Annotated in this window: 37 protein-coding genes and 3 pseudogenes; 22 read left to right on the top strand and 18 right to left on the bottom strand. The window is 70.7% G+C overall.

Features of this window, described 5'->3' with window-relative positions; genetic code table 11:
- From GFH49_RS37865 to GFH49_RS37840, 6 genes and pseudogenes are all read right to left on the bottom strand, one after another.
- Window positions 1-272: pseudogene (locus tag GFH49_RS37865) on the bottom strand (RNA-guided endonuclease TnpB family protein); the annotation flags it as partial.
- Window positions 273-843: 571 nt separating this feature from the next.
- The gene (locus tag GFH49_RS37860; protein ID WP_196218273.1) at window positions 844-1,275 is read right to left on the bottom strand and encodes a hypothetical protein; all 432 of its coding nucleotides are present in this window, start codon (window positions 1,273-1,275) and stop codon (window positions 844-846) included.
- Between the two features lie 74 nt (window positions 1,276-1,349).
- On the bottom strand, window positions 1,350-2,282 hold the full coding sequence (locus tag GFH49_RS37855; RefSeq protein ID WP_155060578.1) for an ABC transporter substrate-binding protein: 933 nt from the start codon (window positions 2,280-2,282) through the stop codon (window positions 1,350-1,352).
- Window positions 2,283-2,373: 91 nt separating this feature from the next.
- On the bottom strand, window positions 2,374-3,036 hold the full coding sequence (locus tag GFH49_RS37850) for an ABC transporter permease (protein ID WP_155060583.1): 663 nt from the start codon (window positions 3,034-3,036) through the stop codon (window positions 2,374-2,376).
- A complete protein-coding gene (locus GFH49_RS37845; protein ID WP_155060577.1) occupies window positions 3,036-3,677 on the bottom strand; it encodes an ABC transporter permease in 642 nt (213 codons plus the stop codon). The genes GFH49_RS37850 and GFH49_RS37845 overlap by 1 nt, the downstream gene beginning before the upstream one ends.
- A complete protein-coding gene (locus GFH49_RS37840) occupies window positions 3,674-4,717 on the bottom strand; it encodes an ABC transporter ATP-binding protein (RefSeq protein ID WP_155060576.1) in 1,044 nt (347 codons plus the stop codon). The genes GFH49_RS37845 and GFH49_RS37840 overlap by 4 nt, the downstream gene beginning before the upstream one ends.
- 141 nt (window positions 4,718-4,858) lie before the next feature.
- On the opposite strand from GFH49_RS37840, the gene GFH49_RS37835 reads away from it, so the two are divergent.
- The 3 genes from GFH49_RS37835 (at window position 4,859) to GFH49_RS37825 (ending at window position 7,934) form a co-directional block, all read left to right on the top strand.
- Window positions 4,859-6,367 (top strand): aromatic amino acid ammonia-lyase, encoded by a 1,509-nt coding sequence (locus GFH49_RS37835; RefSeq protein ID WP_155060575.1) that lies wholly within the window; start codon window positions 4,859-4,861, stop codon window positions 6,365-6,367.
- Window positions 6,364-7,224, top strand: a complete 861-nt coding sequence (locus tag GFH49_RS37830; protein WP_155060574.1) for a MurR/RpiR family transcriptional regulator — start codon at window positions 6,364-6,366, stop codon at window positions 7,222-7,224. The genes GFH49_RS37835 and GFH49_RS37830 overlap by 4 nt, the downstream gene beginning before the upstream one ends.
- A 122-nt stretch (window positions 7,225-7,346) precedes the next feature.
- Window positions 7,347-7,934, top strand: a complete 588-nt coding sequence (locus GFH49_RS37825) for a hypothetical protein (protein WP_155060573.1) — start codon at window positions 7,347-7,349, stop codon at window positions 7,932-7,934.
- Between the two features lie 607 nt (window positions 7,935-8,541).
- Here the strand turns inward: GFH49_RS37825 and GFH49_RS37820 are convergent.
- The gene (locus GFH49_RS37820; RefSeq protein WP_155060572.1) at window positions 8,542-9,912 is read right to left on the bottom strand and encodes a type III PLP-dependent enzyme domain-containing protein; all 1,371 of its coding nucleotides are present in this window, start codon (window positions 9,910-9,912) and stop codon (window positions 8,542-8,544) included.
- Window positions 9,913-10,105: 193 nt separating this feature from the next.
- Here GFH49_RS37820 and hutU point away from each other — a divergent pair, with 193 nt between their 5' ends.
- From hutU to hutI, 4 genes are all read left to right on the top strand, one after another.
- Complete coding sequence (gene hutU, locus GFH49_RS37815) at window positions 10,106-11,770, top strand: urocanate hydratase (RefSeq protein ID WP_155060571.1); 1,665 nt, start codon at window positions 10,106-10,108, stop codon at window positions 11,768-11,770.
- Window positions 11,771-12,003: 233 nt separating this feature from the next.
- The gene (locus GFH49_RS37810) at window positions 12,004-13,206 is read left to right on the top strand and encodes an allantoate amidohydrolase (protein ID WP_155060570.1); all 1,203 of its coding nucleotides are present in this window, start codon (window positions 12,004-12,006) and stop codon (window positions 13,204-13,206) included.
- Window positions 13,203-14,564, top strand: a complete 1,362-nt coding sequence (locus tag GFH49_RS37805) for a formimidoylglutamate deiminase (RefSeq protein WP_155060569.1) — start codon at window positions 13,203-13,205, stop codon at window positions 14,562-14,564. Before GFH49_RS37810 ends, GFH49_RS37805 begins: the two co-directional genes overlap by 4 nt.
- Before the next feature lie 32 nt (window positions 14,565-14,596).
- Window positions 14,597-15,772 (top strand): imidazolonepropionase, encoded by a 1,176-nt coding sequence (hutI, locus tag GFH49_RS37800; RefSeq protein WP_155060568.1) that lies wholly within the window; start codon window positions 14,597-14,599, stop codon window positions 15,770-15,772.
- A gap of 162 nt (window positions 15,773-15,934) precedes the next feature.
- Here the strand turns inward: hutI and GFH49_RS37795 are convergent, their stop codons facing one another.
- The gene (locus GFH49_RS37795) at window positions 15,935-16,849 is read right to left on the bottom strand and encodes an RNA polymerase sigma factor SigF (protein WP_155060567.1); all 915 of its coding nucleotides are present in this window, start codon (window positions 16,847-16,849) and stop codon (window positions 15,935-15,937) included.
- Window positions 16,850-17,101: 252 nt separating this feature from the next.
- Between GFH49_RS37795 and GFH49_RS37790 the strand changes: the two genes are divergently transcribed.
- The 6 genes from GFH49_RS37790 (at window position 17,102) to GFH49_RS37765 (ending at window position 22,605) form a co-directional block, all read left to right on the top strand.
- Window positions 17,102-17,479, top strand: coding sequence for an STAS domain-containing protein (locus GFH49_RS37790; RefSeq protein WP_155060566.1), 378 nt, complete (start codon window positions 17,102-17,104; stop codon window positions 17,477-17,479).
- 230 nt (window positions 17,480-17,709) lie between these two features.
- Window positions 17,710-18,216, top strand: coding sequence for an ATP-binding protein (locus tag GFH49_RS37785; protein ID WP_155060565.1), 507 nt, complete (start codon window positions 17,710-17,712; stop codon window positions 18,214-18,216).
- A gap of 179 nt (window positions 18,217-18,395) precedes the next feature.
- Complete coding sequence (locus tag GFH49_RS37780; protein ID WP_155060564.1) at window positions 18,396-19,097, top strand: LPXTG cell wall anchor domain-containing protein; 702 nt, start codon at window positions 18,396-18,398, stop codon at window positions 19,095-19,097.
- A gap of 138 nt (window positions 19,098-19,235) precedes the next feature.
- Complete coding sequence (locus GFH49_RS37775) at window positions 19,236-20,090, top strand: COG1470 family protein (protein ID WP_155060582.1); 855 nt, start codon at window positions 19,236-19,238, stop codon at window positions 20,088-20,090.
- On the top strand, window positions 20,087-21,208 hold the full coding sequence (locus GFH49_RS37770; protein WP_155060563.1) for a hypothetical protein: 1,122 nt from the start codon (window positions 20,087-20,089) through the stop codon (window positions 21,206-21,208). The genes GFH49_RS37775 and GFH49_RS37770 overlap by 4 nt, the downstream gene beginning before the upstream one ends.
- A gap of 62 nt (window positions 21,209-21,270) precedes the next feature.
- Window positions 21,271-22,605, top strand: coding sequence for a hypothetical protein (locus GFH49_RS37765; protein ID WP_196218271.1), 1,335 nt, complete (start codon window positions 21,271-21,273; stop codon window positions 22,603-22,605).
- Between the two features lie 765 nt (window positions 22,606-23,370).
- On the opposite strand, the gene GFH49_RS37760 is transcribed toward GFH49_RS37765, so the two are convergent.
- From GFH49_RS37760 to GFH49_RS37740, 5 genes are all read right to left on the bottom strand, one after another.
- Window positions 23,371-25,266, bottom strand: a complete 1,896-nt coding sequence (locus GFH49_RS37760; RefSeq protein WP_230396725.1) for a pectinesterase family protein — start codon at window positions 25,264-25,266, stop codon at window positions 23,371-23,373.
- A gap of 312 nt (window positions 25,267-25,578) precedes the next feature.
- Window positions 25,579-27,843, bottom strand: coding sequence for an ATP-binding protein (locus tag GFH49_RS37755; RefSeq protein WP_230396724.1), 2,265 nt, complete (start codon window positions 27,841-27,843; stop codon window positions 25,579-25,581).
- Window positions 27,844-28,136: 293 nt separating this feature from the next.
- Entirely contained in the window at window positions 28,137-28,661 is a 525-nt protein-coding gene (locus GFH49_RS37750; RefSeq protein WP_155060560.1) for an anthrone oxygenase family protein, read from the bottom strand.
- 40 nt (window positions 28,662-28,701) lie between these two features.
- Window positions 28,702-29,541 (bottom strand): NAD(P)H-binding protein, encoded by an 840-nt coding sequence (locus GFH49_RS37745; protein WP_155060559.1) that lies wholly within the window; start codon window positions 29,539-29,541, stop codon window positions 28,702-28,704.
- An 86-nt stretch (window positions 29,542-29,627) separates the two neighbouring features.
- The gene (locus GFH49_RS37740; protein WP_155060558.1) at window positions 29,628-29,840 is read right to left on the bottom strand and encodes a hypothetical protein; all 213 of its coding nucleotides are present in this window, start codon (window positions 29,838-29,840) and stop codon (window positions 29,628-29,630) included.
- A 29-nt stretch (window positions 29,841-29,869) separates the two neighbouring features.
- Here GFH49_RS37740 and GFH49_RS37735 point away from each other — a divergent pair.
- Window positions 29,870-30,055 (top strand): annotated as a pseudogene (locus GFH49_RS37735) (DUF397 domain-containing protein); the annotation flags it as partial.
- A 34-nt stretch (window positions 30,056-30,089) separates the two neighbouring features.
- Here GFH49_RS37735 and GFH49_RS37730 read toward each other — a convergent pair.
- The 3 genes from GFH49_RS37730 to GFH49_RS37720 all read right to left on the bottom strand — a co-directional run bounded on the left by GFH49_RS37730 (window position 30,090) and on the right by GFH49_RS37720 (window position 32,311).
- The gene (locus GFH49_RS37730) at window positions 30,090-30,461 is read right to left on the bottom strand and encodes a PIN domain-containing protein (protein WP_155060557.1); all 372 of its coding nucleotides are present in this window, start codon (window positions 30,459-30,461) and stop codon (window positions 30,090-30,092) included.
- The gene (locus GFH49_RS37725; protein WP_155060556.1) at window positions 30,458-30,721 is read right to left on the bottom strand and encodes a hypothetical protein; all 264 of its coding nucleotides are present in this window, start codon (window positions 30,719-30,721) and stop codon (window positions 30,458-30,460) included. The genes GFH49_RS37730 and GFH49_RS37725 overlap by 4 nt, the downstream gene beginning before the upstream one ends.
- Before the next feature lie 93 nt (window positions 30,722-30,814).
- Window positions 30,815-32,311, bottom strand: coding sequence for an oligopeptide:H+ symporter (locus GFH49_RS37720; RefSeq protein WP_155060555.1), 1,497 nt, complete (start codon window positions 32,309-32,311; stop codon window positions 30,815-30,817).
- A 446-nt stretch (window positions 32,312-32,757) separates the two neighbouring features.
- Between GFH49_RS37720 and GFH49_RS37715 the strand changes: the two genes are divergently transcribed.
- Together GFH49_RS37715 and GFH49_RS37710 are read left to right on the top strand one after the other, a co-directional pair.
- The gene (locus GFH49_RS37715) at window positions 32,758-33,435 is read left to right on the top strand and encodes a response regulator transcription factor (RefSeq protein WP_155060554.1); all 678 of its coding nucleotides are present in this window, start codon (window positions 32,758-32,760) and stop codon (window positions 33,433-33,435) included.
- A 13-nt stretch (window positions 33,436-33,448) separates the two neighbouring features.
- Window positions 33,449-34,720 (top strand): sensor histidine kinase, encoded by a 1,272-nt coding sequence (locus GFH49_RS37710; protein WP_155060553.1) that lies wholly within the window; start codon window positions 33,449-33,451, stop codon window positions 34,718-34,720.
- A gap of 250 nt (window positions 34,721-34,970) precedes the next feature.
- Here the strand turns inward: GFH49_RS37710 and GFH49_RS37705 are convergent, their stop codons facing one another.
- Window positions 34,971-35,537, bottom strand: coding sequence for a GtrA family protein (locus GFH49_RS37705; protein WP_230396723.1), 567 nt, complete (start codon window positions 35,535-35,537; stop codon window positions 34,971-34,973).
- Window positions 35,538-35,709: 172 nt separating this feature from the next.
- On the opposite strand from GFH49_RS37705, the gene GFH49_RS37700 reads away from it, so the two are divergent.
- The 6 genes from GFH49_RS37700 to GFH49_RS37675 all read left to right on the top strand — a co-directional run bounded on the left by GFH49_RS37700 (window position 35,710) and on the right by GFH49_RS37675 (window position 40,426).
- Complete coding sequence (locus GFH49_RS37700) at window positions 35,710-36,849, top strand: 5-(carboxyamino)imidazole ribonucleotide synthase (RefSeq protein WP_155060552.1); 1,140 nt, start codon at window positions 35,710-35,712, stop codon at window positions 36,847-36,849.
- A gap of 32 nt (window positions 36,850-36,881) precedes the next feature.
- Complete coding sequence (gene purE, locus GFH49_RS37695; RefSeq protein WP_155060580.1) at window positions 36,882-37,379, top strand: 5-(carboxyamino)imidazole ribonucleotide mutase; 498 nt, start codon at window positions 36,882-36,884, stop codon at window positions 37,377-37,379.
- A gap of 5 nt (window positions 37,380-37,384) precedes the next feature.
- Complete coding sequence (locus tag GFH49_RS37690; protein WP_155060551.1) at window positions 37,385-38,563, top strand: dipeptidase; 1,179 nt, start codon at window positions 37,385-37,387, stop codon at window positions 38,561-38,563.
- Window positions 38,564-38,643: 80 nt separating this feature from the next.
- Window positions 38,644-38,916, top strand: a complete 273-nt coding sequence (locus GFH49_RS37685) for a type II toxin-antitoxin system Phd/YefM family antitoxin (protein ID WP_155060550.1) — start codon at window positions 38,644-38,646, stop codon at window positions 38,914-38,916.
- Complete coding sequence (locus GFH49_RS37680; RefSeq protein ID WP_155060549.1) at window positions 38,913-39,173, top strand: Txe/YoeB family addiction module toxin; 261 nt, start codon at window positions 38,913-38,915, stop codon at window positions 39,171-39,173. The genes GFH49_RS37685 and GFH49_RS37680 overlap by 4 nt, the downstream gene beginning before the upstream one ends.
- Window positions 39,174-39,277: 104 nt before the next feature.
- Window positions 39,278-40,426, top strand: coding sequence for a dipeptidase (locus GFH49_RS37675; RefSeq protein ID WP_155060548.1), 1,149 nt, complete (start codon window positions 39,278-39,280; stop codon window positions 40,424-40,426).
- Here the strand turns inward: GFH49_RS37675 and GFH49_RS37670 are convergent.
- A pseudogene (locus GFH49_RS37670) lies at window positions 40,427-40,534 on the bottom strand (VOC family protein); the annotation flags it as partial.
- Window positions 40,535-40,672 lie beyond the last annotated feature (138 nt).

Below are 40,672 nucleotides of genomic sequence, written 5' to 3'. Positions count from 1 at the left end.
TTCGTCGGCTTGCGGCGGGCCATCATGCGGTCGTACCGCGACAGCCTGGCCTGTGCCTTCTTCCCGCGCTGGGCGTGCGGGAGATCATGGGTGTCGGACGTGGTGGTCGCGATCTCACGCACCCCCCAGTCGACACCGATCACCCGGCCGGTCTGCGGCAGCGGCTGTACCCGGGCCGGGACCACGAACGAGCAGTAGAAGTGTCCCAGGGTGCCGGGCGCTCCGCGCCCGTGAACCGGATACGGCGCCGGTCTGCGCCGCCATGCCGCCATGCGGGGATGCGATTCGATTCGCCCTCGTCGTGAACGCCGGGACCTCCCCGCAAGAGGCAGGTGAACGGCCCGTGTCCAAGGCGAACTTGCGGTGATCAGCGGCCTTCGTGGACTTCGCGGAAGTGGTACGAGCGCGTCACGTCCGCGCAGCACCCGCTTAACACAGGTCCGGCACATTAGTGGATGTCGGCAGGGCGGGAGCGGCTCCCCGCCCCGGCCGACGCCGAACGTCCAAGGACCTCCGGAGCGGCTCCCGGACCTCCATGGACGCCATGGACGCGCAAGCCCGGCCCTGACCCGGCCCGCGTCCCTCGCGGGCGGGGACCGCCGTCGTCCCGCCCCCCCGGCAACGGGGGTGCGGCGGTCCCCGCGCGCAACGCCACGCCCTTTGCGGCTAAACCGCCGCCGCTCTCGCGGACCTGGCTGGTCGCCGTCGTGGTTCCTCAATTGATGATTGCGGTAGTCGTTGCTTTCCGGGCCTTCCGGGCTTTCCAAGTGTCGAGCGACTCAAGCCTCTCCGCCGTCTCCGAGCCGGCTCCGGCGTGTGCACCGGGCCCGGAGGCCCGCGCGCTCACTTCTCCCAGTCGCTGTCCTGGGAGGACTTGTGGCGTCGGCGGAACAGGCCGGGGTTGTTGCGGGCGGCCTGGACCACGTTCACGCCGACGATGCCGGCCCAGGCGACGAGCAGGCCCGGCAGATCCGCGACGCCGCCGCCGATCGCGGACAGCGGAACGGCGAGGATCAGCGAGACGATGCCGAAGCCCCAGCGTTCGCCGAAGGTGTCGGAGTCGTTGGCCTTCGGCGACCGTGAGTCGCGGGCCAGCACCATCTGCTGCTCGGCCAGCTGCCGGCGCACCCGGCGCTCCACCGCGCTGTCGATGCGCTGGTCGACCTTCTCCAGGAACGAGTCGACCAGCGCGGACTCGTACTCCTCGCCCAGTTCCCTGCGGGCCTGCAGGGTGGCGTTGAGTTCCTTCTTGATCTCGGCGTCCCGCGCGTCCATTCCTGTCATGCGCTCCACGGTAGGGAGCGGGGACGCGGGCCGCACTGGGGTTAGCCCCCGTGTTCGTGCTCGGGCTATGTGGTGAGGCCGTGCTGCTTGGCGTAGTCGTTCGCCACGTCCTCCGGGTCCTCCTTGTCCTTGTCGACCCGGCGGTTCAGCTCGGTGAGCTGGGCGGTGGTGAGGACGTTGCCGAGTTCGGCGAGGGCCTTGCGGACGGTGGAGTCGGCCTTGCGGTCGGCGATGAGGGGGACGACGTGCTGGCCGGGGATGAGGTTCTCGGGGTCGGTGAGCACCACCCAGTCGTTGGCCTGGATGTCGGTGTCGGTGGTGAAGAGGTTGGCCACGTCGACGTCGCCCTTCTTGAGGGCGCCCTTGACCAGCGGACCGGAGGAGTCGAGTGACTTGAACTCCTTGAACTCCACGCCGTACACCTCCTCCAGGCCCACGACGCCCACCTCCCGCTTCTTCACCTCGGGCGCCGCGCCGAGGACCAGCTTGCCGTTCTGCTTCTTCAGGTCGGCGAGGGAGGTCAGGCCGTACTTCTTCGCGGTCTCCCGGGTGACGACGAAGGCGTCGGAGTCCTCGGCCATGCCGTACGGCAGGATCTGCAGGCCGGCCGGGAGCGCGACGGCGAGGGCGTTCTGCATCTCGCCCTCCTCCGTCGCCGTCGACTTGGTGTCGAGGTAGTGCAGCAGGGCGCCCTGGTACTCGGGGAGGAGGTCGATGTCGCCGCCCCTGAGCGCGGGGATGAGGATCTCGCGGGTGCCGAGGTTGGGGCGGACGGTCGTCTCGACGCCGGCCGATTCCAGGACGGCCGCGTAGAGGTAGCCCAGCACCTGGTTCTCGGTGAAGTTGGCGGTGCCGATGGTGATGCCGCCCTCGCTGGAGCCGCCGCCACCGCCGGTGGTGCCTCCACCGTCGAGGGAGGTGATGCCGCTGGAACAGGCGGACAGGGCGGTGACGGAGCCTGCTGCGAACAGGCCGCCGAGGAGCGTACGACGATTCATTGCGGGCTTCGTGGCTTTCGGAGACTTCGTGGCTTTCGCGGGCTTCGTGGCTTTCGCAGGCTTCATGGCTTTCGTGGGCCTCATGCTTTCCCTAGGCGGTGCGGTGGCGGAAGAGGAAGCGCTGCAGGCCGGACAGCGCGAGGTCGAGGCCGATGGCGACCACGGCGACCAGCACCGCGCCGCCCATCACCTGCACGAGGTCGCGCTGGGCGAGGCCGTCGAAGACGTAGCGGCCCAGGCCGCCGAAGGAGACGTACGCGGCGATGGTGGCCGTGGCGACGACCTGGATCAGCGCCAGGCGCAGGCCGGTCATGATCAGGGGGAGGGCGAGGGGGAGTTCCACCTGGAAGAGGACCTGGTGGCCGCGCATGCCCTGGCCGCGCGCCGCGTCCTTCACATCCGGATCCACCGCCGTCATGCCCGCGTAGGTGTTGGTGACGATCGCCGGGACCGCGAGGGCGACCAGGGCGACGTACACCGGCGTCATGGACAGACCGCTGGCGAGGAAGACCAGCACGACCAGGCCGACGGTCGGCAGCGCGCGGCCGAAGGAGGCGAGGTTGATCGCGACGAACGCGCCCTTGCCGGTGTGGCCGATCAGCAGGCCGAGGGGGAGGCCGATCGCGGCAGCGATGAGGGTCGACAGGAGTGAGTACTGGAGGTGCTCGGCGAGGCGGTGGGCGATGCCGTCGGTGCCCTGCCACTGCTCGCCGCTGACCAGCCAGCTGCCGAGGTCCTTGAAGAGTTCGTACATCAGGCTCGCCGCCTCTTCCACGGGGTGAGGGCGTACTGGAGGGCGACCAGGAGCGCGTCCGCCACCACGGCGAGCAGCAGCGTGAGGACCACTCCCACGATCACCGGGGTCGGGAAGTTGCGCTGGAAGCCGTCCGTGAACAGCTGGCCGAGGCCGCCGTCGCCGATGTAGGTCGCGACGGAGACCAGGGAGATGGACATGACGGTCGCGATCCGTACGCCCGCCATGATCACGGGGAGGGCGAGGGGCAGTTCGACCGTGAGGAGCGTGCGCAACGGGCGCGTGCCCATCGCCTTCGCCGCCTCCTTCGTCTTCGCGGGGACGGAGTCGAGGCCCTCGACCGTGTTCCGCAGCAGCACGACCAGCGTGTAGACGGTCAGGCCGATGACGGTGGTCGTACGGGTCAGTCCGCTGACCGGGAGCAGCAGCACGAAGATCGCGATCGACGGGATCGTGAACAGGACATTGGAGAGGCCGAGCAGGATGCCGCGCAGGGGGCGGACGCGGTGGGCCACGACGGCGAGCGGGAGCGAGATCAGCAGGCCGAAGAAGACCGCGCTCAGGGCCGCTTGGAGATGGGAGACCGTGAGGGTGGTCAGGTCGTCGGTGTGGTCGGCTATCCACGACCAGTCGATGGTCATGCGGCCACTCGCGCTTCGGTGTGTGCGTTGCCCGCGTGCTCGTGGATGTCGTCGCGGGACGAGACGCCGGTGAGGACGCCGTCCGCGTCGACGCGGGCGATCAGGCCGGTGGGGGAGGCGACGGACTCGTTCAGCGCGGACAGCAGGGAGTCGGTGTCCTTGAGCGGTCGTACGGGGATCTGGGCGTCCGGCTCGGATTTCGACGCCCAGTGGACGGGCTTGCGTGCGTCGTCGAGCACGAGCGTCCAGGTGCCGCCCTCGGGGACGGGGGCCTGCGGCACGGCCGCGAGGCTGGTCAGCGAGAGCAGCTTCAGTCCGCGCTCGGCGCCGAGGAAGTCGGCCACGAAGTCGTCGGCGGGGCGGGCGAGCAGTTCGGTGGGGGTCGCGCACTGGACGAGGTGGCCGCCGGTGCGGAAGATCGCGATCTGGTCGCCGAGCCGGACGGCCTCGTCGATGTCGTGCGTGACGAAGACGATGGTTTTGCTCAACTCCTGTTGGAGTCTGAGGAGTTCGTCCTGGAGCTGGGTGCGCACGACCGGGTCGACCGCGCCGAACGGCTCGTCCATCAGCAGGACGGGCGGGTCGGCGGCGAGTGCGCGGGCCACCCCGACACGCTGCTGCTGGCCGCCGGAGAGCTGGTGCGGGTATCGCCTGCCGGTGTCGGCGGCGAGGCCGACGGTCTCCAGCAGTTCGGCCGCGCGGGAGCGCGCCTTGCGCCGGCCCCAGCCGAGCAGGAGCGGCACGGTGGCGACGTTGTCGAGCACCGTGCGGTGCGGGAAGAGCCCGGACTGCTGGATGACGTATCCGATGGAGCGGCGCAGTTCGGCCGCGTCCTGCTGGGTGATGTCCTTGCCGCCGACCTGGATGGTGCCAGAGGTCGGCTCGACCATTCGGTTGATCATCCGGAGGGTGGTTGTCTTTCCGCAACCGGAGGATCCGACCAGCACGGTGACGCCGCCTTCCGGCATCTCCAGGGAGAGGTCGTGGACTGCTGTCGTGCCGTTCGGGAAGCGCTTGTGGACCGCGTCGAACTGGATCATGATGTGTCCCTTGCCCGGCTGTATAACGTCATGCAGAGTTCTTGGTGTCTGAATAGGTTGTCAATGCTCCGGCGTTAATCCGAGGTAACGGATGACCGGCAGACGAGATTGGATGTCCGAGTTGAGGGGAGTGTGGGCCTTATGTCGTCTCGGATCGTGGACACGCAGGACTCTGTGCATACCGGCCTGGTCGTCCTCGACGGTGTGGGTCTCGGCGTGGCGGACGTCGTGCGCCTGGCCGAGGGAGCCGCTCGGCCGGTCCCCGGGACCGAGGCCATGAAACGCGCCGAGGAGTCCTGGGACGCCGCCCGCCAGATCGCCGCGACCGGACGCGTCTACGGCCGGTCCACCGGCGTCGGCGCCAACCGGAACGAGGACGTGCCCACCGAGGCCGCGGCCGGGCACGGCCTGCGCCTGCTGCGCAGCCACGCCGGCGCCATCGGTGAGGAGCTTCCGGCCCGGCAGGTGCGGGCCATGCTCGCCGTCCGCGCCAATCAGCTGCTGGCCGGCGGCTCGGGCCTCAGGCCCAGCGTCGTCACGGCCCTGTGCGAGGCGCTGGAGAGCGGTGCGTACCCGGTCGTGAACGAGTTCGGCTCGGTCGGCACCGGCGACCTCGCCGCCCTCGCGCAGGCCGGGCTCGCGCTGGCGGGCGAGCACCCCTGGCGCGGCTCGGGGGCGCCCGAACCGCAGCCGCTCGACAACAACGACGCCCTCGCGCTCATCAGCAGCAACGCCCTCACCCTCGGCCAGGCCGCCCTCGCCGTGCACGAACTGCGCGGGCTGATCGGCGCCACGCAGGTCGTCGGCGCGCTGTCACTGCTCGCCGTCGACGGCTCCTACGAGGCGTACGCCGCCCCCGTGCACGCCGCCCGCCCGCACCGGGGTTCCGCCGAAGTCGCCCGCCGGATGCGGGAGTTGCTCGGTGCGGCGGACCGGCCCACGCCTCCCCTCGGGCGGATCCAGGACCCGTACGGCTTCCGCTGCCTGCCCCAGATCCACGGGCCCGCGCATGACGCGGCGGACACCCTGGAGGAGGTGCTGGGCATCGAGATCAACGCCGCCGCCGAGAACCCGCTGATCTCCCCCGAGGACATGGCCGCCTACCACCACGGCGGCTTCTACCAGGCCCACCTCGCCCTCGCCCTGGACCACTTCAGGCTCGCGCTCACTCAGGTGGCGAGGCTGTCCACCTCCCGCCTGTCCACCCTCAACGAGCCCGCCTACACCCGCCTCAAGCCCTTCCTCGCCGACAACGAACCCGCCTCCTCCGGCGTGATGATCCTTGAGTACGCCGCCTCGGCCGCCCTCGGTGACCTGCGGGCCTTCTCCGCGCCCGCGTCGCTCGGGCACGCTGTACTCTCCCGGGGCGTCGAGGAGCAGGCCAGCTTCGCCTCGCTCGCCGCCCGGCAGACACTGCGGGCGTGCGGCGCGTACCGTCTCGTCGTCGGCTGTGAACTCGTCGCCGCCGTACGGGCGTTGCGCCTGCGTGACCTCAGGCCCGACCCCGGGCTGCCGGTGGGCAGGGCGCTGGAGCTGGCCGAGTCGGTGCTCGACGACGACCTGGCCGACCGGCCGCTCACGGACGACGTGACGGCCGCGACCGCACTGCTGGACCGGTTCACGGACATCTGGAGGGGCAGCGAGTCATGACCGCCGAGGGGAGTACGAGCGTGACCGACAGCCCGGCCGCACGGCTGCAGACGCTCTTCGAGGGGCACCGGCTGACGCCGACCCAGCGGCGCATCGCGCACAGCATGGTGCGGCGGGCCGCCGACGTGCCGTTCCTGTCCAGTGTGGAGCTGGCCGAGCTTGCCGGGGTCAGCCAGCCGTCGGTGACCCGGTTCGCGGTCGCCCTCGGCTTCGACGGCTACCCCGCGCTGCGCAAGCACCTGCGTGAGGTCGCGCCCGCCGAACAGTCGGCGGCCTCGGCGTCGTACAACGAGTACCAGCAGGCCGTCGAGGCCGAGATCGAGAACCTGCGGCATCTCGCGGAGCTGCTGGCCGATCCGCGGCCGGTCGCGAAGGCGGGCAGGCTGCTGGCGGCGTCCCGGCCGCTGCCGGTGCTCGGACTGCGGGCCGCGGCCTCCCAGGCGTACGGCTTCGCCTACTTCGCCGCCAAGGTCCATCCGGACGTCCGGCTGCTGAACGAGGGCGGCACGATGATCCACGACCGGATCGACGCGGCGGTCCGGGCCGGCGCCACCGCCCTGCTGTGCTTCGCCCTGCCTCGCCATCCCCGCGAGGTCGTGGACACGCTGGGCTACGCGAAGGACGCGGGGCTGACGGTGGTGACGGTCGCCGACTCCGCCTTCGCGCCGGTCGCCAAGGCCTCCGACCTGTTGCTCCCCGCCGCCGTCGGCACCGGCCTCGCCTTCGACACGGCCTGCGCGCCGATGCTGCTGGGCCGGGTGCTGCTGGAGGCGATGTGCGACGACCTGCCCGACGCCCAGGCCCGCCTGGAGGAGTTCGACGCGAAGGCGGCGGCGAAGGGCCTCTTCGTCGATTGACGTCGCCTGTGACGCGTCTGCGACGCGCCTCTTAGATTCGTCTCACTTTGTGCCGCTAACCTCCCGCTCCAACGAGCACTGTGCAACGAGCACTGTGTGCCGACGCGGCGAGGAGGCGGGAAGTGTCAGGCGGAGGTCAGGGGCTGGCTCGGGTGGCCGTCGTCGTACGGGCCGGAGCGGCGCCGATGTGGTGGCTCGGCGTGTTCGCGGCGGGCATCGGGATCCTGGTGCCGGGGCTGACGGGACGCCGGATCGGGGTGCTCGCCGGGTCCGCGCTGTTCATCCTCGCGGCGGTCGTGGTGGCGTACGCGCGGCGCAAGCGGTACGTCGCCCTCGCCGACTCGGCGGCCCGCGCGGGCAAGCACGACGTACTCCAGGCCCGGCACACGACCGTCTGGAACTGGCGGCGCGGGCACCGCTGGTGGCTGCTGCTCGCCTTCCTCGCCGCGGTCGGCAGCGCGTTCGCCGTGCCGGTCGCGGGCGGGCAGCTGCTGGCCGGATGCGGGGTCGGGCTGTGGCTGAAGGCGGAGTGGCTCGGACAGCGCGAGCATGCGGAGGACGCGCTGCTGTGGGTGCGGGCCGATTGGCTGACCGGCAACGGCGGACGCCCGGCCGGCAAGGCCGTGCAGGCCTACCGCAGCACCGGCATCGCAGCGGGCGACGCGGGGCCGGGCGGCACCCGCCGCCGCGCCGCCGCCGCGCTGGCCTGAGCCCCGCCTCGGCAGGGCCGGCCGCGACGTCCGGCTCGGCTGGTGGCGGCTGGGTGGGTGTGCGGGCTGGTTGGTGGCGGCTGGGTGGGTGTGCGGGCTGGTTGGTGGCGGCTGGGTGGGTGTGCGGGCTGGTTGGTGGCGGCTGGGTGGGTGTGCGGGCTGGTTGGTGGCGGCTGGGTGGGTGTGCGGGCTGGTTGGTGGCGGCTGGGTGGGTGTGCGGGCTGGTTGGTGACGGCTCGGTCGGAGTGCGGGCTTGGGTGCCGTGGGCTGACTTTGCGGTCACCGCGTCGTCCACCTGGAGCCGACCGCCGTGGGCCTGTCGTGGCGGTCGCCGTCTCTGTCTCCGTCGCCGACCGGCGTATGCGGAACGCCTGGGTGTGATGCGTATGCGGAATGCCGGGGTGTGATGCGTGTGCGGAATGCCGGGGTGTGATGCGTGTGCGGAATGCCGGGGTGTGATGCGTGTGCGGAATGCCGGGGTGTGATGTCCGTGGTCGGCCGGCGTGTGCGGACCCGGGGTGGGGGGTCCGGCGTCGTGCGGACGGCGTTCAACCGGTTCAGGGCGACCCGCTGCCGGGGGTGATGGATGGGGCGTCCGGAAGGTCGGTCAGGGGGTGCGAAGGGTGGTGAGGGCGGAGGCGTGCGCCCCTCCCGATTCGGCCACGATCTCGTCGAGGCTCTGCGGCTCCCGCACCGTCGCGAAGGCGACACCTCCCAAACCGTCCGGCGCGAAGCCGTAGATGCCGGGCCGGACAAGGGAGTTGTACGCGTAGTGGTGCGCGAAATAGTACGCGCCCGTGTCCAGCGCCGCCGCGTAGTCCCCCTGCTCCAGCAGAGGCAGCGCACGCCCCTCGGCGAGCAGGTCGCCCGCGAAGCACGCCGGGCCGGCCACGTCCTGCACCACCTCGGGCCCCTCCTTGGGCCGCCCCTTCCCGTCGTACACGGCGATCCTGAGCGGCCACGACCCCGGCACGTACACCGTCCGCGCCGCCACCTGCACGCCCGCGTGCGTGACCGCGACCGGCCGCCCGCCGGCGCTCTTGGCGTACTCGACCCGCGCCACCACCGTCCCGTGCTTGGCCAGCAGCGACCGCCCGAACTCGGTCACCAGCCCGTACCGCCCGTCGAACAGCCCCGGCACCTCCTCCCGCAGCGTCCGCGCGTACTGCGCGTACGTCGGCGTCGTCGCGTCCGACGCGAAGTTCACCGGCAGCCCGCCGCCGATGTCGATCGTGTCGATCTGCGGCCGCCCGATCCGCCGGTTGATCTCCTCGGCGAGCGCGAACGTCTCCGCGGTGCCCCGCGCCATCAGCGACAGCGGAATGCCCTGCGACCCGGTGTGCGCGTGCAGCCGCGTCAGCCACGGGCGCTCGGCATACGCCCGCACCACCCACTCCCGCGCCCCCTCGTCCCGCAGCGCCACCCCGAACTTCGAGGTCGCCGTGGCCGTGGACGTCGCCCCGATGGAGCCCCCGCCGACCTGTGGATTCACCCGGATTCCCAGGGGTGAGTCGCTGATCGCGGACCTCATCAGCGCGTCGATACGGTCCAGTTCCTGCGGATTGTCCGCGTTCACGGCGATCCCCAGTGCCAGCGCCTCGCGCAGCTCGGCCGGGGTCTTCGCGGGCGAGTCCAGCACCGTCCGGTCCGGCGACAGTCCCGCCGCCCGCGCCAGCGCCAGCTCACCCGGGCTCGCCACCTCCGCGCCGATCCCCTCGTCCCGCAGCAGCCGCAGCACCGGCACCAGCGGGGTCGCCTTCACCGCGAAGGCGTGCAGCACCGGCGTCCCCGGCGCCACGACCGCGTCGAACGCCGTCCGCAGCTCGGCCGCCGACTCCCGCATGCCGGTGACGTCGAGAAGCCCGACGATGGGGGTTTCGGGGCCGAGCAGTCCCTGCCCGACGGCCGCGCGGACGGCGTCGTCGCGGCGGCCGGTCCGATCGAGGCCGCTCTCGCGGTGGTCGGTGATGTTGTCCATGGCATCCCCCGTCGTGTCGTTGCGCCTACCGTCGCAGGCTTGCCGCCCGGCTCGTGTGTCCAGCCAAACACCGGTGACCTACCCGTGCCGCCGGGAGAATGTGTTGACTAGTTCTATTCAGGAAGACAGGATGTGAATAACGACAGTAATGATCCGCAGTACACCCCGCAGTACACCCGCTAGGAGGCAGACCATGTCAGGACCCCGCGCCGTACGAGCCCCGCGCGGTACGGAACTGAGTGCCCTGGGATGGCAGCAGGAAGCCGCCCTGCGGATGCTGCAGAACAACCTCGACCCCGAGGTCGCCGAGCACCCCGACAAGCTCGTCGTCTACGGCGGGACGGGGAAGGCGGCCCGTGACTGGCGCTCCTTCGACGCGATGGTGCGGACGCTGCGGACCCTGAAGCAGGACGAGACCATGCTCGTCCAGTCCGGCCGCCCCGTCGGCGTCATGCGGACCCATGAGTGGGCCCCGCGCGTTCTCATCGCCAACTCCAACCTCGTCGGCGACTGGGCGAACTGGGAGGAGTTCCGCCGCCTGGAGCAGCTCGGCCTGACCATGTACGGCCAGATGACCGCCGGTTCCTGGATCTACATCGGCACGCAGGGGATCCTCCAGGGCACCTACGAGACGTTCGCCGCCGTCGCCGCGAAGAAGTTCGGCGGGACGCTGGCGGGGACGATCACGCTGACCGCCGGCCTCGGCGGCATGGGCGGCGCCCAGCCGCTCGCCGTGACCATGAACGACGGTGTCGCCATCTGCGTCGACTGCGATCCACGGGCCATCGAGCGGCGCATCGAGCACCGGTACCTCGATGTGCGCGCCGACTCACTGGAGCACGCGCTCCAGCTCGCGGTCGAGGCCCGCGACGCCCGGCGCCCGCTCTCCATCGGCCTGCTGGGCAACGCGGCGGAGCTGCTGCCGCGCATGCTCGCCGAGGGCGCCCCCATCGACATCGTGACGGACCAGACGTCCGCCCACGACCCGCTGTCGTACCTGCCGCTCGGCGTCGACTTCGACGACATGGCGTCCTACGCCGCGAAGGACCCCGCCGGTTTCACGACCCGGGCGCGTGAGTCCATGGCCCGTCATGTCGAGGCCATGGTCGGCTTCATGGACGCCGGTGCGGAGGTCTTCGACTACGGCAACTCGATCCGGGGCGAGGCCCAACTCGCCGGGTACGAGCGGGCGTTCGCCTTCCCTGGCTTCGTCCCCGCGTACATCCGGCCCCTCTTCTGCGAGGGCAAGGGCCCCTTCCGCTGGGCCGCGCTGTCCGGTGAGGCGTCCGACATCGCCAGGACCGACAAGGCGATCCTCGGCCTCTTCCCCGAGAACGAGTCCCTTCACCGCTGGATCAGGATGGCCGGTGAGCGCGTCCACTTCCAGGGGCTGCCCGCGCGTATCTGCTGGCTCGGGTACGGCGAGCGGGACAAGGCCGGTGAGCGGTTCAACGACATGGTGGCGAGCGGTGAGCTGGCCGCGCCGCTGGCGATCGGGCGGGATCACCTCGACTGCGGGTCCGTCGCGTCTCCGTACCGGGAGACGGAGGCGATGCTGGACGGCTCCGACGCGATCGCCGACTGGCCGCTGCTGAACGCGATGGTGAACGTGGCTTCGGGGGCGTCCTGGGTGTCCATCCACCATGGGGGTGGGGTCGGTATGGGGCGGTCGATTCACGCGGGGCAGGTGACGGTCGCCGACGGTACGAAGCTGGCGGGCGAGAAGATCCGGCGGGTGCTGACGAACGACCCCGGCATGGGCGTCATCCGGCATGTGGACGCCGGGTACGACATCGCGGAGTCGGTTTCCGACGAACGGGGTGTCCGGGTACCTATGCGCGAAGGTGACGACGCGTGAACCAGCGTGAAGGCGGGCACGGCAACTCCTCGGTGAGGGCGGATGGCTCGTCGCCGACTGCGCGTCCGGCTGCACGTCCGGCTGTGCCCACCCTTCCCCACTCTCAACTTCGTTCCAGCGGGGGGACTCCCATCCCCCTGCGGAACGACTGCCCACAGCCTGGCGGGGCCTCCGCGCGGTCCGGGGCGGCTGATGACTCGCAGCTCGCGTCGGGTGGAGGCTCCTTTCAGGAGATGTGGCGGGGGTTGTTGCCCATCGGGAGGAATCCCGACTCCCGGGGGTACCGGCGCTTCGCCTGGACCGGTGCCGATGCTGAGTGTCGGGAGTGGTTCAAGGGGCAGGCCGAGAGCCGGGGGCTGGGCTATGAGCTCGACCGGAACGGCAATCAGTGGGCCTGGCTCGGTGATCCCGCGCAGGAGGACGCCGTCGTCACCGGGTCGCACCTTGATTCCGTGCCCGATGGCGGGGCTTTTGACGGGCCCCTGGGGGTTGTGTCCTCCTTCGCCGCGGTTGATGAACTGCGTCGGCGCGGCGTCCGGCTCACCAAGCCCCTCGCCATCGTCAACTTCGGCGATGAGGAGGGCGCGCGGTTCGGGCTCGCCTGTGTCGGGTCGCGGCTGGCCGCCGGGCAGCTCACCGTGGAGCAGGCGCACCGGCTGACGGACGGGGACGGGATCACGCTGCCGCAGGCCATGGAGGCCGCCGGGTACGACCCGGAGGCCATCGGGCCGGACCCCGAGCGGCTCGCCCGTATCGGCGCCTTCGTCGAACTGCATGTCGAGCAGGGGCGGGCGCTGGACCTCAGCGGCGATCGGGTCGGCATCGCCAGTGCCATCTGGCCGCACGGGCGGTGGCGGTTCGACTTCCGGGGTGAGGCCAACCACGCGGGGACCACGCGGCTGGCGGACCGGCGTGACCCCATGCTGTCGTACGCCGAGACGGTGCTCGCCGCCCGCCGGGAGGCCCGACTCGCCGGTGCCGTCGCCACCTTCGGCAAGATCGTGGTCGAGCCGAACGGGGTGAATGCGATTCCCTCGTTGGTGCGTGGCTGGCTCGACTCCCGTGCCGCCGATCAGGAGAGCCTGGACGCCGTGGTCGGCGGGGTCGAGAGGGCCGCGCGCGAGTACGCGGACGCGCACGGCATCGACCTCGACGTCGTACGGGAGTCCTTCACACCCGTCGTCGAGTTCGACCACGCCCTGCGCGACGAACTCGGCCGCATCCTCGGCAAGGACACCGGCTTGAAGGTGCCCGTGCTGGGTACCGGGGCCGGACACGACGCCGGGATCCTCTCCGGGACCATCCCGACCGCCATGCTGTTCGTGCGCAACCCCACGGGCGTCTCGCACTCCCCGGCCGAGTTCGCGGCCGAGGACGACTGCCTGGCCGGGGTGACCGCACTCGCCGACGTACTGGAAGGGCTGGCCCGCAGGTGACACCGAAGACCTACTGGCTGGAGCACGCCTGGCTCGGCACCCACGTCGAGCCGGGTGTCGCGCTCACGGTAGACATCAGCGGCTCCGCCGCGGGCGCCGACGGGCGGATCAGCGCCGTCCGCCAGGGCGTCGACAGCCCGCCCCCCGGCGCCGAGATCCTCCGCGGGCTCACCCTCCCGGGACTCGCCAACGCCCACAGCCACGCCTTTCACCGCGCCCTGCGCGGCACCGTCCAGGTCGGCTCCGGGACCTTCTGGACCTGGCGCGAGGTCATGTACGCCACGGCAGACCGGCTTGACCCGGACAGCTACCACGCGCTGGCCCGTGCCGTGTACGCCGAGATGGCTCTCGCCGGCATCACGTCCGTCGGCGAGTTCCACTACGTGCACCACGCACCCGGCGGCACCCCGTACGCCGACCCCAACGCCATGGGCGAAGCCCTCATCGCGGCCGCCGCCGACGCCGGTGTGCGCATCACCCTCCTCGACACCGCCTACCTTTCCTCCGGCTTCGGACAGCCGCCCGACCCCCACCAGCTCCGCTTCTCCGACGGCGGCGCGGACGCCTGGGCGGAACGCTGTTCAGTTCTCAAGGATCGGGATCACGCGCGGATCGGGGCGGCGATTCACTCCGTACGGGCCGTGCCCGCCGGCCAGTTGGCGACCGTGGCGCGGTGGGCGGAGGAGCGGCGGACCCCGCTCCATGTGCACCTGTCCGAACAGACCGCCGAGAACGACGCGTGCCGTCAAGCCCACGGGTGCACGCCCACCCGGCTCCTCGCCGAGCACGGTGTCCTCGGGCCGCGCACCACCGGCGTGCACAACACCCACCTCACCGACGACGACATCCGGCTGCTCGGCTCCAGCACCACCGGCACCTGCATGTGCCCGACCACCGAACGGGACCTGGCCGACGGCATCGGCCCCGCCGTCGCCCTGCAGAAAGCCGGCTCCCCGCTCTGTCTCGGCTCCGACAGCCATGCCGTCATCGACCTGCTCGAAGAGGCACGCGCGATGGAGCTGAACGAGCGGCTGCGCACCCGCACCCGCGGTCACTGGACGGCCGCCGCGCTGCTGCGCGCCGCGTCCGCCGACGGTCACGCCGCCCTCGGCTGGGGCGACGCGGGCACGATCGAGGCGGGCGCCCTCGCCGACCTCACGACGATCGCGCTGGACTCGGTCAGGACGGCGGGGCCACTGCCCAGGCTCGGCGCCGAGACGGCCGTATTCGCCGCGACGGCAGCGGACGTACGGCACACGATCGTCGGTGGGCGGCATGTCGTACGAGACGGGGAGCACACCCTCGTACCCGATGTGCCGCAAGCTCTCGCGCGGGCAGTCGATGCCCTGCGCGCCTGACGGCCGCCGATCCCAGCACCCACGAGGACGCCATGAGCAGCAGCACCGTCATCACCAACATCGCCACGCTGGTCACCAACGACCCCTCCTCCGGTGACAGTTCTCCCCTCGGGCTGATCCAGGACGCGGCCGTCGTCATCGAAGGCGACCACGTCGCGTGGACCGGTGAATCAAGCAAAGCACCCGCCACTGACAATCGGGTCGACGCCGGTGGCCGGGCCGTCCTCCCCGGCTTCGTCGACTCCCATTCCCACCTCGTCTTCGCGGGCGACCGGACCGCCGAGTTCAACGCCCGTATGTCCGGCCGGTCCTACAGCGCGGGCGGCATCCGTACGACCGTGGCCGCCACCCGTGCCGCAAGCGACGCGGAACTGGAGGCGAACCTCACCCGTTACCTCGACGAGGCCCTCCGCCAGGGCACCACCACCTTCGAGACCAAGTCGGGTTACGGCCTGACCGTCGAGGACGAATCCCGTGCCCTGCGCGTCGCCGCCGCGCACACGGACGAGGTCACCTTCCTCGGCGCCCACATCGTCCCGCCGGAACACGCCGACGACCCGGCCGCCTATGTCGCCCTGGTCACCGGCGAGATGCTCGACGCCTGTGCCCCGTATGCCCGTTGGATCGACGTCTTCTGCGAGAAGGGCGCCTTCGACGGCGACCAGGCCCGCACGGTCCTCACGGCGGGCAAGGCGAAGGGCCTGCACCCGCGCGTCCACGCCAACCAGCTCTCCTACGGCCCCGGCGTCCAGCTCGCGGTCGAACTCGACGCCGCCAGCGCCGACCACTGCACCCACCTCACGGACGCGGACGTCGACGCCCTCGCCGACAGCTCCACCGTCGCCACGCTCCTGCCCGGCGCCGAGTTCTCCACCCGCGCCGAGTGGCCGAACGCCCGCCGCCTCCTGGACGCGGGCGTCACCGTCGCCCTGTCCACCGACTGCAACCCGGGTTCGTCCTTCACGTCCTCCGTCCCGTTCTGTATCGCCCTCGCCGTACGGGACATGGGCATGACCCCCGACGAGGCGGTCTGGTCGGCCACGGCGGGCGGGGCGCGGGCTCTGCGCCGCGACGACATCGGCCGACTCACCCCGGGGGCCCGGGCCGACCTCGCCCTCCTCGACGCCCCGAGCCACGTCCATCTGGCCTACCGGCCGGGCGTACCCCTGGTCTCCGGCGTCTGGCGCGGCGGCGAGCGACTGGTCTGAGAACCGCTTGCCACCGCGCCCCAGGGCCCCAGGACAGGCAACGAAAAGCGGTCCGGCACACGCATGCCGGGACAACGAAAAGCGGCCCGGCACACGCATGCCGGGACAACGAAAAGCGGTCCGGCACACGCATGCCGGACCGCCCTTCAGGTCAGAAGGCCGTCACTCCTCGACCGTCAGCGCCTTCCGCAGCCGCACCAGCGTCCGCGACAGCAGCCGTGACACGTGCATCTGCGAGATGCCCAGCTCGTCGCCGATCTCCGACTGGGTCATGCCGGCGACGAAGCGCAGCGAGAGGATCTTCCGGTCCCGGGGCGGCAGTTCGGCGATCAGCGGCTTCAACGACTCGACGTACTCGATGCCTTCGAGTCCGTGGTCCTCGTAGCCGATGCGGTCCGCGAGCGCACCCTCGGCGTCGTCCTCCTCCGGCTGGGCGTCGAGCGAGCTGGCGGTGTAGGCGTTGGACGCCGCCATGCCCTCGACGACCTCGTCCTTCGACAGACCGAGCCGCTCCGCCAACTCCCCGACCGTCGGGGCGCGGTCGAGCTTCTGGGCCAGCTCGTCACCGGCCTTGGCCAGGTCGAGCCGGAGTTCCTGCAGTCGGCGCGGTACGCGCACGGACCACGAGGTGTCGCGGAAGAAGCGCTTGATCTCGCCGACGATGGTCGGCATCGCGAAGGTGGGGAACTCCACACCGCGGCTCAGCTCGAAGCGGTCGATCGCCTTGATCAGGCCGATGGTGCCGACCTGGATGATGTCCTCCATCGGCTCGCTGCGGGAGCGGAAGCGGGAGGCCGCGAACTTGACCAGCGCGAGGTTGAGTTCGACGAGCGTGTTGCGGACGTACGAATATTCGTGGGTCCCTTCCTCCAGCGTCTCCAGCCGCTCGAAGAGGGTCTTGGACAGGGCCCGTGCGTCCACCGGCCCCACCTCGTCGTACGGGGGAATGTCCGGGAGACCGGCGAGCAGGTCGGCCTGCGCCGGGGGTACGTCCGTGTCCGCGATGGGCTCCAGATGTTCCGGGGGGGATGTCGACGTCGCTGTATGGGTATGCGATGCGTCGAGCCGGGGTGACATGATGTCCTCCATCGTTCTCGGCATATGGCTGCCGAAGCCTGTGCGTGCACTGCGGTGTGCGGCGCCTCCAAAGCCGGCCGTGTTTGATTTCGTGTCCCTACTAGCCCTACCCGGTTTACCGAGCCTCCCGCAAGTGCGTTCTGTGGGTAAATGTCCGATTCTGGGCGGATGTTCGGGTGTCGGAGGGCGTAGGGAAGGCGTAGTGTTCGAGGGCGTCAGTCAGCAGCCACGACGTCGGGAGAGAGAGACGGCATGGACCGCGGCACGGTCGGCAGCGCACAGTCTGGCCGGCTTCTGGTGGAGGTCAGGGAAGAGGGCCTCAGTGCCGTCGTGACCCCGGCGGGTGAGCTGGATCACCACACCGTCGATCTGTTGCGTGAGCCACTCGAAGACTGTCTGGCCAAAGGATTCAGCAGGCTGGTCGTCGACTGCTCGCGCCTGGAGTTCTGCGACTCGACCGGCCTCAACGTGCTCCTCGGCGCCCGGCTCAAGGCGGAGGCCGCCGGAGGTGGCGTACATCTCGCCGGGATGCTGCCCGTGGTGGCGCGTGTGTTCGAAATCACGGGGGCCGAAGCGGTCTTCACCGTGCATGACTCGCTTGACGCGGCCCTGACCGACCGGACCGGCTGAATCGGCCGGTTCGAGCGCCCCGCCCGCCCCTTCGGGACCGGCGGTTGCCGGGCGGCACATCCTCCGCACCGCCGCTGTGGCTGAAGACGGAAGTGTTCCGCGGGTCCGGCAGGGCAGGAGAAACGCGTACTGCCCGTACAGCTGTACTGGCTGTACCAGCAGCACTGGCTGTACTGACCGTGAAGTGACTTTTGAATCGTGAACCGGTGAATCGGTGAGGTGAAGCGCTGATGAGCACCACCCGGCCCCACTCGCCGGGCGACCGCGGCCATGAGCCTGGCGGCGCTTCCGGGGCGCCCGAGGAGGGTGCGTCCGTACCGTCTGCCGGGCGCCAGTTCCGTCGGCTGAGCTTCGGCGGCGAGAGCGGGGTTGTTCCGCTGGCCCGCGACTTCACCCGGCAGGCGTTGTATGCGTGGGGCTGGATGCCGGCCGCTACCGCGGATCGGCGGGCCGCGGCTGAGGATGTGCTGCTCGTCGTGTCCGAGTTGGTCACCAACGCCTGTCTGCACGCCGAAGGGCCGGACGAGTTGTGGATCGCCTGTGACAACAAGGTGATCCGGATCGAGGTGTCGGACCGGGGGGCGGGGCAGCCTGCGCCGCGGACGCCGCATCGCGCCGGGCGGCCGGGTGGGCACGGGATGTTCATCGTGCAGCGGCTCTGCCTGGACTGGGGGGTTGTACGGACCCCCGGGGTGGCCGGGAAAACCGTTTGGGCAGAGTTGGGGGCGCCGGCCTGAGGGCCGGGCCGTACGGTTTCGGTTTGGAGCCGCATATCGGCCCAGCCCCGCGCCCCTGAAGGGGCACTTCGGCATCAGCACATTTCCAACACTCCCTTTGTCTTCCCTCCTCTCACAGCCGGGCGTACCTTGACGGCTCGATCTGATGTGCCGTCAGGAACTTGTGAGGGAGCGGAACCGTGTCGTACCGGAAACGAACCGCCGCGTTCGCGTCCGTCGCGGCCCTGGCCGGCTCGGCGGTGCTGATGACCGCCCCCGCAGCCCGGGCCGAGGTCGTGGACGTGAACTACCAGTGCGAGACGCCGATCGGGGACGTGAGTGCCGTCTCGCCGATCGACATCACGGGCGTCGAGAGCGGCAACGGCTACAAGATCACGATGTCGTGGCAGGAAGGGGTCTCCTCCAGCCCGGTCGAACTCGGCAGGGGCGCGATGAACCCGAGCGCCACCATCAAGCTGGGCGGTGCCGACAGCGGCACGATGAACGTCACCGGGCCCGCCAACCAGGAAGCCATCCCCGCCAACACCCCGATCAAAATCAACGACTTGACGGGCACGTACACCCCGAAGGAGACCGGCGAGGTCACCTTCACGGCGGACGTCCTCACCATCAAGGCGCTCGGTACGACGACGACCTGCACGCCGTCCAACAGCCCCGGGCCCTCCCTGACCCTCGACGTCACGGCCGCCGCGGGCGCCTCCGGCTCCACCCAGTCCGGCTCGGGCTCCGGCTCCGATGGAGGTTCCGGCTCCGGCGCCGAACTCCCGCAGACCGGCCCCGAGGACTCGGCCATCGCCCTGGGCACCCTGGGCGGCACGGTGCTGCTCACGGGGGCGGCGGGTGTGCTGTGGCTGACACGGAGGAATCAGACGGCGCGCTGACCGTCCGCCGTAACAGCGCTGGAGCCGCCCATGTCGTCCGCTGCCGTCCGTGTCCTGATCCTTGACGTCCCTGCCGTCCCTGCCGTCCCTGCCGTCCCTGCCGTCCCTGCCGTCCCTGCCGTCCCTGCCGTCCGCGCCGTGATCCGCGCCGTCCGTGTCCTGATCCTCGCCGTGCTGGTGCTGTCGGGTGCCGCCCCCGCCGCTTCCGCCGCCGAGGCGTGGTCCCTCGCGCCCTCCGGCGGTGGCCGGCCGTCCTTCTACGCCGAGGGTGCGCCCGGGGCGGTCCTGCAGGACACGGTGTCCGTGATCAACCGGAGCGGGGAGCCGGTCACCGTACGGCTGCGGGGGACCGGGGTCGCGATCGCTTTCGCCGACGGATCGGTGCGGGTGCCCGCCCGGACCCGCGCCGACGTTCCCTTCACGGTGCGCGTTCCGGCGGGGGCCGCGCCCGGCGATCTCGCGGGCTCGGTCGTCGCGGAGGACGGCGACGGGCGGTCCAGGGCGGTCGCGCTGCGGCTGCGGGCCGTCGGGCCCAGGCTCTCCGCACTGACCGTCGAGCACGTGTCGGTGAGCGCCGACGGCATCTCGTACGAGCTGGTCAACCGCGGTACGACCGTCCTCGTGCCGACGCTGGCCGTCCGCGCCGACGGCGTCTTCGGCCGCCGCGTCCTCGACCGGTCCCCGCGCGCCCTCCCCGTCGAACTGGCCCCCGGCCGCCGCATGAAACTCACCGAGCCCTGGGCCGACCGCCCCGCCCTCGACTCGGTGGACGTGCGCCTGACGGTGACGGCCCCGGGCGGGGCGCGGGACGTGGCGGGGGCGTCGGTGTGGTGTGTGCCGTGGGTTGCGGGAGCGGTGGCCGGGGGAGCGGGCGCCGTGACGGCGGGCGCCGCGCTGGCAGTCGTACGACGGCGGCGGCGCCGTACGGCCGAGGACGGCGACGCGCCCGGATCCCCGCGTACGGAAGTCGAGTTGACGGGAGCGGTGACGTGAGCGGCAAGGTGCGGTTTCCGGTGCTCGTGGCGGTGCTCGCGTTGCTGTGGGCGCCGCTGGTGGCACCCGCTGCCGCGGCGGAGAAGCCCGTGGTCGAGCTGTCCGAGTCGCAGGCGGGGACCGGCGGTTCGATCACCGTCACCGGGAGCGGCTGGCGGGAGCGGGCGCTGCTGATGATTCTGATCTGCGGACAGTCCACGCCGTCCCGGGGAGTGATCGGCGGGACCAACTCCTGTGCCAACGCGGACGGGAGGGCGGTGACGACGGACGGTGAGGGGCGGTTCGAGCGGAAGCTGCCGGTCGCCGAGCCGCCGGAGCCGTGCCCCTGCGTGGTGCATGTCGCCACCGTGACCGGGGCGAAGGCCGAGGCCGACGCGGTCTTCCGGGTCGCCGGGCACGCGGTGGAGCCGTTGCCCGCGGAGCCGGCCGGCGGGCGGCTGTCGGTGCTGACGGACACGCGGCTCGACGGGTCCAGCGGGCTGCTCACCTGGTTCGGGGCACCGCCCACCCGCACGCTCGCCTTCACCGTCGGCAACGTCGGCACCTCCACCGTCAAGAACCCGGTCTTCCAGGTCGGCACTTCGCACGGCGTGTTCGCCCCGGAGTGGCAGGAGCAGCAGTGGCGGGGCACCGTCGAGCCCGGCCGGAGGGCCCGTATCGAGCTGCCGGTCGAGCTGTCCGGCGGCGCGCACGGCGACTACACGGTGTCGTTGAAGTACGGCGGGAAGGTCCTCGCCGAGCAGCCCTGGGGCGTGGGGCGGCCCTGGGGCGTGACCCTGTTCTGGGTCCTGCTCTGCCTGGTCGTACCGGCGGCGGTGTTCCGCGTCGGGATGGCGGTGGTGGACCGGGTACGGCCGCGTCGCGGCACCGGCCGCGGGCGGCGCCGTATGCCCGAACTCACCTTTCGCCTGCCCCGCCTGCCCGGCCTGCCTCGCCCACCCCGCCCATCTCGCCTGCCGAAGTTGAGCCCTTCGGAAGACGTACCCTCCCCTGCCACCTCGACCACCCTGCCGTGGTTCACCCCGGACTCCGGTCCGGGCACGGCCGGTCCGCTCTCCGCACCGCACGACGACAGCCCGACGAGTCCTGCGACTCCCACCAGGAAGGGACAGACGTGAGCAAGCCGAGGAGAGTCACACCGGCCCGCGGCCGCAGAACGGGCGCGGCGGGCGTCGCCATGATGCTGTGCGGCGCGGGCATCCTGATCGGCGTCGCCGCGACGCCCGCGCAGGCCGCCGAGGTGTCCTACGCCACCGAGTGCATCCCGCCGTCGATCTCGGGCCTGCCGCCGATCCAGGGCACCACCACGGTGGAGATCACCGCGCCCGCCGAGGCCCAGGTAGGCGACGAGGTCGAGATCACCTGGAAGTTCGTCCAGGCCGCCTCCAAGAACCCCGACATCCTCGACCTGGCGGAGAACACCGTCCTGCCGACCGGGACCCTCAAGGCGGCCGGCGCCCAGACCGGGGACATCGCCATGGAGGGGCCGCGGACCAACCCGCCGATCCCCAGGAACAGCGACATGAAGCTGTCCGACATGAAGGGCACGCTGACGCTCACGACGGCGGGCGAGGTGACGCTGACGCCGGACGCGTACAACATCAACGTCAACCAGCCCATCTCCACCGACACCAAGTGCTCCCCCACGGAGGCGGTGCAGGAGGCCGCGACCATCAATGTGACGGAGGGGGGCGGGAGTTCGGGCGGTACGACGGGAGGGACGCCGACGGGACCGCCCACGGGATCCTCGTCGCCGTCGCCCAGCGCGAGCGAGACCGGCGGTGACACCGGCGGTGACACCGGGGGCGGCTCCGGCACGGGCGGTTCCGGGACCGGTGGTTCCAGCACCGGTGGCGGCGGTGGCGGCGGCGGTGGCGGCCAGACCGACTTCACCGGCGAGGAGGTCCAGGTCCCGTACGAGTGCAAGACGCCCATCGGCGACCGGAACGCGACCTCTCCCGTGCAGATCAACGCCAAGAAGAACGGCGGCAGTTTCGACCTCACGGTCCAGTTCAGGGGGTCTGTGATGGACAGCCCCGCCGCCATCCCGGCCGACTCGGTCAAACCGTCCATGGAGGTGGTCCTGGGCGGCGCCGACACCGGCACGGTCCACGTCGAGGGCCCGACCAACGCGGAGCCCATCGCCTCCGGCGACCCGATCGAGATCCCGGACCTCACCGGCACGTACAGGCCGGGCGCGAGCGGCGAGTCCACGCTGTCACCGGGCGTCCTGACGGTCGAGGCCCTGGGTACGACGACGACCTGCACGCCGGCCGAGTCACAGGTCTCCCTCACCCTGGACACCACGGAACAGGCGAGCGGCGCCTCGGGCGGCGGTTCCAGCTCCGGCGGAGGTTCGGCCTCCGGCGGCGGTTCCTCATCGACGAACGGCGGCCTGGCCGCCACCGGTTCCGACAACAACAGCACCCTGCGGGCCCTGGGCTTGCTGGCGGGGACCGCCGTACTGCTCGGCGGCGCGGTGTTCACGTTCATGCCGGGGAGGCGGCTGAGGTAGGGGACGAAGCGGCGTGTCGTCAGCCGTGCTGGTGATGTGACCGTGGGGCTGCCCGCTTCTTGGCCAGTGTCGTGCTTCCGCGATCCGAGTAAAGGGCGCTTCGCGTCGGCTGCGCCGAAAGCCCTGCGGTCCACCCTTGACTCGGCTCGCTCCAGCACGGGTCGGAAGCGAGCGAGCGACCCGGACAGGCAGGTGGCCCTGGTGAGGGCCGCTTGCGTCGGCTGGGTAGTAGGCCGGAGACGGGGCGCGGGGGGAGTGGGTGGGGGTGGAGCAGCGGGGTTGGAGCCCCCACTGCTCACAGCCGCCCCACCGGTCATGCCCCAGCAGGCAATTGGAAGAAGTGGGCCACGACCAGGCTGGGCAGGACAGCCCTGTCCCGTCGGCCGGTGGCCCACTTCCTCCAATTACTGCTCCCCGATCCGCTCCCGGCCCGGCACACCTGCCGCCCATCCCTGTGCGCAGCCGCCGCATGACCCGGACAGCATCACCAGCAGAGTCACGCGCCTCAGCGGACGGCGACGCGCAAGGCTCACCAGTCGGATCAGCCAACCGTAGTGATCCTGTGGCGGAGTGTGACGCGCGTGCCCGGCGCCCAGGCGACGTCGGGCACCCTCCCGGTCAGGACCTATGTGCCTGACCGGTCAGCGTCCGGAGGGACGTGCCACGCGGGCCGATGGACTCGTCCATCGGCACCAGGGCACGAAGACGATCGGCCTGCATCTCTGAGCAACACTGGGGATCACCAAGCCAGTCAGAGACGCTGGGTCACCGGACGGGGTCCCACCCGTCGGTGCCGGCCAGATACTTCCGGGCGGTGTATTCAAGGGCCTCGGCGTCGGTCAGCTTCGGCGCGTTCTCGCCGACGCCGGCTCCGAGGCCGGAGTTCTTGTACTCCTTGAACCGGGCCCACTGCCAGGGGTACTCGGGGACCATGTTGGTCCAGGGCTGATCCGCCTTGATGTGGGGGGACACCGTGCTCTCACGGACCACCGCCTGCGGCCAGGCCTCCGGCGCGTTGTGCCACGGCCGGCCGAGGTGCATCGTGTTCATCGGCACGTTGCTGTTCGTTATCTCGCAGTGGGTGACGAGGATCCCGTACTTCTTCCGGTAGTCGGTGTTCGGCGCCAGCATCGTGCCGCCGACGTGGTTGAGCATCACGATCTGGGACCGGTCGATCACCGCGGTCGCGTGACCGAAGATGAAGTCGATCGTGCCTCTGATGTAGCAGTTGACGAAGTACTGCCGGGCCTGGTCCGTGACAGCCGGTCCCTTGACGTACAGGGTGTCCTGAGTGCTGATGATCCGGACGTTGTCGAACACCTGCCGGTCGCCCATGGCGAGCACCGCGACGGCCTGGGTCTCGTACTGGTTGATCTCTGGGTGGGCCGCGGGGTCGAACGTATTGACGATCTCGACGGACCGGACGGTCAGCCTGGCCGGCTTGAAGGAAGCCACGGCACTGCCCTGGGTGCCCCACTTCAAGCCGGTTTCGGGGTTGATCATCCCGTGGCACCTGGTGTTGTAGATGCGCACATCCGAGGCGTTGCCGGTGACGCCCTGGATCGTCAGGTTGGTCCTCGAACTCGGGACGTTGATGACCTCGTGGTAGGTGCCCTCGGAGATCCAGATGGTGTGCGCGCTTCCGTCCGAGGGAGCGGCGTTGATCGCGTCCTGGATGGTCGTATGGTCGCCCAGGCCACTGGGCAGGACGCAGAACGAGTCGACATCCTCTTCGGAGAGACCCTTGCCCCTGAAGTCCTTCGAAGTGTGATGGGCCGTCATCAGTGCCCTCTGCAGGGCGAAGGCCGTGGCGAAGACTATGCCGGGGCCGAGTTCGAGGGGAGCCGCGAGGGCGACGCCGACACCCAGGGCCGTCAAGCCAATTATCGCCGCGCTCATTCTGAACCAGTTCACGTGAAACGTTCTGTCCCGGGCGGTGAGGGTGTACCCCTGACCGAGGCCGAACGCGTTCGCGGTGTTTTCCGCCTGCTCGCGGAACCGGGTAGCTTCAGCGATTGACACGATGAGCTGGAGGATCGCATGTGCCGCGTCCCCGTTTGTCAATCTGTTGGTGATTTGCGGGTTTTCCGCCTCTGCGTAGAGGCGGTGGAGCTGGTTCACGGCGTTGTTGATGCTTTGGACAGAGATCGTCAGGTTCTCGGTGGTGGCTCCGAAAGTAGCCAGGTTGGTGTAGCTTGCCAGCCCTCCGTTCCGCGCTGTGGTGAATCGAGGATCCGTGTACTGCATCGTGGAACCCGGCAACGGGTACGCGGGATCGGTTCCGCTGTCGGACGGCATGGCCGAAGGCTCCAGCGGGTAGAACGGGGCCCAGTCCACGCTGAGGGCGTCACCGCCGTCGAAGCCGGGCCGGAATCCCATGACGTAGAGGTCCGTCCGGTGTATGAACACCCGGACGAAGCGGCCCCCGCCGTCCTCGGGGTAAAGGTCGACGGAGAGGTACGTGCCGGCCGCGGTCACGTCGGTGACGCGGACGGCGGGGGCCGACGGGTCAGGCTGGTGCCGACCGGCCTCCACCGCGTTCCTGAGGAAGTTGATCAGGCCGAAGTAGCCCTTCTTATCGTCCGTGGGCTCACCCGTTATCTTCCATGAGTGGTTCGAGCCGGACGCGGCACTGGCCTTGGGGGCAGTGCCGAGCACCACGCCGCTGGTTGCCAGAAGGCTGACGGCCGTTGCGCTCGCGATGGTGAGAAATGATCTACGGGAGGGGCCAGCAGGCGTGGTACTTGACAACGTGAGTTCCTTCTTGTTGAGCCGTGCGACACACAGGGCCCATGTGACTGGGCCCTGTGTGAGGGGCACGGAAACGGTGACGCCCCGTCGGGCGGGTTCCGGTCACCGACCGCGGGCGGTGTGCGTCGTGCCGAAAGGCTGTGCGCGGACCGCGCCCCCCGGCAATAGGTACTTCTACCTGCTCGGCCCCGCCCCGAGACCAGGTATTTCCACGGGGTTGTCCTACGGGAGCGGTGCCTGGTTACCTGTCCACCAGGAGGCGATCTGGACACGACAGACGAAGTCGAGCTTGCCGAGGATGTTCTGGACGTGGCCGTCGACCGTGCGCGGTGAGCGTCCGAGTGCGGAGGCGATCTGCCGGTTGCTCAGGCCCTCGGCCACCAGCTCGGCCACTTCCCGCTCCCGTGGGGTCAGCGGGCAGGGGGAAGGGACGGGCGCGGGCGGCTCGGCTGTGGTGCGCAGGGCGTAGGCGATGGCGTCGTCGGGGCCGCGGTGGCCGGCGCCCTCCGCGAGCGCCTTCGCGTACGCCGCCGGGCCCAGGGCCCGTACGACGTCCTCCTCGCACCGGTCGTGCTGCTCAGCCAGGTGCGGGCCGAACGTGAAGATGGGGGTGTCGATGTCCCGCCACAGGGCACGCGCGGTACCCAGCAGTCGCCCCGCCCGCCGGTGGTCGCCGCGCGCGGCGGTGACCCAGGCGAGCTGATCCAGCATCAGTGCGACCCTGACGTAGCCGTTGAAGCCCCGCTCCGCCTCCAGCGCGGTCCGGATCAGTGCCGCGGCCTCGTCGAGTTCGCCCCGCCGCCAGGCGTCGTAGCCGAGCGTCCACTGCGCATGCGCGCGGGCCAGCCGCTCGTCATGCGCCTCAGCGATGGCCATGGCCTGCCCGCAGGTCTGTGTGGTGCGTGGATCGCCGAGGTGGGCCTGGGCGGCGGCCATCAGAGTCAGCGAGTAGACCGCCCCGATGATCTCGCCTGTTCCCGTGAGAGCGGCCACGGCTTCGTCCAGCAAGGGCACGGCCTCCTCCAGCCGGCCGCTGAACAACGCCAAAGTGCCACGCAGGCTCTGGACGTGGGCGCACACGACCGGGTCGTCCAGCCTTTCGCCCAGCTCCGCCGCCTCGTCCAGCCACTGGCGAGCCGCCGCGTGATCGCGCTGCATCACGGCCACCCAAGCGGCGGCCCACAGCGCCCTGACCCGGGCCGGGGTGGGTTCGGGTGCGGCGGCGAGTGCCCGGTCGAGCCAGTGGCGTCCCTCACCGAGGAATCCGCCGTCGCACCAGTGGAAGCGCAGCGCGGCGGCCAGCGCCAGAGTGGCCTGCGGGTCGCTGCTCCGGTCCAGCGCCGCGCGCAGATCGGCCTGCTCAGCACGGAGCCGGGCCAGACCTTCCCGCTGGCGGGGGCCGTACCAGCCGTCGGCGATGCCCTCGGCGAAGGCCAGGTAGAAATCGTGGTGCCGTCGCAGTATCCGCTGCTCCTCGCCGGACTCGGCGAGCCGCTCCCGCCCGTACTGGCGGATGCTCTCCAGCAGCCGGTAGCGCGGCAGGCCCTCGCGCTCGGTGGGCAGGACGATGGACTGGACGACCAACTGGTCGAGGAGATCGAGCACCTCGTCCCGGCCGATGCCGTCGCCCGTGCAGACGGCCTCGGCCGCGGACAGGCAGAAGTCGTCGGCGAAGACCGACAGCCGGTTCCACAGCAGCCGCTCGGAGGCGGTGCACAGCTCGTGGCTCCAGTCGATCAGTCCGCGCAGCGTTCGCTGGTGCGGCAGGGCGGCCCGGCTGCCGCTCGTGAGCAGCCCGAAGCGGTCCTCCAGCCGGTTCACCACCTCGTCGACGGTGAGGGTCCGCAGCCGGGACGCGGCCAGTTCGACGGCCAGCGGCAGCCCGTCCAGGTCCTCACACAGCCGGAGGACCTGGGCGCGATTGCCGTCGGTGATCCGGAAATCCGAGCGTAGGGCGGTGGTCCGGTCCCGCAGCAGTTCCAGCGCGTCGTCCGGCGCCAGCGGAGGGACGGTGAAGACGTGCTCGCCGCAGATTCCCAGCGCCCGGCGGCTCGTCGTCAGAATGCGCAGCCCCGGGGAGGCCGACAGCAGTGCCTGTGCCAGCTCGGCGCAGGCGTCGGCGAGATGCTCGCAGTTGTCCAGCACGATCAGCGCACTGCGGTGGGTCAGAAAGGCGGCGAGCTGGTCGATGACCAGTCTGACGCCCAGGTCCGGCACCCCCAGTGCGGCCGCTGTGGCGTTCGCCACCAACGACGGGTCCCGCACCGTCGCCAGATCGACCAGCCACACCCCGTCCATGAAGTCCGCCGCAGACGCGGCGGCCACCTCCAGCGCCAGCCGCGTCTTGCCCACCCCGCCCGCACCTGTGAGCGTCAGCAGCCGCGTCGTCCCCTGACGGCGGCGGACTTCGGCGAGGTCCCGGCCCCTGCCCACAAACGTGGTCAGGGGCGCGGGGAGATTCCCCACACCTGATATCTGGGTGGTCACGTTCCTTCTTGCCTTCCAACGGCTCGCAATCGTCCTGGAATTCCAGGACACCTGTAGGACACCTGTTTTCGGTGCAGCACGCTTCGTTGCGGGCGGTTGGTGCACTGTCCTGTCGCCGTCACCCCCAGCCACCATGATCACGTAACGGACACGGCGGCGCGTATGGCGCCGAACAGTACTCAACGGACTATAAGACATCCCAGGTCGGCCCCGCCCCGGCGACGGCTGTGACCGAGGTCTCGTCCGGGGCGGGCCCGGGCCCTGCGGTTTCGCTGTCGAACTCGGGTGACGGCTCACAACGGAGCGGCGGAGAAGCCGGAACGGTTCGATCCGCGCCGAGCCGCCGCCGGCACCCGCGGCGCCCAGGCCGCCAGGGCGAACGCCGCCAGGCTCACGACGGCCCGCACGCTGTTCCACAGCACCCAGGAGTCCTCGAAGTCGGCCCGGGCCCCGGGCAGGTCGGCCGCGTCGCGTCCGGCGGCCTCCAACTCGTCGTTGAGCGGCACGTTCACGCCGATCGTGATGCCCAGCACCACGACGTACAGCGCCAGTGCCGCCAGGATCCACGGCAGGGCCCGTGTCCCGCGGTGGAGTGCGGCGGCGGTGATCAGGGCGATCAGCGAGCCGCCGAAGGCCAGCATGAACCATGGGTTGAGGATGGCCTTGTTGATCTCCTGCATGGCCACCACGAAGGTACGGTCGTCGGCCTGTCCCAGGCCCGGCATGACCGCGTATCCGAAGGCGGCGAAGAGGCCCGCGCTGAGCCCTGTCAGCACGGTGGCGGTGCACAGCGCGAGACCCCGGCCGTTGAACCGCATGGTGTTCTCCCTTGACTCGGGCGGTCCTGGGCTGTCCTGGCTACTTCCACGCGTCCGCGGCTGCCTGTGCGTACGACGTGAAATCGCGCGGCGCGCGCCCGATCGCACGCTGGACGCCGTCCTGGGGGCGGGCGTTGCGGCCGTCCAGTACCCGGGCGAACAGGTCGACGAACAGCGGCACGTACTCGGCGGGCAGTTGCCGCCCGAGGTACTCGCCGTAGTCCGCCGAGGACACGGGCACGTAGCGCACCTCACGGCCCGCCGCCTCGCTGATCTCGGCGGCGGCCTCCCCGAAGGTCAGCGCCCGCGGACCGGTCAGCTCGTACGTCCGCCCGGCGTGCCCGTCCTCCGTCAGCGCCGCGACCACCACGTCGGCGATGTCCTCGGCGTCCACGAACGGCTCCGGCACCTCGCCGGCGGGCAGCATCAGCTCACCGGCCAGCACCGGTTCCAGCAGGAAGTCCTCGCTGAAGTTCTGCATGAACCACGAGCACGAGACGATCGTCCAGTCCAGCCCGGACTCCCTGACGGCCCGCTCGCCCGGCTCCGTCTGCTCCTCCCCGCGCCCGGAGAGCAGCACCAGCCGCCGCACCCCGCTCCGCGCCGCGGCCTCGGTGAACGCGCGGATGGCGGGCGCGGCCCCGGGGGCCGCCAGGTCCGGGTAGTAGACGAGGTACGCCGCATCCACACCGGCCAGGGCCGCCTCCCACGTCCCGGGGTCGTGCCAGTCGAACGGCACCGCGCCGGAGCGGGAGCCGATGCGGGTCTCGACACCGCGGGCGGCGAGCCGCTCCGCCACCCGGCGGCCGGTCTTGCCGGTGCCGCCGGTGACCAGGGTCAGCTGTCGGTTCTCGTACGTGTCGGTGTCGGTGAAGGCCATGGCACAAATGAACCGCCGGAAAGCTGGACGTTCCATGGCTCAGAAGCTCAACGCCATACGCGAACGTCCACCATCGCGGACGCCACTCACGCGCCGTGATCCAGCCGGTGGTGGGAGCGCATCAGCACGTTCGCGTCGCCCACCGCGCTGTAGTCGAACGCCGCCCGCGCCGCGGCCCGCCGCTCCGCGAGTTCCCGGCAGGTCTCGCAGCCGGCCACGGGCAGGGGCGGGCGGCTGACGTCGTACGACGGCCCCACCGCGGCGTGCGCGTCCGTCCGCCTCTCCCGCGCTTCCCTCAACTCCCGCTCACTCCGGGGCCGCCTGGCGCGAGAGCAGCTACAGCAACACCAGCGGCGGCGACTGCCTCGAAGTCGCCGACACCCTCTCCACCCCCCTCATCCCCGTCCGCGACTCCAAGCACCCGCACCCCCATGGCCCCGCCCTCATCCTCCCGGCCACCGCCTGGTCCGCCTTCGTCGCCGCCGTGCGCCGCGACGAGTTGCCCGGCGCCTGACCGGCGGTACCGCCGGTCAGGCGCCGGGCGCGGTTCACGGTTTGCCGATGTCGACGGCCCACACCCCCGTGCGGTCGTAGGCCTCGGGCGTGGCGGTCATTACCCGTCCTGGGGCGACTCCCATGGCTGCGGCATGCACGGCGTGCGCGTAGCCCCATTCCAGGCCGGCTGTCACAGTCTGCTCGACCGTAGCGGTGCCGGCGAAGTCGAGCGGTAGGAACTCCAGGCCCGGCAGAGCGCCAACATGTGCGGCTGCGCCCGGGAGTTCGAGGCTCGCGGCCACCAGGCACAGTGTCGGCACATGCGCGCGCTGATGGGGATCGTCGACCTCGACGACGGCCAGCCCCGACATCATTCGGTGGCCTCGGCACAGGGCGAGGACTGCCGTGTGGTCCAGGATGATCAACGGCGTTCCCCTACGTGCCCAGCCGCGATTGCCGCACGCCATTCCTGTGCCGCGCGGACGTCGTCTTCGGTGAGGTCCGGGCACAGGTTGGCCCGGACGTAGGCGATCGCTCGGGCGGTGCGCTCTGCACGCTCAGCTGCCGTGGGTGTCGCGGAGACCAGTCCTTCGACGTATGCCCGGGTGCTCATTCCGCGTTCCTCGGCGAGGGTGCGCAGGCGGTCTCTTATCGACTCGCTGATCTTGATGGTGGTGTCAGCCATGCCTCAAGAATACAAGTGAATACCGTGGCCTGCGGGAAAACAGAAGGGCCGCCGCACTTCAAGTGCGCGGCCCTCAGTCGGACAGGTCCCGTCTCAGTTGACGTCGCCCATCAGGTCCCTGACGTTCCGGCGGTACATCCACACCGCGACACCGGCGATGACGGCGAGCGTCGCTTCCAGGGCCACGATGCCCGTCTTGTTGAGGTCGACGCCGGCGATGGAGAGCAGGCCGGTCGTGGCGTCACCGGCGGTGACGGCCAGGAACCACACGCCCATCATCTGGGAGGCGTACTTCGCGGGAGCCATCTTCGTCGTGACCGACAGGCCCACCGGAGAGACCGTCAGCTCACCGACGGTCTGGACGAAGTAGATCGCCGCCAGCCACAGCGCCGCCGCCTTGTGACCGCCCTCGGCGATCGACAGCGGGGCCAGGAAGAGGAAGAAGGACGCGCCGATCAGGAGCAGGCCCGCCGAGAACTTCACCGCGGTGCTCGGCTCCCTGCCGCGCCGGGCCAGCGCCAGCCACAGCCAGGCGAAGACCGGCGCCAGCGCCATGATCATGACCGGGTTGACCGACTGGTACCAGGAGACCGGGAACTCCCAGCCGAAGACGGAATTGTCGGCGGAGGACTCGGCGAACAGCGACAGCGTCGAGCCGCCCTGGTCGTAGATCATCCAGAACACGGCCGCGGCGACGAAGAACCAGATGTACGCGGTCAGCTTCGACTGCTCGGCGCGGTCCAGCTCCTTGTCCCGCTTCATCCTCGTGATGACCATGACCGGGATGATCAGGCCGGCGAGTGTGATCGGGACCAGCAGCCAGTTCAGCGTGTAGACGCCGGACACGCCGACGACGGCGTAGAAGACGATCGCGACGGCGGCCCAGAAGCCGGCCTTGCGCAGCGTCGCCGCCTTCTCCGCAGGCGTCAGCGGCGTCGGTACGGCGTCCGAGCGCGGGCTGAGGTGCCGGCTGCCGAGCAGGAACTGGGCGAGACCCAGGGCCATGCCGAGCGCGGCGAGCGCGAAGCCCAGGTGCCAGTTGACGTTCTCACCGACGGTGCCGATGACCAGCGGGGCGGCGAAGGCGCCGGCGTTGATGCCGATGTAGAAGAGCGTGAACCCACCGTCGCGGCGCGGGTCGTCCGGGCCGTCGTAGAGGTGCCCGACCATCGTCGAGATGTTGGCCTTCAGCAGACCGGAACCGATCGCGACCAGACCGAGGCCCGCGTAGAAGCTGCCGGACCAGGGCAGGGCCAGGGTGAGATGGCCGAGCATGATGACCGCGCCCGCGACGGCGACCGTTTTGCGGGGGCCGAGGACGCGGTCCGCGAACCAGCCGCCCGGGAGGGCGAGCAGGTACACGAGTGACAGGTACACCGAGTAGATCGCGGTCGCGGTGGTCGCACTGAGGTGCAGGCCGCCAGGGGCCACCAGGTACAGCGGGAGCAGGGCCCTCATGCCGTAGTAGGAGAACCGCTCCCACATCTCGGTCATGAAGAGGGTGGCCAGTCCGCGGGGGTGGCCGAAGAAGGTCTGCTCGGAACCGGGGGTGCCCGGCGTGGCCGAGTCCTTCGTCAGGCTGGACGCCATGGTCGATCCTTGCTGGTCGGGACGCGCTCCAAGAGCGATGCGCGCCCGGTGGGGGGCGGCCGGCACGGTGGACGGAGCCCACCGGGATCCACGCCCCCACCGACTGGGGGCCCGGCCACAGGTCATTCCTTTCAGGGCCGGCGAGAGCCGGCCCGCACACAAAAGAGACCTTCAGCGTCACATGCGCGCCAAAGGTCCCCGCCGGTGCTACAGGCGTTGGTTCACCATAAGGCAGGACACCAGCCGATATGAAAGGACTTGAGACACGGATCACAGGTGTCGGCGGAAACTCAAGCATATTTTCGAAGGTCATTACGAGGATCGCACCCTACGGCCATAGGTTCGTACCGACGTTGCGGCGAGGTAAGAATCGCTCCATGGGACGGTAAGGGCCGGGCCTTGCGATCACACCCCGGCTCTTGTCATCCGCGGACTACCATCACCTCATGACCCGTGTACTGCTCGCCGAGGACGACGCGTCCATCTCGGAGCCGCTGGCCCGCGCCCTGCGCAGGGAAGGTTACGAGGTCGAGGTGCGCGAGGACGGCCCCACCGCGCTCGACGCCGGCATCCAGGGCGGCATCGACCTGTGCGTTCTGGACCTGGGCCTGCCCGGCATGGACGGCCTGGAGGTGGCCCGCCGGCTGCGCGCCGAAGGCCACACCGTCCCGATCCTCATCCTGACCGCGCGCGCCGACGAGGTGGACACCGTCGTCGGTCTCGACGCGGGCGCCGACGACTACGTCACCAAGCCGTTCCGGCTCGCCGAACTGCTCGCACGGGTCCGGGCCCTGCTGCGGCGCGGCGCCGCCGAGCCGCAGCAGGCGCCCGCCACGCACGGCGTGCGCATCGACGTCGAGTCGCACCGCGCGTGGATGGGCGACGAGGAACTCCAGCTCACCGCGAAGGAGTTCGACCTGCTGCGGGTTCTCGTGCGGGACGCCGGACGGGTCGTCACCCGCGACCAGCTGATGCGCGAGGTCTGGGACACCACGTGGTGGTCGTCGACCAAGACCCTCGACATGCACATCTCCTGGCTGCGCAAGAAGCTCGGCGACGACGCGGCCAACCCCCGGTACATCGCCACCGTGCGCGGTGTGGGCTTCCGCTTCGAGAAGAGCTGAGTAACAGGGTTCCATGCGTCGCCGACTGATCCAGTCCACGCTCGCCGTGGTGCTCGTCGTGATCGCCGTCTTCGGGGTCTCCCTCGTGATCGTCGAGACCCGGACGATCAGCAGCACCGCGCAGGAGCGGGTGGACTCCGAGGCGATCCGGCTGGCCAGCATCGTGGACAGCCGCCTGATCGCGACGGGGGCGGTCACGGCGGACGTGCTGCGGGAGCAGGTGCCGGCGGATCGCTACGCCGTGATCCGGATCCCGGGCGAACAGCCCATCGAGATCGGCGGCAAGCCGGGCGGGGACACCATCAGTGCCACCCGCAAGGGCGAGCAGGGGGAGACGGTCACCGTCCAGGAACCCCGTTCCGTGGTGACCCGTGAGGTCTGGCGGACGCTGGTGATCATCGCGGCGGTGGCGTTGCTGGCGGTGGTCGCCGCGGTGCTGCTCGCCGTACGGCAGGCCAATCGGCTCGCCTCACCGCTGACCGACCTCGCCGAGACGGCCGAACGGCTCGGCTCCGGGGATCCGCGGCCCCGGCACAAGCGGTACGGCGTCCCGGAGCTGGACCGGGTCGCGGATGTGCTGGACGGATCGGCCGAGCGGATCGCCCGCATGCTGACCGCCGAGCGTCGGCTGGCCGCCGACGCCTCCCATCAGCTCCGCACGCCGCTCACCGCGCTGTCCATGCGGCTGGAGGAGATCACCCTCACCGACGATCCGGACACGGTGAAGGAGGAGGCGACGATTGCCATCGCGCAGGTGGAGCGGCTTACGGATGTCGTCGAGCGGCTGCTGACGAACTCCCGCGACCCTCGCACCGGCTCCGCCGTCACCTTCGATCTCGACGAGGTCATCCAGCAGCAGCTCGCGGAGTGGCGGCCCGCGTACCGGAGTGCGGGGCGGGCGGTCGTCAGCTCGGGCAAGCGGCATCTGCACGCGGTGGGTACGCCGGGGGCGGTGGCGCAGGTGCTGGCCGCGTTGATCGAGAACTCCCTCATGCACGGCGGCGGTACGGTCGCGCTGCGCACGCGGGTCACCGGTAACCAGGCTGTCGTCGAGGTGACGGACGAGGGGCCGGGGGTGCCGGCCGATCTCGGGGCGCGGATCTTCGAGCGGGCGATCAGCGGGCGGAACTCGACCGGGATCGGGCTGGCCGTGGCGCGGGATCTGGCGGAGGCGGACGGGGGGCGGCTGGAGATGCTCCAGGCTGCGCCGCCGGTGTTCGGGCTGTTTCTGTCTCGTACGGCCACGAAGAAGTCGGCGGAGGACGCGGAACCTACGGTTCGGTAGCCGGGGTGGGCGCGGTGCCGGCGTCGGTGTCGGCCGGGGTGGGCGCGGTGCCGGCGTCGGTGTCGGCCGGGGGTGGGTCGCGCGGCCCGGCGCTGCCGGGGTGCCGCCTGCGCCCACCCGTGCCGCCCAGGCGGCACGAATGCCCGCAGCTTGGGCGGGGCCCCAGGCGGCACGAATGCCCGCAGCTTGGGCGGGGCCCCAGGCGGCGCGAATGCCCGCAGGTTGGGCCGTCCGCAGTCTGGCGCTGTGATTACGTGGTGGTGCGGCGGCCCGCTGTCGCCGGGGTGGGGCGTTCCTTGAGGGTCGGACCCGTGTGCCGTTCCGTCAGGAACGATTCCGCGTCGGCGACCGCCTCCCTCGCGGGGAGGGTCTTGAAGACCCAGGTGCGGTAGGACCAGAAGCGGAAGAGGGTGGCTATGCCGATGCCGAGGAACTTGAACACGTTGGACTGGAGGGGGCTGTCCCAGCCGAAGCCGTAGGTGGCGACGTAGAGGATGCCGTTCTCGATGACGAGGCCGACGGCGCTGAAGAGGAGGAACAGGGTCAGTTCCCTGGTGCGGCCGCTCTTGTCGCGGTCGCGGTACGTGAAGTACCGGAACCCTATGTAGTTGAAGGCGATGGCGACGACCGTCGCGATGACGCTCGCCCGCACCACCTGGAGATCGGTGACCTGCCGTACCAGGTTGAACACGAGGAGGTTGACCAGGAGCCCCGCGCCTCCCACCGCACCGAACTTGGCGATCTCACGTACCAGCAGGTCGATGCGCTGCCTCAGCGCTTGCGGGGCCGAATGAAGCCCCGAGGAACCATGTCCCATGGTCGTGCAGGCCCCCATCCGTCGGAATCGTCAACCCGGCCATGCTATCCAGCGCTCCTCCCAAACGCCTGTGCGGCCGGAAATACCCGTGGGAAAGGCAGTGGAAAGCTTTGGAAAGCCCTGGGAAAGGCACGCAAACCGCCCGCGCCGGCGTGACCGATACCCTGGGGTGGTGACATTCCCGGTAGTCGGCATGGTCGGCGGGGGCCAGCTCGCGCGTATGACACACGAGGCAGGCATCCCGCTCGGCATCAGGTTCAAGCTCCTCAGTGACACCCCTCAGGATTCCGCGGCGCAGGTCGTCAGCGATGTCGTCATCGGCGACTACCGCGACCTCGACACGCTGCGCGCCTTCGCACGCGGCTGTGACGTGATCACCTTCGATCACGAGCACGTCCCCACGGAGCATCTGCGGGCCCTCGAAGCGGACGGCGTCCCCGTCCGCCCCGGCCCCGACGCGCTCCAGCACGCCCAGGACAAGGGCGTGATGCGCGCGAAGCTGGACGCGATCGGCGTGCCCTGCCCGCGGCACCGCATCGTGACGGACCCGGCCGATGTCGCCGCGTTCGCCGACGAGGGCGACGGCTTCCCCGTCGTGCTCAAGACCGTCCGCGGCGGCTACGACGGCAAGGGCGTGTGGGTCGTACGGTCCGTGACGGAGGCCGCGGAACCCTTCCGCGCCGGCGTCCCCGTCCTCGCCGAGGAGAAGGTCGACTTCGTACGGGAGCTGGCCGCGTGCGTCGTACGGTCGCCGCACGGGCAGGCCGTCGCGTACCCCGTCGTGGAGTCCCGGCAGGTCGCCGGCGTCTGCGACACGGTCATCGCGCCCGCCCCCGGCCTCGACGCGGAGCCGGCCCTGCGCGCCGAGGAGATGGCGCTGCGCATCGCCAAGGAGCTGGGCGTCGTCGGCCATCTCGCCGTCGAGCTGTTCCAGACCCGCGACGGCCGCATCCTCGTCAACGAACTGGCGATGCGCCCCCACAACTCCGGTCACTGGACCCAGGACGGGGCCATGACGTCCCAGTTCGCCAACCACGTACGGGCCGTTCTCGACCTCCCGCTCGGCGACCCGCGCCCGCGCGCCAGGTGGACGGTCATGGTCAACGTCCTCGGCGGCGACTACCCCGACATGTACTCCGCGTACGTGCACTGCATGGCCCGCGACCCCCAGCTCAAGATCCACATGTACGGCAAGGACGTGAAGCCCGGCCGCAAGGTGGGACACGTCAACACCTACGGCGACGACCTGGACGACGTGCTGGAGCGCGCCCGTCACGCTGCCGGCTATCTGAGAGGCACGATCACCGAATGAGCCCTGTAGTTGGCCCTGTAGTTGGCATCGTCATGGGGTCGGACTCCGACTGGCCCGTCATGGAGGCCGCCGCGCAGGCCCTCGACGAGTTCGAGATCGAGTACGAGGTCGATGTCGTCTCCGCGCACCGGATGCCGCGCGAGATGGTCACGTACGGGGAGCAGGCCGCCGAGCGCGGGCTGAAGGTGATCATCGCCGGCGCGGGGGGCGCCGCCCACCTCCCGGGCATGCTCGCCTCCGTCACCCCCCTCCCGGTCATCGGCGTCCCGGTGCCGCTGAAGTACCTCGACGGCATGGACTCGCTGCTGTCCATCGTGCAGATGCCGGCCGGTGTCCCGGTCGCGACGGTGTCGATCGCCGGCGCGCGCAACGCCGGTCTCCTCGCGGCCCGTGTCCTCGCCGCCCACGACGAGGAACTCCTCGGCCGGATGCGGGAGTTCCAGCAGGAGCTGAACGACCAGGCCACCGAGAAGGGCAAGCGCCTGCGCGGCAAGGTCGAGGGCACGAACGGCTTCGGCTTCGGGACGTGACGGCCGTGAGCTCATCGCAGACAGCCCGGGAACTCCTGCACGAGTTCCCCGTCGTGGACGGGCACAACGACCTGCCCTGGGCACTGCGTGAACAGGTCCGCTACGACCTCGGCGCCCGCGACATCGCCACCTCCCAGAGCGCCCATCTGCACACCGACATCCCGCGCCTGCGCGAGGGCGGCGTCGGTGCGCAGTACTGGTCGGTGTACGTCCGCGCGGACCTGCCCGACCCGGTCCCGGCGACGCTGGAACAGATCGACTGCGTACGGCAGTTGCTGGCCCGCTACCCGAAGGACCTCAGGCCCGCGACGACGGCCGCCGACATGGAGGCGGCGCGCGCGGAGGGCCGTATCGCCTCGCTGATGGGCGCCGAAGGCGGCCACTCCATCGCCAACTCCCTCGCCACGCTACGGGCGTTGTCCGCGCTCGGCGTGCGCTACATGACCCTCACCCACAACGACAACGTGGACTGGGCGGACTCGGCGACGGACGAGCCCGGCGTCGGCGGCCTGACCGCCTTCGGCCGTGCGGTGGTGCGGGAGATGAACCGCGAGGGCATGCTCGTCGACCTCTCGCACGTCGCGGCGACGACCATGCGGGACGCGATGGACGCGACCCTGGCGCCGGTCATCTTCTCCCACTCGTCCGCGCGGGCCGTCTGCGACCACCCGCGCAACATCCCGGACGACGTCCTGGAACGCCTGTCGGGCAACGGCGGCATGGCGATGGTGACCTTCGTGCCGAAGTTCGTGCTCCAGGCGGCCGTGGAGTGGACGGCCGCCGCCGACGAGAACATGCGCGCGCACGGCTTCCACCACCTGGCCACCACCCCCGAGGCGATGAAGGTCCACCGCGCCTTCGAGGAGCGCAGCCCCCGTCCCGTCGCCACGGTGTCCACGGTCGCCGACCACCTCGACCACATGCGCGAGGTCGCCGGCATCGACCACCTCGGCATCGGCGGCGACTACGACGGCACGGCCTTCACCCCCGACGGCCTCAACGACGTCTCCGGCTACCCCAACCTGATCGCGGAACTGCTCGACCGCGGCTGGTCCCGCCCCGACCTGGCCAAGCTGACCTGGCAGAACGCGGTACGAGTGCTGGGCGCCGCGGAGGATGTCTCCCGGGACCTCCAGACGACGCGGGGCCCGTCGAACGCGACGATCGCGGAGCTGGACGGCTGAGCACGAGGTGAAGTCGTACCGGAATGTCGTACCGATGTGGTACCTTGCTTCGGTACCATAGGCCACGGAGGTGACGGCACATGACCATAAGCGCCAGCGAAGCGCGCCGGGATCTGTTCCCCCTGATCAAGCGCGTCAACGACGATCACACCCCTATGCGCATCAGCTCCAAGGGCGGCGACGCCGTCCTCATGTCCGCCGACGACTACGAGTCCTGGCAGGAGACGGTCCACCTGCTGCGTTCTCCGGCGAACGCCCGGCGCCTCATGGAAGCGGTCGCCCGTGACAAGGCGGGCACAGCCGCGGTTCCCAAGACCTTGGAGGAACTGGAAGCCCTGGCGGGTGACGAGTGAGGAGCGTTCATTTCGACCCGGACGGCTGGGAGGACTTCCTGTTCTGGCTCGGCTCGGACCGCAAGATGGCCCGTCGGGTCACCCGCCTGATCGCCGAGATTCAGCGCGACCCGTTCACCGGCGTCGGCAAGCCCGAACCCCTCAAGGGTGACCTGTCGGGCTATTGGTCGCGCCGGATCGATGATGAGCACCGGCTGGTGTACCGGGCCGACGACAAGGAAGTGAAGATCCTCAAGGCCCGCTATCACTACGACTGAGGTGCGCGCCGGGCCCCGAACGCCTCATCCGCCAGGAAACTCCGCGGGCCTCGTGCGACGGTGACCGTATCTCCCCGGGACGATCACGACGTACGGAGCCGGCCATGGCAGACCTCCAGGACGAAGTGCACACGACGACCGACGTCGACGGGGCGGCCGGGCCGTTCGGGGACGAGGCCTGCCGGGCGGACCGGGCCGACCTGGCGGACCTGGCGGAGGCCTTCGTGCCGGTCTCCGACCCGGACACCGAACCCCTGGAGCGCGCTCACGCCATCCTCGCCACGCACCCCGTGGCCGACGGCTACAGCGGGCTCCCGTGGGCGCTGCGGCATCTGCCCTGGTTCGACCTGGAGACCGGTGAGGCCGCCGTCGACACGGACGTGCCGCGGCTGCGGGAGGGGCATGTGGGGGCGCTGTTCTGGTCGCTGCATCTGCCGAAGGGGCTGGACGGTGACCGGGCGGTGGGCGCGACGCTGGAGCAGCTGGATCTGGTGCGGACGGTGGTCCGTACGCACCCCGAGGGACTGCGCCTGGCCTGTACCGCCGGGCAGGCCACGGATGCGCGCCGGTGCGGTCGGATCGCCGTGCTGCTCGGGCCCGCAGGAGCCGCCGCGATCGGTGAGTCGCTGGGCGTCCTGCGCTCTCTCTTCGCCCTCGGCCTGCGTGTCCTCACGCTGTCCGGGGTGTCCTGGGCGAGCGAGGCCGGGCTGACCCGGTTCGGTGAGGAGGTGCTGCGGGAGATGAACCGGCTCGGCGTCCTGGCCGACCTCTCCGGCGCCTCGGGGGAGACCGTCCGCCGTGCCCTCGTGGTCTCCAAGTCCCCTGTACTGTGCACCCGTTCCGCCGCGCACGCCCTGCGCCCGCACCCCGCCAACCTCCCCGACGACCTGCTCGCCGAGCTGGGCGCGGCGAAGGGCCTGTGCATGGTGCCGCTGACCGCCAAGCAGACCGGCCCGACCGTGCACGACGTGGCCGACCACCTCGATCACGTGCGCGCGCTCGCGGGCCCGGAGAGCGTCGGCCTCTCGGGCACCTACGACGTCGGCACCGCGCACCCGCGCGAACTCGCCGACGCCTCCTGCTACCCACGCCTCATCGCCGAACTGCTCGGCCGAGGCTGGACCGAAGCCGATATCACCCTGCTGACCTGGGGAAACGTTCAGCGAGTGCTCCGCAGCGCCGACTTCACGGCCCGCGCCGCACAGCAGCGCCGCGAGCCGTCGACGGCGAAGATCGCCGAGCTGGACGGGTGATCACGCCCCCGGGATCAAGCACAGGCAGAACGGGTGCCCCGCCGGATCCGCGTACACACGCCGGCTCCCCGAGCGGTCGGCGGCGTCCAGCGGCTGCGCACCGGGGGTCGGCACGCCCTGCTCGACTGGAAGGCGAGCGACTGGCCGCCGGGGCCATCAAAGACCGGCGAAGCCACCCGGGATCTCCTGGGAATGGGAAGAGGTCCCCGAGATGTGGCCGAGGTGTGGAGAATAGGGGTGGACGCC

Origin of the sequence: Streptomyces blattellae (genome assembly GCF_009709555.1) — a bacterium.
GTDB lineage: Bacteria > Actinomycetota > Actinomycetes > Streptomycetales > Streptomycetaceae > Streptomyces > Streptomyces blattellae.
Note: the sequence above shows the minus strand (reverse complement) of the source record. Positions and strands in the feature narration are given on the sequence as shown.

What these genes read in the sequence shown, in the direction of transcription:
- GFH49_RS37860 (WP_196218273.1), bottom strand. Translation starts at nt 1,275, where the DNA reads ATGGACGCGCGGGACGCCGAGATCAAGAAGGAACTCAACGCCACCCTG.
- GFH49_RS37855 (WP_155060578.1), bottom strand. Translation starts at nt 2,282, where the DNA reads ATGAATCGTCGTACGCTCCTCGGCGGCCTGTTCGCAGCAGGCTCCGTC.
- GFH49_RS37850 (WP_155060583.1), bottom strand. Translation starts at nt 3,036, where the DNA reads ATGTACGAACTCTTCAAGGACCTCGGCAGCTGGCTGGTCAGCGGCGAG.
- GFH49_RS37845 (WP_155060577.1), bottom strand. Translation starts at nt 3,677, where the DNA reads ATGACCATCGACTGGTCGTGGATAGCCGACCACACCGACGACCTGACC.
- GFH49_RS37840 (WP_155060576.1), bottom strand. Translation starts at nt 4,717, where the DNA reads ATGATCCAGTTCGACGCGGTCCACAAGCGCTTCCCGAACGGCACGACA.
- GFH49_RS37835 (WP_155060575.1), top strand. Translation starts at nt 4,859, where the DNA reads ATGTCGTCTCGGATCGTGGACACGCAGGACTCTGTGCATACCGGCCTG.
- GFH49_RS37830 (WP_155060574.1), top strand. Translation starts at nt 6,364, where the DNA reads ATGACCGCCGAGGGGAGTACGAGCGTGACCGACAGCCCGGCCGCACGG.
- GFH49_RS37820 (WP_155060572.1), bottom strand. Translation starts at nt 9,912, where the DNA reads ATGGACAACATCACCGACCACCGCGAGAGCGGCCTCGATCGGACCGGC.
- hutU (WP_155060571.1), top strand. Translation starts at nt 10,106, where the DNA reads ATGTCAGGACCCCGCGCCGTACGAGCCCCGCGCGGTACGGAACTGAGT.
- GFH49_RS37810 (WP_155060570.1), top strand. Translation starts at nt 12,004, where the DNA reads ATGTGGCGGGGGTTGTTGCCCATCGGGAGGAATCCCGACTCCCGGGGG.
- hutI (WP_155060568.1), top strand. Translation starts at nt 14,597, where the DNA reads ATGAGCAGCAGCACCGTCATCACCAACATCGCCACGCTGGTCACCAAC.
- GFH49_RS37795 (WP_155060567.1), bottom strand. Translation starts at nt 16,849, where the DNA reads ATGTCACCCCGGCTCGACGCATCGCATACCCATACAGCGACGTCGACA.
- GFH49_RS37790 (WP_155060566.1), top strand. Translation starts at nt 17,102, where the DNA reads ATGGACCGCGGCACGGTCGGCAGCGCACAGTCTGGCCGGCTTCTGGTG.
- GFH49_RS37785 (WP_155060565.1), top strand. Translation starts at nt 17,710, where the DNA reads ATGAGCACCACCCGGCCCCACTCGCCGGGCGACCGCGGCCATGAGCCT.
- GFH49_RS37765 (WP_196218271.1), top strand. Translation starts at nt 21,271, where the DNA reads ATGCTGTGCGGCGCGGGCATCCTGATCGGCGTCGCCGCGACGCCCGCG.
- GFH49_RS37750 (WP_155060560.1), bottom strand. Translation starts at nt 28,661, where the DNA reads ATGCGGTTCAACGGCCGGGGTCTCGCGCTGTGCACCGCCACCGTGCTG.
- GFH49_RS37745 (WP_155060559.1), bottom strand. Translation starts at nt 29,541, where the DNA reads ATGGCCTTCACCGACACCGACACGTACGAGAACCGACAGCTGACCCTG.
- GFH49_RS37725 (WP_155060556.1), bottom strand. Translation starts at nt 30,721, where the DNA reads ATGGCTGACACCACCATCAAGATCAGCGAGTCGATAAGAGACCGCCTG.
- GFH49_RS37720 (WP_155060555.1), bottom strand. Translation starts at nt 32,311, where the DNA reads ATGGCGTCCAGCCTGACGAAGGACTCGGCCACGCCGGGCACCCCCGGT.
- GFH49_RS37715 (WP_155060554.1), top strand. Translation starts at nt 32,758, where the DNA reads ATGACCCGTGTACTGCTCGCCGAGGACGACGCGTCCATCTCGGAGCCG.
- GFH49_RS37710 (WP_155060553.1), top strand. Translation starts at nt 33,449, where the DNA reads ATGCGTCGCCGACTGATCCAGTCCACGCTCGCCGTGGTGCTCGTCGTG.
- GFH49_RS37705 (WP_230396723.1), bottom strand. Translation starts at nt 35,537, where the DNA reads ATGGGACATGGTTCCTCGGGGCTTCATTCGGCCCCGCAAGCGCTGAGG.
- purE (WP_155060580.1), top strand. Translation starts at nt 36,882, where the DNA reads ATGGGGTCGGACTCCGACTGGCCCGTCATGGAGGCCGCCGCGCAGGCC.
- GFH49_RS37685 (WP_155060550.1), top strand. Translation starts at nt 38,644, where the DNA reads ATGACCATAAGCGCCAGCGAAGCGCGCCGGGATCTGTTCCCCCTGATC.
- GFH49_RS37675 (WP_155060548.1), top strand. Translation starts at nt 39,278, where the DNA reads ATGGCAGACCTCCAGGACGAAGTGCACACGACGACCGACGTCGACGGG.